Origin of the sequence: Synechococcus sp. L2F, from assembly GCF_024345695.1 — a bacterium.
In the GTDB taxonomy this organism is placed as follows: domain Bacteria; phylum Cyanobacteriota; class Cyanobacteriia; order PCC-6307; family Cyanobiaceae; genus MW101C3.
In genome coordinates, this window is record NZ_JAGQBP010000005.1 from 57,672 (window position 1) to 114,088 (window position 56,417).

The 56,417-nt window shown below is 68.7% G+C and carries 49 protein-coding genes, 1 tRNA gene and 1 pseudogene (2 of these 51 cut by a window edge); 15 read left to right on the forward strand and 36 right to left on the reverse strand.

What is annotated here, in order from left to right:
* Positions 1 to 313 (reverse strand): annotated as a pseudogene (locus KBZ19_RS12750) (DMT family transporter) (its annotated part extends 245 nt beyond the left edge of the window); the annotation flags it as partial.
* Between the two features lie 175 nt (positions 314 to 488).
* On the opposite strand from KBZ19_RS12750, the gene dnaG reads away from it, so the two are divergent.
* Positions 489 to 2,618 (forward strand): DNA primase, encoded by a 2,130-nt coding sequence (gene dnaG / locus KBZ19_RS12755; RefSeq protein WP_255101200.1) that lies wholly within the window; start codon positions 489 to 491, stop codon positions 2,616 to 2,618.
* A gap of 57 nt (positions 2,619 to 2,675) precedes the next feature.
* On the opposite strand, the gene KBZ19_RS12760 is transcribed toward dnaG, so the two are convergent.
* Positions 2,676 to 4,166, reverse strand: coding sequence for a hypothetical protein (locus KBZ19_RS12760; protein WP_255101201.1), 1,491 nt, complete (start codon positions 4,164 to 4,166; stop codon positions 2,676 to 2,678).
* Between the two features lie 220 nt (positions 4,167 to 4,386).
* A complete protein-coding gene (locus KBZ19_RS12765; RefSeq protein ID WP_255101202.1) occupies positions 4,387 to 4,587 on the reverse strand; it encodes a hypothetical protein in 201 nt (66 codons plus the stop codon).
* 233 nt (positions 4,588 to 4,820) lie between these two features.
* Here KBZ19_RS12765 and KBZ19_RS12770 point away from each other — a divergent pair, with 233 nt between their 5' ends.
* On the forward strand, positions 4,821 to 6,206 hold the full coding sequence (locus KBZ19_RS12770) for a Rieske 2Fe-2S domain-containing protein (RefSeq protein ID WP_399220273.1): 1,386 nt from the start codon (positions 4,821 to 4,823) through the stop codon (positions 6,204 to 6,206).
* Positions 6,207 to 6,209: 3 nt separating this feature from the next.
* Here KBZ19_RS12770 and KBZ19_RS12775 read toward each other — a convergent pair whose 3' ends face one another.
* From KBZ19_RS12775 to KBZ19_RS12810, 8 genes are all read right to left on the reverse strand, one after another.
* Entirely contained in the window at positions 6,210 to 7,511 is a 1,302-nt protein-coding gene (locus KBZ19_RS12775) for a Y-family DNA polymerase (RefSeq protein ID WP_255101203.1), read from the reverse strand.
* A gap of 21 nt (positions 7,512 to 7,532) precedes the next feature.
* Positions 7,533 to 7,982 carry a LexA family transcriptional regulator gene (locus tag KBZ19_RS12780; protein ID WP_255101204.1) on the reverse strand — a complete coding sequence of 150 codons (450 nt, stop codon included), beginning with the start codon at positions 7,980 to 7,982 and terminating at the stop codon, positions 7,533 to 7,535.
* A gap of 71 nt (positions 7,983 to 8,053) precedes the next feature.
* Positions 8,054 to 8,446 (reverse strand): VOC family protein, encoded by a 393-nt coding sequence (locus KBZ19_RS12785; RefSeq protein ID WP_094513344.1) that lies wholly within the window; start codon positions 8,444 to 8,446, stop codon positions 8,054 to 8,056.
* A gap of 98 nt (positions 8,447 to 8,544) precedes the next feature.
* Entirely contained in the window at positions 8,545 to 9,066 is a 522-nt protein-coding gene (locus tag KBZ19_RS12790; protein WP_255101205.1) for a DOMON-like domain-containing protein, read from the reverse strand.
* 62 nt (positions 9,067 to 9,128) lie between these two features.
* Positions 9,129 to 10,277, reverse strand: coding sequence for a phosphotransferase enzyme family protein (locus tag KBZ19_RS12795; RefSeq protein ID WP_255101206.1), 1,149 nt, complete (start codon positions 10,275 to 10,277; stop codon positions 9,129 to 9,131).
* 64 nt (positions 10,278 to 10,341) lie between these two features.
* A complete protein-coding gene (locus KBZ19_RS12800; protein WP_255101313.1) occupies positions 10,342 to 11,883 on the reverse strand; it encodes a phosphonate ABC transporter in 1,542 nt (513 codons plus the stop codon).
* Entirely contained in the window at positions 11,880 to 12,629 is a 750-nt protein-coding gene (locus KBZ19_RS12805) for a phosphonate ABC transporter ATP-binding protein (RefSeq protein WP_094513337.1), read from the reverse strand. The genes KBZ19_RS12800 and KBZ19_RS12805 overlap by 4 nt, the downstream gene beginning before the upstream one ends.
* Before the next feature lie 10 nt (positions 12,630 to 12,639).
* Positions 12,640 to 13,581: a putative selenate ABC transporter substrate-binding protein gene (locus KBZ19_RS12810; RefSeq protein ID WP_255101207.1), complete on the reverse strand. Its 942-nt coding sequence runs from the start codon at positions 13,579 to 13,581 to the stop codon at positions 12,640 to 12,642.
* A 261-nt stretch (positions 13,582 to 13,842) separates the two neighbouring features.
* Between KBZ19_RS12810 and mnmH the strand changes: the two genes are divergently transcribed.
* Positions 13,843 to 14,859: a tRNA 2-selenouridine(34) synthase MnmH gene (gene mnmH / locus KBZ19_RS12815; protein WP_255101208.1), complete on the forward strand. Its 1,017-nt coding sequence runs from the start codon at positions 13,843 to 13,845 to the stop codon at positions 14,857 to 14,859.
* Here mnmH and selD read toward each other — a convergent pair.
* The gene (selD, locus tag KBZ19_RS12820; RefSeq protein ID WP_255101209.1) at positions 14,856 to 16,955 is read right to left on the reverse strand and encodes a selenide, water dikinase SelD; all 2,100 of its coding nucleotides are present in this window, start codon (positions 16,953 to 16,955) and stop codon (positions 14,856 to 14,858) included. The genes mnmH and selD overlap by 4 nt on opposite strands.
* Before the next feature lie 213 nt (positions 16,956 to 17,168).
* Between selD and grrP the strand changes: the two genes are divergently transcribed.
* On the forward strand, positions 17,169 to 18,050 hold the full coding sequence (gene grrP, locus KBZ19_RS12825; RefSeq protein ID WP_255101210.1) for an extracellular substrate binding-like orphan protein GrrP: 882 nt from the start codon (positions 17,169 to 17,171) through the stop codon (positions 18,048 to 18,050).
* Positions 18,047 to 18,448, forward strand: a complete 402-nt coding sequence (gene grrA / locus KBZ19_RS12830; RefSeq protein WP_255101211.1) for a GrrA/OscA1 family cyclophane-containing rSAM-modified RiPP — start codon at positions 18,047 to 18,049, stop codon at positions 18,446 to 18,448. Before grrP ends, grrA begins: the two co-directional genes overlap by 4 nt.
* A gap of 89 nt (positions 18,449 to 18,537) precedes the next feature.
* Here grrA and KBZ19_RS12835 read toward each other — a convergent pair whose 3' ends face one another.
* On the reverse strand, positions 18,538 to 20,367 hold the full coding sequence (locus tag KBZ19_RS12835; RefSeq protein ID WP_255101212.1) for a mechanosensitive ion channel family protein: 1,830 nt from the start codon (positions 20,365 to 20,367) through the stop codon (positions 18,538 to 18,540).
* A gap of 36 nt (positions 20,368 to 20,403) precedes the next feature.
* Positions 20,404 to 20,485, reverse strand: a tRNA-Leu gene (locus KBZ19_RS12840).
* Positions 20,486 to 20,539: 54 nt separating this feature from the next.
* Here KBZ19_RS12840 and KBZ19_RS12845 point away from each other — a divergent pair.
* The 3 genes from KBZ19_RS12845 to KBZ19_RS12855 all read left to right on the forward strand — a co-directional run bounded on the left by KBZ19_RS12845 (position 20,540) and on the right by KBZ19_RS12855 (position 25,172).
* Positions 20,540 to 21,544 carry a Ycf66 family protein gene (locus KBZ19_RS12845; RefSeq protein WP_255101213.1) on the forward strand — a complete coding sequence of 335 codons (1,005 nt, stop codon included), beginning with the start codon at positions 20,540 to 20,542 and terminating at the stop codon, positions 21,542 to 21,544.
* A gap of 56 nt (positions 21,545 to 21,600) precedes the next feature.
* Positions 21,601 to 24,684: an isoleucine--tRNA ligase gene (gene ileS / locus KBZ19_RS12850; protein WP_255101214.1), complete on the forward strand. Its 3,084-nt coding sequence runs from the start codon at positions 21,601 to 21,603 to the stop codon at positions 24,682 to 24,684.
* 68 nt (positions 24,685 to 24,752) lie between these two features.
* Positions 24,753 to 25,172, forward strand: a complete 420-nt coding sequence (locus tag KBZ19_RS12855) for a heavy metal-responsive transcriptional regulator (RefSeq protein WP_233133043.1) — start codon at positions 24,753 to 24,755, stop codon at positions 25,170 to 25,172.
* Here KBZ19_RS12855 and KBZ19_RS12860 read toward each other — a convergent pair.
* The 5 genes from KBZ19_RS12860 to KBZ19_RS12880 all read right to left on the reverse strand — a co-directional run bounded on the left by KBZ19_RS12860 (position 25,084) and on the right by KBZ19_RS12880 (position 34,599).
* Entirely contained in the window at positions 25,084 to 27,966 is a 2,883-nt protein-coding gene (locus KBZ19_RS12860; RefSeq protein WP_255101215.1) for a cation-transporting P-type ATPase, read from the reverse strand. The two genes, KBZ19_RS12855 and KBZ19_RS12860, sit on opposite strands and share 89 nt — an antisense overlap.
* Before the next feature lie 171 nt (positions 27,967 to 28,137).
* Positions 28,138 to 29,232 (reverse strand): ACR3 family arsenite efflux transporter, encoded by a 1,095-nt coding sequence (arsB, locus tag KBZ19_RS12865; RefSeq protein ID WP_315856361.1) that lies wholly within the window; start codon positions 29,230 to 29,232, stop codon positions 28,138 to 28,140.
* A 210-nt stretch (positions 29,233 to 29,442) separates the two neighbouring features.
* A complete protein-coding gene (locus KBZ19_RS12870; RefSeq protein WP_094513310.1) occupies positions 29,443 to 29,763 on the reverse strand; it encodes a helix-turn-helix transcriptional regulator in 321 nt (106 codons plus the stop codon).
* Between the two features lie 161 nt (positions 29,764 to 29,924).
* A complete protein-coding gene (locus KBZ19_RS12875) occupies positions 29,925 to 30,629 on the reverse strand; it encodes a DUF4336 domain-containing protein (RefSeq protein WP_255101216.1) in 705 nt (234 codons plus the stop codon).
* A 463-nt stretch (positions 30,630 to 31,092) separates the two neighbouring features.
* Positions 31,093 to 34,599 carry a diguanylate cyclase domain-containing protein gene (locus tag KBZ19_RS12880; protein WP_255101217.1) on the reverse strand — a complete coding sequence of 1,169 codons (3,507 nt, stop codon included), beginning with the start codon at positions 34,597 to 34,599 and terminating at the stop codon, positions 31,093 to 31,095.
* Positions 34,600 to 34,876: 277 nt separating this feature from the next.
* Here KBZ19_RS12880 and KBZ19_RS12885 point away from each other — a divergent pair, with 277 nt between their 5' ends.
* Positions 34,877 to 35,959 carry an ArsJ-associated glyceraldehyde-3-phosphate dehydrogenase gene (locus tag KBZ19_RS12885; RefSeq protein WP_255101218.1) on the forward strand — a complete coding sequence of 361 codons (1,083 nt, stop codon included), beginning with the start codon at positions 34,877 to 34,879 and terminating at the stop codon, positions 35,957 to 35,959.
* On the forward strand, positions 35,956 to 37,209 hold the full coding sequence (gene arsJ / locus KBZ19_RS12890) for an organoarsenical effux MFS transporter ArsJ (protein WP_255101219.1): 1,254 nt from the start codon (positions 35,956 to 35,958) through the stop codon (positions 37,207 to 37,209). The genes KBZ19_RS12885 and arsJ overlap by 4 nt, the downstream gene beginning before the upstream one ends.
* Before the next feature lie 213 nt (positions 37,210 to 37,422).
* Here arsJ and KBZ19_RS12895 read toward each other — a convergent pair whose 3' ends face one another.
* Both KBZ19_RS12895 and KBZ19_RS12900 read right to left on the reverse strand, forming a co-directional pair.
* A complete protein-coding gene (locus KBZ19_RS12895) occupies positions 37,423 to 37,689 on the reverse strand; it encodes a hypothetical protein (RefSeq protein ID WP_094513287.1) in 267 nt (88 codons plus the stop codon).
* Between the two features lie 105 nt (positions 37,690 to 37,794).
* Positions 37,795 to 38,196 (reverse strand): Rid family detoxifying hydrolase, encoded by a 402-nt coding sequence (locus KBZ19_RS12900; protein ID WP_255101220.1) that lies wholly within the window; start codon positions 38,194 to 38,196, stop codon positions 37,795 to 37,797.
* A 141-nt stretch (positions 38,197 to 38,337) separates the two neighbouring features.
* Here KBZ19_RS12900 and KBZ19_RS12905 point away from each other — a divergent pair, with 141 nt between their 5' ends.
* On the forward strand, positions 38,338 to 39,444 hold the full coding sequence (locus KBZ19_RS12905) for an ABC transporter ATP-binding protein (protein WP_255101221.1): 1,107 nt from the start codon (positions 38,338 to 38,340) through the stop codon (positions 39,442 to 39,444).
* 13 nt (positions 39,445 to 39,457) lie between these two features.
* Here KBZ19_RS12905 and gloB read toward each other — a convergent pair whose 3' ends face one another.
* Positions 39,458 to 40,288: a hydroxyacylglutathione hydrolase gene (gene gloB, locus KBZ19_RS12910; protein ID WP_255101222.1), complete on the reverse strand. Its 831-nt coding sequence runs from the start codon at positions 40,286 to 40,288 to the stop codon at positions 39,458 to 39,460.
* Between the two features lie 29 nt (positions 40,289 to 40,317).
* On the opposite strand from gloB, the gene hisG reads away from it, so the two are divergent.
* Positions 40,318 to 40,962 (forward strand): ATP phosphoribosyltransferase, encoded by a 645-nt coding sequence (gene hisG / locus KBZ19_RS12915; RefSeq protein WP_255101223.1) that lies wholly within the window; start codon positions 40,318 to 40,320, stop codon positions 40,960 to 40,962.
* Positions 40,962 to 42,761 (forward strand): ABC transporter ATP-binding protein, encoded by a 1,800-nt coding sequence (locus KBZ19_RS12920; protein WP_255101224.1) that lies wholly within the window; start codon positions 40,962 to 40,964, stop codon positions 42,759 to 42,761. The genes hisG and KBZ19_RS12920 overlap by 1 nt, the downstream gene beginning before the upstream one ends.
* On the opposite strand, the gene KBZ19_RS12925 is transcribed toward KBZ19_RS12920, so the two are convergent.
* The gene (locus KBZ19_RS12925; protein WP_094513273.1) at positions 42,734 to 43,513 is read right to left on the reverse strand and encodes an alpha/beta fold hydrolase; all 780 of its coding nucleotides are present in this window, start codon (positions 43,511 to 43,513) and stop codon (positions 42,734 to 42,736) included. The genes KBZ19_RS12920 and KBZ19_RS12925 overlap by 28 nt on opposite strands.
* 86 nt (positions 43,514 to 43,599) lie before the next feature.
* Here KBZ19_RS12925 and KBZ19_RS12930 point away from each other — a divergent pair, with 86 nt between their 5' ends.
* Positions 43,600 to 44,088, forward strand: a complete 489-nt coding sequence (locus KBZ19_RS12930) for a GNAT family N-acetyltransferase (RefSeq protein WP_094513270.1) — start codon at positions 43,600 to 43,602, stop codon at positions 44,086 to 44,088.
* A gap of 22 nt (positions 44,089 to 44,110) precedes the next feature.
* Here the strand turns inward: KBZ19_RS12930 and KBZ19_RS12935 are convergent, their stop codons facing one another.
* Genes KBZ19_RS12935 through KBZ19_RS12945 form a run of 3 tightly spaced genes read right to left on the reverse strand, consistent with a single transcriptional unit; the run spans position 44,111 to position 46,622 of the window.
* Positions 44,111 to 44,821 (reverse strand): TIGR04283 family arsenosugar biosynthesis glycosyltransferase, encoded by a 711-nt coding sequence (locus KBZ19_RS12935; RefSeq protein ID WP_255101225.1) that lies wholly within the window; start codon positions 44,819 to 44,821, stop codon positions 44,111 to 44,113.
* Positions 44,809 to 45,450 carry a TIGR04282 family arsenosugar biosynthesis glycosyltransferase gene (locus KBZ19_RS12940; RefSeq protein WP_255101226.1) on the reverse strand — a complete coding sequence of 214 codons (642 nt, stop codon included), beginning with the start codon at positions 45,448 to 45,450 and terminating at the stop codon, positions 44,809 to 44,811. Before KBZ19_RS12940 ends, KBZ19_RS12935 begins: the two co-directional genes overlap by 13 nt.
* Positions 45,447 to 46,622, reverse strand: a complete 1,176-nt coding sequence (locus KBZ19_RS12945; protein WP_233133042.1) for a trypsin-like peptidase domain-containing protein — start codon at positions 46,620 to 46,622, stop codon at positions 45,447 to 45,449. Before KBZ19_RS12945 ends, KBZ19_RS12940 begins: the two co-directional genes overlap by 4 nt.
* A 95-nt stretch (positions 46,623 to 46,717) precedes the next feature.
* Between KBZ19_RS12945 and dnaA the strand changes: the two genes are divergently transcribed.
* Entirely contained in the window at positions 46,718 to 48,145 is a 1,428-nt protein-coding gene (dnaA, locus tag KBZ19_RS12950) for a chromosomal replication initiator protein DnaA (RefSeq protein ID WP_369803048.1), read from the forward strand.
* Between the two features lie 53 nt (positions 48,146 to 48,198).
* On the opposite strand, the gene cbbX is transcribed toward dnaA, so the two are convergent.
* The 10 genes from cbbX to KBZ19_RS13000 form a co-directional block, all read right to left on the reverse strand.
* Positions 48,199 to 49,149: a CbbX protein gene (gene cbbX, locus KBZ19_RS12955; protein WP_233133041.1), complete on the reverse strand. Its 951-nt coding sequence runs from the start codon at positions 49,147 to 49,149 to the stop codon at positions 48,199 to 48,201.
* Positions 49,149 to 49,397 (reverse strand): 4a-hydroxytetrahydrobiopterin dehydratase, encoded by a 249-nt coding sequence (locus tag KBZ19_RS12960; RefSeq protein ID WP_094513256.1) that lies wholly within the window; start codon positions 49,395 to 49,397, stop codon positions 49,149 to 49,151. Before KBZ19_RS12960 ends, cbbX begins: the two co-directional genes overlap by 1 nt.
* 23 nt (positions 49,398 to 49,420) lie before the next feature.
* Positions 49,421 to 50,554, reverse strand: coding sequence for a CO2 hydration protein (locus KBZ19_RS12965; RefSeq protein WP_255101227.1), 1,134 nt, complete (start codon positions 50,552 to 50,554; stop codon positions 49,421 to 49,423).
* Positions 50,551 to 52,086 carry an NADH-quinone oxidoreductase subunit M gene (locus tag KBZ19_RS12970; RefSeq protein WP_255101228.1) on the reverse strand — a complete coding sequence of 512 codons (1,536 nt, stop codon included), beginning with the start codon at positions 52,084 to 52,086 and terminating at the stop codon, positions 50,551 to 50,553. Before KBZ19_RS12970 ends, KBZ19_RS12965 begins: the two co-directional genes overlap by 4 nt.
* 25 nt (positions 52,087 to 52,111) lie before the next feature.
* A complete protein-coding gene (locus KBZ19_RS12975; RefSeq protein ID WP_198948300.1) occupies positions 52,112 to 53,962 on the reverse strand; it encodes an NAD(P)H-quinone oxidoreductase subunit F in 1,851 nt (616 codons plus the stop codon).
* A 76-nt stretch (positions 53,963 to 54,038) separates the two neighbouring features.
* Complete coding sequence (locus KBZ19_RS12980) at positions 54,039 to 54,512, reverse strand: bacterioferritin (RefSeq protein WP_255101229.1); 474 nt, start codon at positions 54,510 to 54,512, stop codon at positions 54,039 to 54,041.
* A 2-nt stretch (positions 54,513 to 54,514) separates the two neighbouring features.
* On the reverse strand, positions 54,515 to 55,327 hold the full coding sequence (locus tag KBZ19_RS15235; protein ID WP_399220288.1) for a BMC domain-containing protein: 813 nt from the start codon (positions 55,325 to 55,327) through the stop codon (positions 54,515 to 54,517).
* 43 nt (positions 55,328 to 55,370) lie between these two features.
* The gene (locus tag KBZ19_RS12990; RefSeq protein WP_094513240.1) at positions 55,371 to 55,622 is read right to left on the reverse strand and encodes a carboxysome peptide B; all 252 of its coding nucleotides are present in this window, start codon (positions 55,620 to 55,622) and stop codon (positions 55,371 to 55,373) included.
* The gene (locus KBZ19_RS12995; protein ID WP_094513236.1) at positions 55,622 to 55,894 is read right to left on the reverse strand and encodes a carboxysome peptide A; all 273 of its coding nucleotides are present in this window, start codon (positions 55,892 to 55,894) and stop codon (positions 55,622 to 55,624) included. The genes KBZ19_RS12990 and KBZ19_RS12995 overlap by 1 nt, the downstream gene beginning before the upstream one ends.
* A 1-nt stretch (position 55,895) precedes the next feature.
* Positions 55,896 to 56,417: the final stretch of a carboxysome shell carbonic anhydrase gene (locus KBZ19_RS13000; protein WP_399220344.1), read on the reverse strand. Its footprint extends 1,038 nt past the window's final position; the window shows 522 of its 1,560 coding nt (coding positions 1,039-1,560); its start codon lies off the right edge, out of view — the gene reads right to left on this strand; its stop codon occupies positions 55,896 to 55,898.

Genomic DNA, 56,417 nt, shown 5'->3' on the forward strand with positions numbered 1-56,417 from the left:
CGCCCAGCAGCGGCCAGGCCAGCAGGGCCGTGAAGGTGGGATGGAGGTATTGCAGCACCGTGGCCACCGCGAGGGGCAGGCCGGCGATGGCCAGGAACACGCAATAGAGGCCGGCCGTGCCGAGCACGCCACGGCTCACCAGCAACCCCTTGCGCTGCCCCCAGGGCGAGACACCCGCCCGCCTGAGCATCCACCAGCTGATCAGCAGGCTCACCACCGAGCGGGCCAGCACCACCTGCTCCACCGGCAACCGCCCGCCCAGCGCCTTGACGCACACCCCCATCAGGCTGAAGGCCAGGGCGCTGAGCAGCATGTCCATGCCGGATCCCAGCCGAGCAGGCGCGACGCCCGCAATCGCCGACGCTAGACACTGCCCGGCCGGCGGGGCGGTGCCTGGCGTCGCCGGGATGGTGGCAACGGCAGCTCCCCACACCTGGTGGCCTCGGGCAGAATGGGAGCCAATCAGCCCCTACCGGTAGCGCCTTTCCTTGAGTCCCACGGCACCCCAGGCCCGCCTTCACCCCCGCACGATCGAGGCCGTCAAGGAACGCGCTGACATCGTCGATGTGGTGGGGGAGCACGTGGTGCTCAAGAAGAAGGGCCGCGAGTTCGTGGGCCTCTGCCCCTTCCACGACGACAAATCGCCGTCGATGACGGTGTCACCCGCCAAGCAGTTCTATTACTGCTTCTCCTGCGGGGCCGGCGGCAACGCGATCAAGTTCCTGATGGAGCTGCAGCGCACCAGCTTCAGCGATGTGGTGCTGGATCTGGCGCGCAGATACCAGCTGCCGGTGGAAACGGTGGAGGGGCCGCAGCAGGAGCGGCTGCGGCAGCAGCTCTCGCGCCGCGAAGCGCTGCTGCGGGCGCTGGCGCTGGCCTCCGGCTGGTTCCGCAGCCAGCTGCGCAGCCCCGCCGGCGCCGCCGCCCTGGCCTACCTCAAGCAGCAGCGGGGCCTGAGCGAAACCACGCTGGAGAGCTTTGAGCTCGGCTATGCGCCCGAGGCGTGGGATGGGCTGCTGAAGCACCTGCAGCAGGTGGAGGGGCTGGCGCCCGAGCTGCTGGAGGCCGCCGGTCTGGTGGTGCCGCGCAAAGGGGGCGACGGCTTCTACGACCGCTTCCGCCACCGGGTGATGGTGCCGATCCGCGACCGGCAGGGGCGAGTGATCGGCTTCGGCGGCCGCAGCCTCGACGACGGCGAACCCAAATACCTCAACTCCCCCGAAACGGAGGTGTTCGAGAAGGGCAAGCACCTGTTCGGCCTCGACCGCGCTACCAACGCCATCCGCAAGGACGACCAGGCGGTGGTGGTGGAGGGCTACTTCGACGTGATCGCCCTGCACGCCGCCGGCATCACCAATGCGGTGGCGTCACTCGGCACGGCGCTCAGCAGCCAGCAGATCACCCAGTTGTGCCGCTGCTGCGACAGCCGCCGCCTCGTGCTCAACTTCGACACCGACGGCGCCGGTGTGCGGGCGGCGCAGCGGGCGATCGGCGAGGTGGAGCAGCTGGCGCTGCAGGGGCAGGTGGAGCTGCGGGTGCTGCACCTGCCCGCCGGCAAAGACCCCGACGAGTTCCTCAAGGAGCACGGCGCCGGCGAGTACCGCGCCCTGCTGGAGCAGGCACCGCTCTGGCTCGACTGGCAGATCGAGCAGGCGCTGGAGGGCAAGGACCTGGCCCGCGCCGATCAGTTCCAGCAGGCGGTGTCGGCCCTGGTGGCCCTGCTGGGCAAGCTGCCGCAGAGCGCCGTGCGCAGCCACTACCTGCAGCAGGTGGCCGAGCGCCTCTCCGGCGGCCAGGCGCGCCTGGCCCAGAAGCTGGAGGAAGACCTGCGCCTGCAGGTGAAGGGCGAGCGCTGGCACGGCCGCGCCAGCCGCTGGGACAAGCCCGGCGAGGTCGGCCTGCGCGAGCGGGCGGAGGCGGAGCTGCTGCGGCTCTACCTGCATGCGCCCATCCATCGCGGCGCGATCCGGCGGGAGCTGCGGCTGCGCGAACTGGATGATTTCGCCCTGCAGCACCACCGGCTGCTGTGGGCGGCGATCAGCCAGCTGGAGGAAGACAACCTCGGCGCCGGCCGGCTGGAGGCGGTGAACCGCGGCACTGATCCCGGCGAGGATCTGGGGGATCTCGACCTGCCCCGCCTGCTGGCCGACCAGCTGCTGATGGACCAGAGCGAACTGCTCAACCGGCTCACCCCCCTGCTGGAGCCCAACGAGCTGCAACGCATGGTGCTGGCCCAGCCGCTGCTGCAGCTGCGCGGCACCACGGCGGTGCTGGAGCGTCAGCGCAGCCTCAAGCGCTGCCGCCACCTGCTCGATTCCTGGCGCGGCCAGAACCTGGAAACCCTGGAGCGCTGCATCGCCCGGCTGCTGGCCGAAGAGAACGGCAACGGCTCAGCGGCGCCGGGAAGCAGCGCGGCGGAGGCCCCGTCGAGCAGCCCCAGCGCGGCAACACCTGCCCTGCTCGACATGGAAAGCAGGATCGGGGCGCTGTTCGTTGAACTGAACCGCGATGCGCTCCATTTCCAGGAGCTGTATTACAGCGAGCGGCTGCACATCGGCCATCTCGATCAGCAGCGCTGCGCCGGCTGGGAGGAAACGCTGCAGGCCCCGGCGGCCTGAGGCAGGCCACACGGCGGCCGGCTGTGGGAGGCGGCTTTCGGTGCTGCGCAGCGGCGCTCAGCGCCCCAGCAACGCCATCACCTGGGTGAAGAAATCGACGACCTGATCGTTCTCGATGAGGTCGTCGAGCACGCGGATCGGTTTGCTGTAAAGCTCATCCTGCTTCAGGATCTCAGGCCAATCGATCGCAGCAGACGCCGGGGCGGAGCCATTGGCCTGGAAGGCCTTGAGAAACTCCCAGGCGATGATCCCCTGGCCGATCACGGTGGGATGGACGCCATCCAGGCTGAAGATGCCGCCCTCCAGCAGTTCCCCCTCTTTGCTGGCTTTGTAGAACTTGGTATTGAGCGGCGGATACAGCCACTGGAATTCTTCGGGATACACATAATTGGGCATGCCGCTGTTGCGCTTCCAGGCCATGCGGGAGAGCACATCGCCAATGTCCACCAGCACGAACGGGCTGTGGGAATAGCGCTGATTGAATTCAGCCAGCAGCTGCTTGATGATCCTATTGTAGCGAAGAATCACCGTGTCGATGAACTGGGCATCACGAAAGGTGAGGTGGTTCTGCCGCCGTGAAAGCGCTGTGGCATCGCTGACGCCATAGCGCTTGTAGTACTGGTAATAGCGGAAGGTGCCGGCGGCGTTGCCCGGCGGTACGCGCGGATCCTTCACCACCCGTTCCTCCCCGAAGCCGTCGATGATCGGCGCGATCGTCACCAGCGGCACCGTTCCCACGTAGGCCTTCCAGCTGGCGTTGCGGTTGCTGGCCATCGCCTGACAGATCTTCTCGAGCAACTGCCTGTAGTCGCGCTCGAAATCGTTCGGATGCCAGAGGTTGAAGGGATCGGGCTTGGTGGGGTCTTCGCTGCGGGCGGTGAAGCTTCTGCCATTCCCCGGTGTGAGGCGAACGTCAAGGGAAAAGAGGGTGCCGAGAGCATTGTTCGCCCCCAGGAACACGATCAGATTGTCGACACCTTCACTGGACGCCACAACCTCCAGCCAGCGGATCGGGGAGTGGGCGTCAAACGTGTCGTTCGCCTGGGGATTGAGCACGCGGTAGGCGGCCCGGTAGAAGGGTTGGTTGGCGCAGGCAAGGCCGAAGTTGTTGTCGAGGCCACGGCTGTCGCGCTGGATTCGATGCTTGCAGAGCGCCGGGGTGATCTCCCAGGCATCGCTCACCCGCATCCCTTCCACGGCGGTGTTGTCGGTGAACGGTGAGCTGAAGGACGGCACGGGCTTGCCGATGGCTCCCGGCCCTCGCTCGAAATAGGTTTCCGCGCGATCCAGCTCGCCCATGATCTGCAGCAAGGCCCGCGGCCATTCCCCCCAATCCACGTCCACACCGAAACGGCCCTCCAGCCTGCGGAACAGTGCTTCGAGGTCGAACTTGAGCTTTTCCCCTTCCCACAGCACCAGCCGGTAGTCGCTGGGCGCGATCCCCAGGGCTCTGGCCAGATGGGTGCTGTAGGCATGTTCCGTGAAGGCGGTGCAGCCACTGCGAAAGCCCTGCGAGACGCTGTCGCCGATCGTGAAGAGCCTGCCCATCCAGCCGCTCGGTTCCGGTGCTGCTCACCACTCTGTCCAGGATCAGAGCACTGCCACAACTCCGAGACATCTCTTCCAGTTCCGCATCACGTTTCCTGAAGGCGGCAGGTGTGGGGTGAGGACGCTGCTGCCTGCCTTCCCTGTAGCAAGCCCATGGGGAGGCCCGCTCGAGCCCCTGTTCTATTGGGCAGACCCCTGCGGCTGTCTGCGCGGTGATCGCTCACTCTGCGACCTCAAAATCTGTGGTAGCGAAATCTGTACCCATGACATCAACAACTGCATAATCTTTATCGATGATTTTCAGGCCTGTGATCTCTATACTTGTGATCTCTGCATCCGTGAAGTCAACAGCAGTGATTGCTGCCATTGTGAATTCAGCAGCCAGGATATCTTTAACTGTAAATTCTGCAGACGAGACCACGGCTGGTTAACGCTGGCGCAACAGGAGCTGCAGGCGGGAGTTGGGAGGGTGGATTGAAGGGCCGCCTGGTCAGTTCTTGTGCGCCGAATCCCGTCCGGCGCCACAGCCGTGCCGCAACAAGTCCGTCAGACAACCTGCGGAACTGGCACGCCCCCCAGGATCGCTCTGCCATCCGGCCGCACCGCGGCCACCCCGGCAGCCCTGCCAGATTCGACCCCCCAGGTTGTGCTCCGTTGACATCCGCCGCTGCCGCCGACTCCGCCAGCCCTACGACCGTGGCCACCGACGCCCTGCCGGCCGCGGGGTCGATCTGGCGGCGCAGCTGGTATCCCGTGGCCTATCTCAAGGATCTGGACCCGGCGCGGCCCACCCCCTTCACCCTGCTGGGCGACGACCTGGTGCTCTGGTACGACCGGGAGCCCGGCCAGTGGCGCGCGTTTGCGGATGTGTGCCCGCACCGGCTCGTGCCGCTCTCCCAGGGCCGGCTGAACGGGGCGGGCGAGCTGGAATGTCCGTACCACGGCTGGACCTTCAACGGCGACGGGCACTGCACCGCCATTCCGCAGGCGGAGGGCGACACGGCAGCCGCCTCGCCCCGCAGCCACTGCCGCGCCTATGCCACCGCCACGGGGCAGGGGCTGCTGTTCGTGTTCGCCGGGGAGGCGGAGGCGGCTGCCGCCGTGCCCTTGCCGCTGCTGCCGATGCTCGCGGCGGAACCGGAGCGCTGGAGCGTGCAGGACACCTTCCGCGACCTGCCCTACGACGCCCTCACCCTGCTGGAGAACGTGCTCGATGTGAGCCATGTGCCGTTCACCCATCACGCCACGGTGGGCAAACGCGATACGGCAGGTCCGGTGAACCTGGAGCTGACCAGCAGCGGACCGGACGGCTTCACCGGCGTGTGGCCCGAGGGGCCGCGCCGGGGCACGCTCGGCACCCAGCACACCAGCTTTCAGGCCCCCTGCCTGATGTGGCACGACCTCACCGCCAAGGGTTTTGCCCGCATCCTCACCGTGGTGTACGCCACACCGATCCGGCCGGGGGAGTGCCGCCTGTTCGCCCGCTTCCCCTTCCGCTTCGAATCGGCCCTGCCGGCGCGGCTGCTGAAGCTGCGGCCCGAATGGCTGCAGCACCTGGCCAACCACGTGGTGCTGGAAGACGACCAGGCCTTCCTGCACTGGCAGGAGCGGGTGCTGCAGCAGCGGGGCGGCAGCGACGCGCTGGTGCGTTCCTGCTACCTGGCCACCCCGTCCGATCGCTACGTGCGCGCCCTGCACGACTGGGTCAGCGGCGGCGCCGGCAAACCCTTCGGTGCGGCGCCGCTGCCCGAGCGGCTGGGGGAAACGCCGCTGCTCGAGCGCTACGAGAGCCACACCCGCCACTGCCGCAGCTGCTCCGGCGCCGACCGGCGGCTGGGCCAGCTGCAGCCGCTGGCGGGGGCCGTGCTGCTGCTGGCGCTTGGCGCGGCGGCCTGGTGGGGGGCCTCAGCGGCGGCGGCCGGGGCGCTGGTGGTGGCGGCGCTGGCGGCAGCGACCTGGTTCCAGGCAGGGCGTTGGCGGCATCAGTTGCGCGTGGGGCGGCCGGTGCCGCCGCGCAACAGCCTGCGCACCAAGGCCTGAGGCTCAGGCCCGCACCACCGGGATGTCGCTGAGGCGGGTGGTGGCGGCACGCGAGAGCTGCTGCCGCTTCATCGCCCAGGCCGGCCGGAGGCCGCAGGCGGCCCACTGCACGGTGCCGCGGCCGTAGCGGCGGTTGAGGCCATCGATCGTGGCCATCAGCGCTTCGCGCCGCTGCTGCTGCTCCGGCGGCAGCGGCGTGAGCAGATGGTGCTGCAACTGCTGCAGGGGCTGCAGGTTCTGCAGCAGCACACCGGCCTTCTGCAGGGGTTTGTGGGGGCGGAACAGGCGGTCGGCCAGCGGCAGGGCGGCGGCCAGCAGCACGGCCGTGTCGTTGCTGGCCAGCGGCAGCGACACCGTGGCGGCATTGGCGTAGAAGCTGGTGCCGTTGAAGGGGCTGCTGCGCACGAACACGGTGATGGTGTCGGTGCGTTGGCCCTGGCGGCGCAGCTTCTCGGCGGCGCGGCTGAGGTAGGTGGCGATCGCCTCCCGCAGCTGGGGCAGCTCCCGCACCGGTTCGCTGAAGCTGCGGCTCACGCAGGTTTCCCGCTTGGCGGGCGGCACCGCCACCAGCGGCAGGCAGCTGTGGCCCCGCAACTCCTGCTGCAGCCGCAGCCCCACCACGCCCGCTTTGGCCCGCAGCTCACCGCTGGCCATGTCGCGCAGCTGCAGCGCATTGGCCACGCCGCGCAGCCGGCACCAGCGCGAGAGCTTGCGGCCGATGCCCCACACGTCTTCGATCGCGACGGCCGCCAGCCAGGGATCGGGGGCGGCCACCGCCCCAAGATCGAACACACCGCCGTGGGCGCGGTTCTGCTTGGCCAGCTTGTTGGCCACCTTGGCGAGCAGCTTCGAGGGGGCGATGCCCACCGCCACCGGCAGCCCCAGATGCCGCCGCACCTGGGCCCGCAGCGCCTGGCCCCAGGCGGTGAGATCAGCACCGGTGCCTACCGGGCCACCGGTGCCGGCGGGGCGGCGCAGGCGGCCGAACGCTTCGTCGATCGAATAGACCTCCAGCTCCTCCACCCAGGGCTCAAGCGTGAGCATCAGGCGGTGGCTCATGTCGGCGTAGAGGGCGTAGTTGGAGCTGCGCACCACCACCCCGAGCCGCTCCAACTCGCGGCGCACCTGGAAATAGGGGGTGCCCATGGCGATGCCGAGGGCGCGGGCCTCGGCGCTGCGGGCCACGATGCAGCCGTCGTTGTTGGAGAGCACCACCAGCGGCCGGCCGATCAACGAGGGATCGAGCGCCGCCTCGCAGGAGGCGTAGAAGTTGTTGCCGTCGATCAGCGCGGTGGCCCAGGCCATGGAGGTTGGGGTGGAGGGGGCTCAGAGCGGGTGGATCACGTGGATGGCCACGCCCCAGAGGAGCGTGTCGTCGCCCTCGCCCAGGGCCAGCGGCGGGTAGGCGGGATGGGCCGCCTCCAGCCGCAGGCGACCGCGGTGCAGCACCAGGCGCTTGAGCGTGAAAGCCCCCTCCAGCACGGCCACCACGATGCGGCCGGGGCGCGGCTCAACGCTGCGATCAACGATCAGCAGATCACCGTGATGGATGCCGGCCTCCACCATCGAATCGCCGCTCACGCGCAGGAAGAAGGTGCTGCTGGGGCGGGCGATCAGCTGCTCGTTGAGGTCGATGCCGGTTTCGACGTAGTCGTCGGCGGGGCTGGGGAAACCGGCAGCCACGCTCTCGCCGGCCAGGGGCAGCAGCAGGCCGGTGCGGCACTGGCACAGGGGCCGCGGGAGCGGCTGGGGCTCGGGCGGTGACTGGGCGGGCATGGGCCCCGGGGCAGGCTCTGCAGATTAGTACATCTGTATTGGTTTTTCGTCGGCAAGGGTGGCGGTGGCGCTCAGCCCGCCATGGGCGTGCACAGCTCGATCAACGTGCCGTCCGGTGCCCGCACGTACGACACCAGCTGGCCCCAGGGCTTCCGGGCAGGCGCAGCGATTTCCCCAGCGCCATGCTCCAGGGCGCGGGCGTGGGCCTGGGGCACGTCGTCGGTGACCAGGGCAATCTCCATGCCCAGCGGCTGGACCGTTTCGCTGGCCTTCACCACCCCGCCGGGCACATTCAGGTCCCCGAGCGCGTGGGCGGCGAAACCTAGGGTGGTGGCACCGGTGGCGCATTCGCCATAGGTGCCGGTGGGGTCGAGAAACTTCTGCGGCAGGCCGAAAGCGGCCGCATAGAAGTGCAGCGAAGCGGCCACATCGGGCACGTAGACGATCGTGTAGCCCAGTTGCATGGCCCCAGGTCCAGCGGGTCCGAGCAGAGCCATCGTGAGGTCCGGCGCCGTGCCACGACTGTAGAAGCGGCGCTCAGGCCACGCGACGCCAGCCGGCCTCACAGGCGCAGCTGAAAGCCGTCGCGGCGGTGGAAATCGGGCGAGCTGCCGGGGTGGGCCAGGGCCCAGTAGGAGAGGGCGCCGCCGGCCTGCTCCACCACGGCGGTGACTGCCAGCTCCAGCGGGCCGCCGCCGGGCAGGAGGGCGGCAAGGTCGCAGGTGAGCTCAAGCTCCAGAACGCCAGGCGTGCGCGTGACCCGGAAGGGCAGCGCCTGCAGCGCCGCCTCCGGCGCCATCCCCTGGCGGTAGCCACTGAAGCGGTAGACGTTCCAGTGGCCGGCGGGGGAGAGGTTCACCTCCCAGTAGGCGTCGGCACCGGGAGTGGCCAGGAAGAACTCCAGGCAGGTGGTCTGCCAGAGGTCATCGCAGCGCTGGGGCAGCGCCGCCGGCTCCGGCAGGCACACGCCCTCGAGCGCGCCCGCCAGCCGCCAGCCGATCTGCAGCTCCGCGCCGCGCCGCACCACCTGGCCGGTGAGGGTGAGGGCCGCCGCTGGGGGAGACGCCGCTGAGGAGGCCGCCATGAAGGGATGAAGCGTGAAGGCGTGGGAGTCCAGAGGTGGCGGTGGCGATGAGGGTGGCGAGGTCATGCCATCACCGCCGCGACGATCGCGCGGATCTCGGCTTCCTGCGCCTCGATGCTGGCGGCGAGAGCGAACTGCACCAGGGCCCGCTGCAGGTTCTGCCCCGGCCGGCGCACCTTGAAGTACACGTCGCCGGCGAGATGGTCGGTGAGGAAACGCACCCCCAGCTCGAAGGCCAGCAGGCGGATCGCGTCGTAGAGGAAGGCCACGTCGTCGGTGGTGAGCATGGGGCGGGCCGCCGCCGCATACCCCTCCAGCAGCGCCGCGCAGAAGCCGGTGTCGAAGCGCACCGCGCGCCAGTCGGCGGCTTCCTCCCCGGCGAGGTTGCAGGCCGAGCGCAGGCAGTCGCCGATGTCGTAGTGGATCAGGCCCGGCTTCACGGTGTCGAGATCCACCAGGCTGATCGCGGCGCCGCTGGCCGCATCGATCAGCACGTTGTTCACCTTCGGGTCGCCATGGATGGGGCGCAGCTGCAGCCGGCCGCTCCCCTTGGCGTCCTCCAGCACCGACGCCCACCGCTGCCGTTCCGCCACAAAGGCAGCGCAGTGGCGCAGCTCGGGGGAGGCGGGCGGCGGTGACGCGGCGCAGACCCGGTGGTAGGCCGCCAGGTAGGTGGGGGTGATGTGAAACCCCTCCAGCGTGTCCACCAGCTGGTCCACCGGCAGATCGCTCACCAGCCGGTGGAAGCGGCCCAGGCCATAGCCCACCTCACGGGCCTGCCCGGTGTCACTGAGCTGGTCGAGGCTGCGGGCGCCGCCGATGAAGGTGGTCATGCGCCAGAAGGCGCCGTCGCACTCCAGCCAGGGATCAGCGCCGCCCTGCAACGGCACCACGCGCGGCACCTCCCAGCGGCGGCCCAGGCCGGACGCCGGCGCCTGCAGCTGGCGCTCGGCATGGGCGGTGAAGGCCAGCAGGTTGCGCATCACATCCCGGGGCTGGCGGAACACGTGGGTGTTGAGGCGCTGCAGCACATGGGAGCCGCCAGGAGCCCCCACCAGCTGCACCAGGTAGGTGTCGTTGACGTTGCCGCCGCCGAGCGGGGCGATCGCCTGCACCGGAGCGCCGAGCGCGAACTGCTCGGCCACCGCCACCAGATCGGGCGCGGCGGGCGGCGATGGCACTGCGGGGGCAGCCCCCGGCTCGTCGGTCATGGCCTGCGCGGCAGCCTGCGCTGCGGATGGTGCCACCCACCCTGCCGCGCCGCCCGTCCCCGGCTCAACCGCTGGCCAGCAGCCTCGCCCGCCAGCGGTCGCTGAGGTCTTCCCCCAGCAGCGTGAGCAGGGCATAGACCAGCACCAGCGCCAGCAGCTGGTCCCAGGCGAACGAACTGAGGCTCTCCAGCAGCTGGCTGCCGAGGCCCGTGGCGCCCACCAGGCTCACCACCACCGATTCCCGCAGCATCACATCGGTGCGGTAGGCGGCATAGGCGAGGTAGGGGCGGGCCACGCCGCTGAGGCGGCCGTAGAGCAGGGCCAGCCGCGGCCCGCTGCCGGCGCAGGCCAGCGCCTGCTCCGTGGCCGGGCTGGCATCGGCGGCGCTCTCCAGCAGCAGGCGGCCGAGCACACCGAGGTTGTGAAAGCCGAGGGCCAGCGCACCGGTGACGACACCGGGCTGCAGCACCAGCAGCAGCAGCAGGGCCGTGAGCGGCGGCGGCCAGAGGCGGCCCAGCGCCCAGACCAGGCGCAGCGGCGCCCGCAGCCAGCGGGATGGGGCCGCCAGCAGCAGCAGCAGGGGCGCCAGACCCACCGCCAGGCAGGCCGCCAGCAGCGTCAGCCCCAGGGTGCCGCCCACCAGCGCCGGCCAGGGCAGGGCCAGCACACTGGGCCAGTCGCTCTGCAGCGGCGGCAACGGCTGCACGCTGAGCAGCGCCTGGGGCTGCACGCCAAGGGCATGACCCAGCAGCAGCGAGAGCGGCAGCAGGGCCAGCAGCACCAGCAGCATCTCCCGCGCCCGCAGCCCCACCGACGGCTGCTGCAGACCGAAGCGCACGGGCATCAGCCAACGTCGCCGCAGATGGCCCAGGCCGGCCTCCAGGCTGAGCATCACGGCGAGCAGCAGCCACAGGCCGGTCCAGAGCTCGTGGAAAGCGAGCGACTGCATGGTGAGCTTCAGCTCGGTGCCGAGGCCGCCAAGGCCGAACACCCCCAGCAGGGTGGCGCTGCGCAGGGCGCACTCCAGCCGGTAGCCGCCGTAGCTCAGCACCCCCGGCAGCAGGGCGGGGCCGAGCGCCGTGAGCAACGCGGCCGGCGCCGGCGCCCCACCGGCCCGCAGGGCCTCCACGTTGGTGGTGGGCAGCGCGTCGAGCAGATCACTCAGCACCCGCGCCACCAGCGCCGCATAGGGGATCACGATCGCCAGCACAGCCACCGCCGGCTGCAGCCCCAGCAGTTGCAGGAGCAGCAGCCCCCAGATCAGTTCATGGATGGAGCGGGGAACGGCCAGCAGGCGGCGGATGCCGGTGGCGGGCAGTGCACTGCCGCTGAGGGTGGTCCAGACGGTGCGGGAGCTGGCCACGCCCAGCAGCAGGCCGAGCACCAGGCTCACCGCCCAGCCCAGCAGCGCCATCGCCACGGTCACCAGCAGCCCACCGGCCACCGAGCGCAGCACCACCGGATCCAGCGACGGCGTCAGCGCCGCCATGGCGAACTGACCGATCAGCTCCCAGCCGCCGCCGTGGCTGAGGCCCGGCAGCACCAGCCCCAGCGGCAGCAGCACCAGGGCCGGCAGCAGCACCAGCAGCGGCGGCGCAACTCTCAGCTGCACGGCGGCGTGCCTTCGTAGAGATCGGTCAGCAGCGCCCGGTGCACCGCGGCAATCGGCCCATCGAACACCAGCCGGCCCTGCCGCAGACCGATCGCCCGATCGAAGCCCTCCAGCAGATCGGGGCGGTGCAGGCTGAGCAGCAGGGCACGCGGCGGCACCGCCTGACGCAGCAGCAGGGCCAGCAGCTCCGCCGCCAGGCGGGGATCAAGGCTGGCCAGAGGTTCATCGGCCAGCAGCAGCACCGGGTCCTGGCGCAGCAGCCGCGCCATGGCCACCCGCTGGCGCTGGCCGCCGGAGAGAGCCGACACCGGCCGCTCCAGCAGGTGCGGCTCCAGGTCCATCGTCGCCATCGCCTGGCGGCAGGCGTCGGTTTCGAGCGGCAGCAGCAGGTTGAGCAGGGCCTTCGGCCAGCCCCAGACCGCCAGCCGCGCGGCATTGAGGTTCTGCTGGACGCTGAGCTCTTCCACCAGGCGCAGGTCCTGCCAGAGGGTGCCGATGCGGGCCTGCTGCAGGCGGCGGCCCCGCCGTGAGCGGGCCGGTGGCCGGCCCTCCCACAGCACCTCGCCGTGCTGCGCTGGCAGCAGCCCATTGGCCACCGCCAGCAGGGTGCTCTTGCCGGCGCCGCTGGCCCCGAGCAACGCCACCCGCTCGCCCTGGCGGATGGTGAGGTCAATGCCCTCGAGCCGCGGTCGCGGTTGGCCCGGCACCGTGATGCCGCGCAGTTCGAGCACCGGGTTCATCGGTGCGTCCTCAGCGGATCTTGCCGATCTGACGGCCCACCTGCTCGATACGGGCGTAATCCGCGGCCTTGGCAGGGATGAACCGCTGGGCGCCGAACAGGGCGAGGATCTGCTTCTGCTCGGGGTCGGTGGTCCGCCAGCTGAGGATCGCCGACCGCACCCGGTTGCTGAAGCCCTTGCCGAAGCGCTTGTCGAGATCGGGCTGGGCGAGCCAGTGGTAGTTGGGGTAGCCGGGGGTTTTCCAGATCTGGAGCACCTTGGCGCGGTTGACCTTGCCCTCGCTGAGGTTGCTGCGCCACACCTCTTCGCTGAGGGCGCCGGCCTGATAGGCGCCGCTCTGCACCAGGGCGATGGTGGCGTCATGGCTGCTGCTGAAGCCGGGGACACCGCCGGCGAAATCGCTGAGCTTGACCCCGGCCTGGTTCAGGTAGAACTGGGGCATCAGGCGGCCGGAGGTGGAACTCTCCGAGCCAAAGGTGAAACGCTTGCCCTTCAGCTCCGTCAGCCCCTTCACGTTGGAGATCGGCTTGAGGCCGCTGCTGGTGTTGGCGATGAAGACGCTCTGGAACGACGCGTCGATGTCGCGCTGGGCGACCACCTGGGCGCCGGGCTTCTGCAGGCGCGCCTGCACGCCGGTGAGACTGCCGAACCAGACCAGATCCAGGCCGCCGGTGCGGAAAGCGGTGACGGCGGCGGCGTAATCCACCACCGGCACGTAAGTGACCTTCACACCCAGCTGACGGCTGAGTTCATTCGCCACCAGCGGGTAGAGCCGGTTGAGCACCTCGGGCTTCTGGTCGGGGATCGCACCGATGCGCAGCACCTTGGTGTTCTGCTGCGCCTTCGCCTCGCTCAGCAGCGACGGCAGGGGGCCGCCGGCGGGGGCCAGGGCCGGCAGCAGCGCCAGGGAAAGGCCCACCAGCGCAGCGGTGGCACGGATGCGGAACGTCATCGGTGAGAGGGGATCGGGGGGAAGGATGAGAGCGGGAGGCGGGTGAGGCCCAGGCCGGCGCCTCGGCACGCAGGCGGCTGAACGGGCAACTGCGCTGGGAAACGCACAAGCAGCTCGCAGCACAGCGGAGCGAGGAGGCACGAGGAGGTGTCCGAGGAGCCACACGTCGCGCAACCCGGGGTGCCGTGCAAGCAAGGTGCGCCGCAGCAGGGCGGCCCTGGAGCCACTATGGCGCTCACGACGTCGTGCCCCGGGTTGGCGATGGTGGTGCCCCAGCCGATCGAGCGCTTCCTGCAGGAGACGGGGCCACTGCTGGATGTGCGCACCCCGGCGGAATTCGCCCAGGGCCACATTCCCGGCGCCGTCAACCTGCCGCTGTTCAGCGATGCCGAACGGGCGGAGGTGGGCACGCTCTACAAGCAGCAGGGGCGCCAGGCGGCGGTGCTGCATGGCCTGGCGGTGGTGGGCCCGCGCCTGAAGGGGCTCGCGGCGGATCTGGCCGCCTGCAGCGCCGAAGCCGAAGGGGCGCCGCTGCGGCTCACCTGCTGGCGGGGGGGCATGCGCTCCGGCAACGTGGCCCTGCTGGCCGAGAGCCTGGAGCTGCCGGTGCGCCTGTTGCACGGCGGCTACAAGAGCTTCCGGCGCTGGGCGCTGGAGCTGTTCGAGCGGCCCTGGCCGCTGCGCCTGCTGGGGGGCCGCACCGGCTGCGGCAAGACCGAGCTGCTGCTGGCCCTGCAGCAGCGCGGGGTCGCCGTGGTGGACCTCGAAGGCCTGGCCAACCACCGCGGCAGCAGCTTCGGCGGGCTGGGGCTGCCGCAGCAACCCAGCACCGAGCACTACGAGAACCAGCTGGCCATGGCCTTGCAGGCGCTGGAGGGGGCGGCGGCGATCTGGCTGGAGGCGGAGAGCGCCATGGTCGGCCGCTGCCGCATCCCAGCCGGCCTCTGGCGCCAGATGAAGGCAGCACCGGTGCTGGAGGTGCAACGGCCGCTGGAGCAGCGGCTGTCCCATCTGGTGGCGGTCTACGGCAAGCACGACCCGGAGGCGGTGGCGGAGGCCACCCGTCGCATCGCCAAGCGGCTGGGCCCCCAGCGCACAGCCGTCGCCCTGGAGGCGATCGCCAACGGGGAGGCGGCCGAAGCCTGCCGGCAGATGCTCGACTACTACGACCGCTGCTACGACCATGACCTCAGCGGTCGTGGCGTCGCCAGCGTGGAGCTGGGGGAACAGAGCGCGGAGCAGGCCGCCGTCCGGCTGCTGGCGGACGGCCTGATCTAAGCCAGCACCCGGCCGATCAGGGCAGCAGCGCCGAAGCCGGCCGCCCGCAGCTCCTGAAGGGCGGCAGCGGCGCTGCTGGCTGGCAGCGCCGCCAGCAGCGGGCCGCAGGTCTGGGGATCGATCAGCAGAGCCCTGTGGGCGGGCTCAGGGCCGTGCGGGCCAGGACCTTCCAGCTGCACCGCACCGTCCAGCAGCGCCAGGGCGGCGGCATTGGCGGGGGCCAGGCTGCTGGCCACACCGGCGGCCAGCAGCTCCAGGGCACCGGGCAGCGCCGGCACGGCGGCCCAGTCGAGGGCGACACGCACGGCCGGGCTGGCGGCGATCATCTCGCCGAGGTGGCCAAGCAACCCGAAGCCGGTCACATCGGTGCAGGCCCGGCAGCCGTGGCGCGCCAGCAGCGGCAGCAGCGGCGCCTGGCTCTGCTGCAGCACCGCCAGCGCCTGCTCGATCCAGGCGGGATCCGCGGCCGCCGCCATCGCCGCCGCGAACAGCACGCCACTGCCGAGCGGGCGGCTGAGCAGCAGCACATCACCCGGCTGGAGCGGGCCCTTGCGCCAGAACTGCGCCGGCGCCACCCGGCCGTTGACCGTGAGCGCCAGGCTGAGCCCGGCACCATCGCGGCCCTCCAGGGTGTGCCCGCCCAGCAGCACGGCCCCCTGCGGCTCCAGCACGGAGCACACCCCTGCCAGGGTCTGCACCAGCAGCTCTTCCTGCACGGCGGCCGCCGCGGCCGGCAGGGTCACCAGCGCCTGGGCGCTCTCCACCGGCGCCCCACAGGCCCAGAGGTCGCTGCAGGCATGCAGGGTGGTGAGGCGGGCGTTGAGCCAGGGGTCGTCCACCAGGGCCGGGAAGCCATCCACGCTCTGCAGCAGCAGCGCGCCGTCGTCAAGCCGGGCCACCACGGCAGCGTCATCGGCGGGGACGGCAGCCGCAGCGAGTCGCCCCAGGGCCGCCTGCAGTGGAGCGGCGGGCAGCTTGGCGGCGCAGCCGCGGCAGGGCATGGGCTCCGCCGCAGGGGCGGCACCCATCGGCTGCAGAGCGGTGAAGCGGTCCATGAACGCCTGGTCGATGGCCTGCTTCCAGTGCCACAACCAGCGGTGCGGACCGAGCGCCAGCGGCCCGAACAGGGCCAGGGCCCGTGGACCGGCTGGTTGCCAGCCGCCATCGCCGAGCAGTTGCAGGGCGAACGGCTGGGGCCGCCAGGGCCGCAGGGGGCGGCCGGGGCTGTCGATGCTGCGTTTCAGGTTGGCCGCCAGCACCGGCGCGGCCCGCACCGCCCAGACCCCCGACGGGGGGCGGGGCTGGCCGTCGATCAGGCCGCAGTCACCGCAGGCGAACAGGCCGGGGTGGCCCACCACCTCCAGGCTGGCCGCCGTGCGGACACGGCCGCTGCCGGGATCGACCGGCAGGCCGGCAGCGGCCAGCCAGGCAGGCGCAAGGCTGCCGGTGCAGGCCAGATCCGCCGCGGCCCGCTCCGGCGCCTGGCGCTCCAGCGGAATCACCGCCGCCGCCAGCAGGCGCTCGCCGGCGCGGTTGGCGGCCGCCGACCCCAGCTGCAGCCCCTGGCCCCGCAGCAGCAGGCGGGGCCGCCACCCACGGGCGCGGAAGGCCAGCGCCAGCTCCACCGCGGCAGCGCCACCACCGCGCAGCACGGGGCCTTCCGCCGCTGCATAGCCGTCGGCCCAAGCCAGGAAGGGTTCGAGCGGCTTCACCGCCATGGCGCCGGCGCACGGCGCAGTGACGGCACCCACATCCAGGCTGAGCCGCGCAAAGCGCAGTGCCGGCCGGCCAGCCAGCAGCAGCGCCCGCTCGGCCAGATCCAGCCCGGTGATCTCCGCCTGCACGAAGGTGACGCCGGCCAGCCGGCAGAGGCGGCGCAGATCGATGGCGGCGGCGTCAGCGGGCACCAGACCCGCCACCACAGCGGGCACCAGGCCGGAATACAGCGCCGTGCTGCCGCGGCTCACCAGTGTGATCAGGGCAGCGGCCGGGCGCTGGGCAGGCCGCATCACCCAGCGGCGCAGCAGCAGTGCATGGCTGTGGCCCCCTCCTGCCAGCACCAGGTGCAGCCGGGGCGGGGCAGAAAGCCCGGGCACGGGCGTCGTCGGGCGCAGATGGCGCCATTGTGGCCGCGCCCGGGCCGTGAACAAATCCCCTGCCGCCGCCTGACGGGTGGCAGGATTCGGCAAGTGGGGCCAGATTCGGTGAAATCACACCGCCATCCAGGATTGTCCTGCCTGCCTCGCCGCCCAGGCGGCCATTCACAACCCTGCCGTCGCTGGCCGTCGCTGGCGTGGTGCACAGCCGCGTTGCTTGCCGCCTGGGTGTGGCCAGTCAACGCCCGCGCCGAAACCGTGCTGGAGCGGGCGGCGCGCACCGGCGTGATCACCATGGGCGGCCGCACCGACCTGGTGCCTTACTCCTTCGTGGACGGCAAGGGCCAGCTGGTGGGCCTGTCGATTGATGTGGCCGAGCGGATCGCCGCCGAAGCCAGCACTTACCTGAACCGTCCGGTGCGGCTGGCGTTCACTGCCGCCCCCGACGCGAACACCCTGTTCAAACAGGTGCACACCGGCGAGACCGACCTGGCCTGCGGCGTCCAGTTCACCTGGGAGCGGGAGATGTTCGTCGACTATTCGATCCCCTTCAGCCTGTCGGGAATCCGCCTGCTCACCCGCAGTGGTGGGCTCGATGGCACGGCCGCCTCGTTGCAAGGCAAGCGGATCGGTGTGCTGGCCGGCTCGCTGGGTGATGCCACGATCAAGAGCTATGCGCCCAAGGCGGTGCGGGTGCCCCTCACCGAGATCGATGCCGCCGTTGCAGCGCTGCAGGCGGGCCGGGTGGAGGCACTGGCTGGCGATTCCATCCTGCTGGCAGGCGCCGTGGCGAAAACAGGCGCCAAGGGTCTGGCAGTGGTGCCCGGGGTGGGGCTGCAGCGCTATGCGGTGGGGTGCATCATTCCGGAGAACAATTCCACCTTCCGCAACCTGATGAACCTGGCGATAGCCAAGTTGCTTCAGGGCTATATCAACGGCAATCGTGATGCCACCGAGAGCGTGAATCGCTGGTTGGGCCCCAGTGGAATACTGGAATTGCCGCCGCAAGTGATCAAAGATTATTTTCAGATGGTGCTGCTCACCAATGAGCAGATTCGCGTCCCAGCTGACACCACTCCGGAAGCAAAACCATGAGCATTCACTCCCGAGCCGGCGTGCTGGGTTTCCTGCTGGCGCTGGCGGCGCTCACCCTGCCAGTCGCCACCGCCGCGCCCGTTGCCTCCCATCCTGAGGCGTCAGTTGAGGACCGTCTGCGCCGCATCGCCACCGCCTTCCGCGCCCATGGCGGCCTGGACGCGGGCCTCGTCAGCCATGGGCACGGCACGGAGGATCCCACCCTGCTGGCAGCCGGCTTTGCCAATGGCGGACGGGGCGGCTTTGCCAACGCGGCCAACCGTGGAGGCTTCGTCAATGGGCACCCCTATTACGGCGGCGGCGGCGGCTTCGTTAACGGCGGCGGCGGCTTCGTCAATGCCCGCTATGGCGGCGGCTTCGTCAACGGGGGCGGGGGCGGGGCTTTCCGCAACTGGTGATCGCCTGAACAAAGGATCGCCCTTCACAACTGCCGAACGATCGAAGGCCGCCGCTGCCGCGATTGGGGCCAACCCAGCGTCCTGGCCAATCAGTCCGACGCCAACACAGGCGCGGGAGAAGCTAGGGGAATCCGTTCCCGCTGGAGGCGGTCGAGCAGGCGCCGCTGCAGCTCACGGCTGCAGGCCCACTGCTGACCAGCCTGGGTGGTGAGCAGCATGCTCACGGTGATCCCGAGCGGGCCGGTGCCGGTGACACCGCGCAGGAAGGGGGCCGCCAGCAGCAGCGGCCCCCAGAGCGGATCGCGGCCGAGGGCGTCGAGTTCTTCGGCGATCACCGCCAGCACGGCGTTGATGTCGGCGATGCGATGGGAGAGCAGCACCTCCACCAACTTGCCGGAGCGGATCTTGGTGTGGTTCACCACCCGGTCGAAGGCACCGTTCTGAATCACAGCCACCCGCTGATCGAGGCAGCGCAGCTGGGTGCTCAGCACGCTCAGATCCACCACATCGCCTTCGATGTCGCCGATCTCGATCCAGTCGCCAATGGCGTAGCGATCCTCCAGCAGCACCGCCAGGCCGGCGGCGAAATCCCGCAGCAGCCCCTGGAACACGATCGCCAGGCCGCCCAGCACGGCGCCGCCGGCCAGCAGGAACGACGCAGAGGTTTCGCGCACGCCGGGGATGCCCACCACCACCCAGCCGGCGGCGATGGCGATGCAGGCCAGATCCACCAGCCGGTGGAAGATGCGCTCGAGGCTGTGATGGCGCTGGTCGCGGCGGGCCAGCTGGTCGGCGGGCACCCGGCCACTGGCGGCCCACTGATCCAGCAGAAACGACACCAGCGCGCGGCCCAGCAGCGCCGTGAGCGCGAACACCAGCACCTTGATCGCCACCAGCGCTGGCTGCAGCAGCACCTCCAGGGCCAACGGCACGCCGCCGGGAATGGCCATCAGGCCCAGCGCCACCACCGTCATCAGTTGCAGCAGCACGAGCACCAGCAGCACGACGCTCAGCGCCTCGAACAGCTGCAGGCGCAGCCCGCGCGTGGCTGCCGCCGCTGGGGCTGCTGACGCCACCGGAGCCGCCAGCGCGAACGCCGCCGGGGCCGCCACTTGCGCCTTGAGCGTGGCGATGGCCAGGCGGTTGCGGCGCCACAGCCAGAAGGTGACAGCGGTGAGCAGCAGCACCAGGGCCATGGCCAGCAGGCAGAGCATCAACCGCTGGCGCAGGCTCTGCGGCAGCAGCGCCTGGCGGGCGTAGCGGAGGCGGCTCTGCAGCCGCTCCTGCCAACGCCGGCCCAGTTCCAGCGCGGTGGTGCCGTTCATGGTGGCGTCGGCAAAGGTCACGGTGAGCAGCGGCAGCGGCTGGGGCCGCTCCGGCACCGTGGCCTCGAGGATCACGGCGCCGGTGGGCAGCTGCCGCACCTCCACCGTGAGGTCGTCGGAGGCGGCACGCACGCCATCGGTCAGACCGCCCTCACAGGCGGGATCGTTGGCCCCCAGAGCCCGCAGCAGGCTCCACTCGGCCAGCCGTTCACTGTTGGTGCAGAGGGCGGTGGGGTTGTACAGCAAGCGGAGGTTGCCCTCGATCACCTGGGCGCGGCGCTCCGCATCGGGGCCGGTCTCCGCGTCACTGCCATGGCCGTTGCTGTTGCCAGTTCCGTTGCCGTTTCCCACCACCGGCGACGCCACCATCAGGGTGGGAATGCCGAGGATGCGCACGATCGCCACCTCGTAGCTGCCGGCCGCCACCATCGAGGTGGCGCGATCGAGGGAGGGCGGTGAGGCCGTGAAGGTGGGGCGCGCCGGTGAGGGGATCTGAACGGCCGCCGGCGTGGCCCGCAGCGGCGACCCCATGGCCAGCAGCACCACCACCAATGCCAGCGCCCCGAGCAGCCACGTGCGCGCCGGCTTCGTCAATCCGTCTTCCCTGTCATGTCCATGTTGCCTGCGCCATGCCCACCGGGGGACTTGAACCCCCACGACCGAAGCCACTGGTACCTAAAACCAGCGCGTCTACCAATTCCGCCAGGTGGGCAGCGGACCGACTGTAATCAGCGGCGCAGAATGGGGCCGCCCTGCTGCGACGGCCATGCTTGCCACCCTCGGTGGAACCCTGGCCCTGCTCGCCGGCCTCGCCCTGCTGCTCCTGCCGCTGCTGGTGCCGGAGCTGAGCCGCCCGCGCGATGCCTTCTGGGGCGCGGTGGTGCTGCTGCTGGGCCTGGTGCTGGTCACCAGTGCCGAGCGGCTGAGTGGCGCGCCGATGCTGGCGGTGCTCTGCGGCGGGCTGCTGATCGGGCGGCTCAGCACCGAGGTGAGCCAGAGCCGCTGGCGTCAGCTGAGCGAGGAGGAACGCCAGGGCTTCTGGTCTGCAGCGCGGTGGCAGACGAGCCTGAACCAGTTGGGCACCACCGTGATCGCCCTCGGCGGGCTGCTGTTCTCTCGGGCCATGGCGCTGGGCGGCTGGCTCAAGCAACGCAGCGCCGCCGTCTCCGCGAGCCTCTCCAGCAGGACCACCACCGCCAAGCCATCCCAGACCACCAAGCGCTGGGTGCGACCCGAACCTGCCGGCGCAGAGACACCCACGGCTCCCGCTCCGCCAGCGCCGGCCGCTGACGCCCCCGAAGCGCCGCTGGCGGTGGTGAGCGACTTCGCAGAGGTGGACGCCCGCGTGCGCGCAGCGCTCGCCGCCGATCAGGACCCGCCGTCGGGGACGGAAACCGCGGAGACGGCAACGGCGCCGGGTCCGGCCGGCACCACAGCGGTGAGTACTGCCGAGCCAAGTGCTGAAGAGCCCAGTGCTGCCCAGGAGAGTCCTGGGCCGGTGAGCCCTGCAGCGGGTGCTCCCGCAGCTTCCGCAGAGCCAGTTGCCGGCAACGAACCTTCAGCCGATCACGACCCAGAGACCACTCACCCCAGCCCAGCCCCGTACCAGTCAGACGCTCAGGGCATCCCCGCCGGCGACCTCAGCCTCAGCGCCACGGCGGCTGCAGACACCGAAACCCGCACCGACCACGAGCGGACGCCGGAGCCCATCGCCGAACCCGGGCCCCCGAATCTGGCTGGCGATCCTCCGACCGGACCCAGCGCCCGCTGAGCCGGCTCGCAGGATCAGAAGCGACCTCCACGCAACCACACCGCTGCCGCCGGGGAATGCCGGGGCCGATAATCCCGGTTGCTGCCCCAGGCGCCGTGACCGCCCCGCCGGTGTCCTACAAGGACACCCTCAACCTGCTGCAGACCCCCTTCGGGATGCGGGCCAACGCCAGGACGCGTGAACCAGAACTGCAGGCGTTCTGGGCCGAGCAGCGCCTCTACGAGCGGCTCAGCAGCAGCAACCCCGGGCCGGTGTTCACCCTTCACGACGGGCCGCCGTATGCCAACGGCGCCCTGCACGTGGGGCATGCGCTCAACAAGATCCTCAAGGACATCATCAACAAGTACGCCCTGCTGAAGGGGCGACGGGCGCGCTTCGTGCCCGGCTGGGACTGCCACGGGCTGCCGATCGAGCTCAAGGTGCTGCAGGGCATGGGCAGCGAGGAGCGTCGCGGGCTCACGCCGATCGAGCTGCGCCGCCGCGCCCACGCCTATGCGCTCGAGCAGGTGGCGGGGCAGAAGGCGGGCTTCCGCCGCTGGGGCATCTGGGCCGACTGGGACCAGCCTTATCTCACCCTGCAGAAGCACTACGAGGCCGCCCAGATCGGTGTCTTCGGCCAGATGGTGCTGGCGGGTCACATCTACCGGGGCCTCAAGCCGGTGCACTGGAGCCCCAGCTCCCGCACCGCCCTGGCTGAGGCGGAGCTGGAATACCCCGACGGCCACACCTCCCCGAGCGTCTACGTGGCGTTTCCGGTGGTGGAGCTGCCGGCGGGGCTGGGTGCACGCCTCACCGCCATCGGCCTCACCAGCGCGGAGGCGGCCACCACACCGGCTGCCGGTGCCCTGGCTGTGGCGATCTGGACCACCACCCCCTGGACCCTGCCCGCCAACCTGGCGGTGTCAGTGAACGGGGCGCTCGATTACGCGGTGTGCCGGGTGGAGCCGGGCCGCCACCTGATCGTGGCCACGGCATTGGTGGAGAGCCTGCGCGAGAGCCTGGCGCTGCCGCTGGAGCCGCTGCTGTCGTTGAAGGGGGCCGAGCTGGAAGGGGTCGTGTACCGCCATCCCCTGATGGAGCGCAGCAGCCCCGTGGTGATCGGCGGCGACTACATCACCACCGAAGCGGGAACGGGCCTGGTGCACACGGCGCCGGGCCATGGCGTCGACGACTTCAACACCGGCCGCAAGGCGGGCCTGCCCGTGCTCTGCCCGGTGGACGAAGGCGGCACGCTCACCGCCGAGGCGGGCCCGTTCGCCGGCCTGAACGTGCTGAAGGACGCCAACCCGGCGATCATCTCGGCCCTGGAGGGGGCCGGCGCCCTGCTCAAGCAGGAGAGCTACGCGCACCGCTACCCCTACGACTGGCGCACCAAGAAACCGACGATCTTCCGGGCCACCGAGCAGTGGTTCGCCTCGGTGGAGGGCTTTCGTGCCGAGGCGCTAGACGCCATCGCCGCCGTCGACTGGCTGCCGGCCAGTGGCCGCAATCGCATCGAGGCGATGGTGCGCGAACGGGGCGACTGGTGCATCTCGCGCCAGCGCACCTGGGGCGTGCCGATCCCGGTGTTTTATCACCGCGAAACGGGCGAGGTGCTGCTCGATGCGGCCACCCTCGATCACATCCAGGCACTGATCGCCGCCCACGGCTCGGATGTGTGGTGGGAGAAGGAGGAAGCCGAGTTGCTGCCCCCTGCCCATGCCGCCGAGGCGTATCTGTGGCGCAAGGGCACCGACACCATGGACGTCTGGTTCGACTCCGGATCTTCCTGGGCGGCGGTGCTGGGCGGCCTGCAGACCGGCGAAACCACCACTGAGGACCCTCAAGCGAGCGAAACCCCTGGTCAGCCCTCAACCAGCGCAGCCGCTAAGGGGTCCCAGGAGCCGCCTGCCACCCGCCTCAATTACCCCGCCGACCTGTATCTGGAGGGCTCGGATCAGCACCGCGGCTGGTTCCAGAGCAGCCTGCTCACCTCCGTGGCCGTGAACGGCTGTGCCCCCTACAAGCGGGTGCTCACCCATGGGTTCACCCTCGATGAGAAAGGCCGCAAGATGAGCAAATCGCTGGGCAATGTGGTGGATCCGGCGGTGCTGGTGGAGGGCGGCAAGAATGAGAAGCAGGAGCCGGCCTACGGCGCCGATGTGCTGCGGCTGTGGGTGAGTTCGGTGGATTATTCCGCCGATGTGCCACTGGGTCCGGGGATCGTCAAGCAGCTGGCGGATGTGAGCCGCAAGGTGCGCAACACGGCCCGCTATCTGCTCGGCAACCTGCACGATTTCGACCCACGGCCCCGCGCTGAAGGAGGCGACGCGGTGCCGTTGGCGGAGCTTCCCCTGCTCGACCGCTGGATGCTGCACCGCACAGCTGCGCTGATTGAGGCGGTGAGCACCGATTTCGACAACTTCGCCTTCTATCGCTTCTTCCAGGCACTGCAGAATTTCTGCGTGGTGGACCTGTCGAACGTCTACTTCGACATCGCCAAGGACAGGCTGTACGTGAGCGCAGCCGGGTCCTTCCGCCGCCGCAGCTGCCAGACGGTGCTGCAGCTGGTGGTGGAGCGGCTGGCCGGGCTGATCGCCCCGGTGCTGTGCCACATGGCGGAGGACATCTGGCAGAACCTGCCCTATCCCGTGGCCGAAGCCTCGGTGTTCGAGCGTGGCTGGCCCACCGCCCCGGCCGCGTGGAGCGCGCCGGAGCTGCTGGCGCCGATGGAGCGCATCCTGGCCCTGCGGGCCCGGGTGAACCGGCAGCTGGAAAGCTGCCGCAGTGCCGGTGCCCTGGGTGCGTCGCTGGAGGCACAGGTGCAGCTGAGCGGCGTTGATGCCGCTCTGGCCGAGGCCCTGGAGCTGCTGGAGAGCAGCGCCCACCCGGAGGTCGACAACCTGGCCGACTGGCTGCTGGTGTCGGCGGTGCAGCTGGAGGGCGCGGCGCCGGCGGTGGTGCTGGCCGAAGACCATGGCGACACCCCCAGCGACGACAGCAACGAAACCGGTGGTGGTTTCAGGCTGCGGCTGGCCCACGCCGACGGCGAGAAGTGCGAGCGTTGCTGGCACTACACCACCGATGTGGAGGAGCACACCCTGGCGCCAGGGGTGAGCGGTCGGATCTGTGGGCGCTGCCGGCAGATCCTTGCTGACTGACCATTCACAGATGGCGGAATCAGCGGCTCCAGCCGCTAGCTTCACCGGCCGAATGGAGAGTGGGATCGATGGCGCGTCCCGCCGTGGGGCAAGGGGGAATGAAAATCGGGGCATTGGCGTCGCGCAGCGGCGTGCCGGTGAAAACCCTGCGGTATTACGAAGACCTGGGCCTGCTGCCGGCGATCGGCCGCAGCGAGGGTGGCTATCGCCTGTTCGATGAACACAGCCTGCGCCGTCTGGAGTTCATCCGGCGGCTGAAAACCCTGGGGCTCACGCTGGAGGAGATCCAGGCCTGCCTCAACGTCCACGACGCCGGCGCCCTGCCGTGCGACAGCATCCAGGCCCAGCTCCTGCACCAGATCGAGCGGATCGATCACCAGATCCGTGATCTGCGTCACCTCAAGACGGAGCTGAAGGAGCTGCTGGCCCGCTGGCAGCGCCATCCTGTCGACGACGGCAGCGAAATCTGCCCGAACCTGCACATCTGAGCGGCCTGCGGATCAGCCACTTGTGCACTGTGTCGGCGAGCAGCACCGCCACGGGAGCCAGGGCGATCGGGCCGAGGTAGCCAACCGGGAAGCGGGCCAGCTCAAACACAGCGGCGATCGGGGCCACCAGCACCAGGAGGCCCGCCACCACGGGCTCGCTGAAGAAGCCAAGCCACAGCAACGGATTGGGAATGGGCAGAAGGTCCCAGAAGGGGCGCCGGTCGCTGCGGCAGGCCAGCAGCGCGGCCATTTGGCCGGCCACAATCAGTGAGAAGGCCACGGTGGAGGCCTGGTGCTGAATCGCCAGCACCTCAACGGTGGCGCGGTGATGGAGCAGGTCTGGCGCCAGCTGCTGCAGGGCGGCCAGGTCCACGCCGTTGTTGCGCCACACCAGCAGGTACCCCGCCATCGCGCTCAGGCCTTCCACCAGACCCAGCACCAGATAGGCCCGCACCATCAGGGGCCGGTTGAGCAGGGGCAGGTCCCGGGGGCGGGGCGGCTGGCGCATCACCCCCGCCTCGGGGGTCTCGGAGCCCAACCCCAGGGCCGGCAGCAGGTCAGTGCCGAGATCCACCGCCAGGATCTGCAGCACGGTGAAGGCCGCCGGGATCCGCAGCACCACCATTGCCAGGAACGGCGCGACCTCGGGCACGTTCGAGGCCAGGATGTAAGTGATGAACTTGCCGATGTTCGCCACCACCGAGCGGCCGAAGCGGACCGCCTCCACGATCGTGGCGAAGTTGTCATCGAGCAGCACGATGTCGGCCGCCTCGCGGGCCACATCGGTGCCGGTAATGCCCATGGCCAGGCCCACATCAGCGGCACGCAGGGCCGGGGCGTCGTTGACGCCATCGCCGGTGACGGCCACCACCTCACCCAGGGCCTGGTAGGCCTGCACGAGCCGCAGCTTCTGCTCCGGGGCCATGCGGGCGAACACCAGTCGGTGGCGGTACTTGAGCAGCTGGCGCAGATGCACGTCGCTGATCTGGGCCAGGGTGGAGCCCTCGATCACCCGTACCGGGTCGGCGCCGGACAGCCGGTGCTGACCATTGCCCCGGTGGCTGTTGACTCCGCGACCATTGGGGGCGGGCGGCTCCAGCAGACCGATCTGGAGCGCGATCGCCTGGGCTGTGAGTCCGTAGTCACCGGTCACCATGGTCACCCGAATGCCGGCGTCGCGGCAGCGGCGGATGGCATCGGGCACTTCGGGGCGGGGCGGGTCGTACAGGCCCAGCAGGCCGAGCAGCGTCTGGCCCGTTTCCAGCAGGTCTCCTGGCGTCGCCTGCAGTTCTTCCGCCCCGGCGGCCCGCAGGGCAACGCCGATCACCCGAAAGCCCCTGGCGGCCAGGTCGTCGTTGGCGGCCACCACACTGAGGCGCCGACGCGCATCGAGCGGTTCGCTGCCGGCAGGGGTGAGCCAGGCGTCGCAGCGCTCCAGCACCTCCAGCGGCGCTCCCTTGGTGATCACCAGGCTGTCGCCAGTGGCGATGGCCAGGGGTGGGTCAGGCCAGCTCACCAGCACCGTCATGCGCCGCCGGTGCGAATCAAAGGGGATCTCGCGCTGGCGGGGGTGAAGGCGCTGCAGCTCCGCCGGATCGAGGCCCGCGGCCTGCGCCGCCTGCAGCAGCGCCGTCTCGGTGGGATCTCCCACGGCACCGCTGGCATCCAGGCGAGCGTTGCTGCAGAGGGCGGCCCCTTGCAGCAGCAGCTGATGCAGCTCCTCGCCGGGAACCGGCAGCCAGGTTTCCTCCACCGCCATGCGGTTGCAGGTGAGGGTGCCGGTCTTGTCGCTGCAGATCACACTGACGGAACCGAGCGTTTCCACCGCTGAGAGGCGACGCACCAGCGCCTTGCGCCGGCCCATCCGCTGCACGTTCAACGCCAGCGCCAGGGTGACGGTGGGCAGCAGACCCTCGGGCACGTTGGCCACGATGATGCCGATCGCGAAGACCAGGCTTTCGAGGGGCGTCATGCCCACGAACACCAGGCTCAAGGAGAAGGCGAGCAGGCCCATCGTGAGCGCGATCGTGCTGATCGTGTGCACGATGCGGGCCACCTGCTGCTCGAGGGTGCTGACGCTGCGCGGCGTGCCGGCCGTGAGATGGGCCACCTGGCCGAACTCGGTTTCAGAGCCGGTGGCGTACACGAACGCCTCGCCCCGGCCGGAGGCGATCGTGCTGCCCGCCAGCAACAGGTTGGGCCGCTCGCCGGTGGGCAGGCCCAGCTCGGCCTGGTGAGCCGGCAGGTCCATGGCCTGGCGGGCCACGGGCGCCGATTCGCCGGTCAGCACCGAAAGATCGACGCGAAGCTCATGGCTCACACTGATCCGGCAATCGGCCGGCACCCGGTCCCCTTCCTCCAGCAGCAGCCGGTCGCCGGCCACCAGCTCCTCGACGGAGCGGAAACCCAGCATGCCGTCACGCCACAGCTGCACCTGGCGGGGCAGGGCACGGGTGAGGGCGGCCAGGGTGCGCTCGGCCTGGAACTCCTGCCAGAAGGAAAAGAGGCCGTTGATCAGTACCACCGCCCAGATCGCCCAACCCAGCTGCGGCGTACCCGCCACGAAGGCCAGCACCCCGGCGATCCAGAGCAGCAGGGCCATGAAGTGGACCATCTGGTCGAGCAAGCGCAGGGCCAGGGACCGGCGCTTCAGGGGCGGCAACCTGTTGGCGCCGTAACGCTCCAGCCGCTGCTGCGCCTCCGGCTGGCTGAGACCTTCTGGGGTGGTGCGCAACCCCGGGTACACCTTCTCCAGCGGCAGGGACCAGATCGGCTGTGAAGCAGAAAGCAGCACCGGCGCCAACAGGCTGTGATGCTTTCAGGATGACCCTGGCGAATTGAATGAAGTGTCAGTCCGCCATCAGCCGTTACTGCCGCTCGCAAACGTCGGAGATGGCAGTCGCCACCGCAACCCCAACCTTTCAACACGCCGCCTCAGATCTGGGCATGGCTGTGGCGCCGCCATTCAGTCCATGGCCCGAACCTCGAAACGGCGCCTTAACCACAACGACACATACACAAGTGCCACCAGCACCGGTACCTCGATCAGCGGACCGATCACACCGGCCAAGGCCTGACGGGAGCTGACCCCCCACACGCTGATGCTCACGGCGATGGCCAGCTCGAAGTTATTGCCGGCGGCGGTGAACGCAAGGGTTGCCGTTTTCGGATAGCTGAGCCCGCTGTGCCGGCCCATTGCAAAGGCCACACTCCACATGATCGCGAAGTAGAGCAGCAAAGGCACGGCCACGCCGGCCACTGCGAGCGGGTCGGAGGTGATCGCCTGGCCCTGCAGGGCGAACATCACCACGATCGTGAACAGCAGGCCGTAAAGCGCGAAGGGGCTGATGAACGGGATGAACCGCTGCTCATACCAGCGCGGTCCCTTGAGCCGGAGGCCGATGCGACGGCTGAGGTAGCCCGCCGCCAGCGGCAGCCCCAAAAACACCAGCACCGCCTTGGCAATCTCCGCCATCTGAAACGCCACGTCCTGAGTGGCCAGGCCCAACCAGCCGGGCAGGATCTTCAGGTAAAAGCCACCAAGCAAGGCATAGGCCAGAACCTGCACGATCGAATTGATCGCCACCAGCAGGGCAGCCGCCTCCCGGTCGCCCCTGGCCAGATCGATCCAGATCAAGACCATGGCGATGCAGGGGGCCAGGCCGATCAGGATCAGCCCCGTGCGGAACTCCGGCTGGTTCGGCAAGAACAGCCAGGCGAGCACGAACATCAGTGCCGGCCCCAGACCCCAGACCAACACCAAGGAGAGCCTCAGCAGGCGGCGATCCCGCGCCGCCCTGCCCAACTCCTCGTAGTGCACCTTCGCCAGCACCGGGTACATCATCAGCAGCAGCCCCAGAGCAATAGGCAGGGAGGTGTTGCCGATCCTCACGGCATCGAGCCAACCCTGGATGGCAGGAAAGAAGCGGCCCAGCAGCAGGCCGCCGCCCATCGCCAGCAGGATCCAGAGCGGAAGGAAGCGGTCGAGCAACGACAGCTGGGCCAAGACGGCCTTGTCATCGGCAGCCCGTCTGCCATGGTCGTTGGATTCCGGGGCCATGCAAGAAAGGGCGATGGGAAGGACAAGGGAGCTGGCGAGCTGAACGGCCAAAGGACGCTCACGCCATCAAGGCCTGGACGAGCAGAGAGCGGACGACTTCAGCAGTGGATCAGGTCCTGGCGCGACGGCTCACCGATCGCTCAGCGCCGATGGCACAAGGTTGATGCACGCCACCCACACACTCAGCCATCGCTCGAAGATGCCCAGGGATCAGCAGCAGGGGGAAGCGGGGGCGGCGCAGTCTGCAGACAGGTCCGCCAACCAGTGCTGGAGCGCCACGAGGGCTTCGCTGCGCAGGCGGTAGTAGATCCAGCGACCCTCCTGGCGATCGGCGAGCAACCCGGCCTCCTTGAGCACCTTGAGGTGAAACGACAGCTTCGATTGCGCCAGGCCCAGATCCGTGGTGAGATCGCAGACGCAACGCTCGCCATGGCCGAGGGCCTCGATCACCTGCAGACGCAGCGGATCAGCGAGGGCTTTGAGCAGTTGGCGCGCCTGCTCCGTCGGCAGGCCCGTGGTGGCGACGCTCACGGGACCATTCCTGCATAGTTGATCAATTCTAGTTGATGCATTTGTGGCCCAGTGCACCGGCGCTGTTCGCAGGCAACACCCCAGCAGCACGGTCGCATCGTCGTCTCCAGCGCCATTGAGCCGGCCACCACAGAAGGCAAACCAATGGTGAGAACCAGCGATCAGCTCCGAAACCCCGCATACGCCGCTGCCAGCATGGGCTTGCCGCCGGTTTCAACGATGGCGCCATGGGCAACGATCACGCGATCAAAGTCCCACGCCAACACCGCATCGATCGAGGCACGCACCCTGCGCCGATCCGATGAGGCGAGGCGTTCGAGGATTGTGGGCTCCAGGCGATTGAAACCGCCGGCGATGCGGGTCGTGAAACGCGTGAGCCAGGGGAAAGAGGCGTCGAAATTGAACGCGCTGTCGGTGAGGAGAAGGGTCTGGCTGGGAACGTGGCACAAGGCAATTTCATCCAGAGGCACAGGACCGAGGGGGGCCATCGTGTTCAGGCCCTGCAGCTGGCACAGAAGCAGATCCGGCCAGGGGGAGGGCGCTTCAGCAGTCAGCAGCTGATCGATCATCAGGTCAGGGCACTTGGCCTTGAGCGCGGCAGACCCCCAGAACCTGGCCCGCGGAAAGCAGAGCTTGAACGCATTGGCATACAGATGGTGGAAGGAATTCGGCGCCACGATATGGCCGATGCGGCCAAGTGTGGTCAGTGCGTCCACAAGCTCCGCCGTGGGCTCGATCGGAGAAAGAACGAGCAGGTTGCCGGTGTCCTGCAGGCGAATCACCGTCATCCTGGCGCCGATGCTCAGGCCGAAATACGTCTGCGCCTGTTCTGCCACCCATAGATCCGTAGCCACGAGGCGAAGCATGGAGGGGTGAGTAAAGATGCTGCAGAATAAGGATGATCGGGCGCAGCGGATGGTGGGGAGCCAGCTTCAGAAGGGCTCCGCCTGGGTCTTTCAGCACGCAAACCATTCACTCCGCAGCGCAAACTGAGCACTGCGCCACTCAACGTTACACTCAAGCGCAGAACAAAGACACACAACCCACAACGGGGTACTCACGGCTCAGCCACACCAATCAGAACTCCAATCCTCGTTCTACGCAGCAATCTTCGCGCTACGCAGCAGTCTTCGTCGCTTCTCAGCACTCCTCTCCCTTCTCGGCACCTCTCTTTCCCCTCAACACTCAATCCAGGCCTTCGATTCAGCAGGCTGCGGCTCACACCTCGCCGCTACCATTCACTGCCGGGCCGGCGGGCACCCACTGCATCGATGGCGTCCGCCGCAGCGAAGAGCCCTGCCTGATGGCCATGATGCGCTGGCACCAGGCTCAGAGGGCCACCACCCTGTGGCGGCCGCCTGCTTTGGCGGCGTACATGTTGCGGTCGGCGCGCCTGAGGAACAGGGCCGCATCCTCTCCGGCGCCGTGCAGGGCCACGCCGATGGAGAACGAGGGGGTGATGCTGTGATCCCCCCAGGGGACCGGCCTGGAAATCGCCACTTGCAGCTTCTCTGCCACCGCGATCGCATGCTCCAACGCCCGAATCCCATCAAGGATCACCAGAAACTCATCGCCACCGATGCGGCCAGCATGGTCACGGTGGCGGATCACCTGCTGGATACGCCGCGCCACGCTCTGCAGCACCACATCGCCGCAGGCATGGCCGTAGCTGTCGTTGATGTCCTTGAACCCATCACAGTCACAGAACAGCAGGGCCAGCGGCTGGGCCCTGAGGGTCTTGTCATCCAGCAGGCGTTGCTCCAGCAGGCTGAGGATGGCGTCGCGGCTGTCAAGGCCGGTGAGGGGATCGTGGTTGGCCCGTTGCAGCAGTCGTTGTTCTTCGATCACCTTCTGATCCACAGGCTGCAGGGTGATCACATAGCCCTCGTGCAGATTCAGCGCAGCCGGCGATCCCGCGGGAGCGGCGCTGGAATCACCGCTGCGCCGCCCCTCCTCCTGCAGGCGCCTCACACTCAGATCCACCCAGCTCCAGCCTCCCTTGGGATCCGCCAGCCGCAGGCGTCCCTGGTGAATCGGGCCATGGGGCGTTAGCCAGGCATCGAGCTGCAGGGGCTCTGGCCGACCCTCGGCTGACACAAACAGCTCGCAGAAGGTCTTTCCCTTCCATTGGTCTTCTCGCCAGCCCGTCATCGGCTCCAGGGAAGGAGACACCCACACCACCTCCTCCTGCTGATTGAGCAGCATCACCACCTCCACGATGTTGTCGGTGAGCAAGCGATAGAGGGCTGCAGAATTCGCCAGGGTGCGTGCGGCCCTGAGGCGATCCGTCACGTCGCGCCAGCTCACCACAAGAAAGCCGCGTGTGGGCAGGATCTGTATGTCGTAGCAGCGGTGGGCCTGGATGAGGGTGTCATCCTTGTAGACGAAATCGTTGATGAACGTAGGGGTGCTGCGCGAGGCGGCATCGATGTGGATCTCCAGAAGGCCGTTCTGCTCCATCTGCGGAAAGATGGTCAGTAGGGTCTTGCCCACGATGGCCTCCCGTTCCTGCTGCATCGTGGCGCAGGCCGATTGATTCGCCTCCAGGATCAGAAAGTCGGTGATCGAATCCTCGTCCCCCTGGATCACCTGCAGCAGCATGAAGTAGTCGTCGGCCAGATCGAAGGCGGAACGCAGCAGTTCCAGTTGTTCAAACGTGCTGGGCACGGATGTGCTGTTTCCCTGCCGGTTGGGCTGCAGGCTCACCTGACTCTGCCAACGGCCGGTGTCATCTCCGCTCTTTGGGTTGGCGAGGCGATCACGGAGCAGGGTTTCAAAGGCGTCCAGCTCCAGAGGGCGTCCGCAGAGGTAGCCCTGGTAAAGGTTGCAGCCGAAGTCCTCGAGGATCTGGCGTTGCTCCTCTGTCTCGACCCCCTCAGCAATGCACTCCATCCCCAGGCCTTGCGCCAGGGTGATGGCGGCCTGCACAATCGTGCGATCACCGGCTGAGGCGGTGAGGCTCCTCACGAAGGTGCGGTCGATCTTGAGGCGGTGTGCCGGCAGGTCGCGCAGCAGCTCCAGCGAGGCATAGCCCGTGCCGAAGTCATCGATGGTGATGCGAAAGCCCTGATCGGCCAACACCCGCAGGTGTTCGCGGCAGGCAAGCGGATCCTGCAGCAGGGCCGACTCGGTGATCTCCAGCTCCAGCTGCGCCGGGCTGAGGTTGTGCTCCATCAGCCCATCCATCAGCGAGCTGATGTACTGCCGGCCAGGCAACTCCAGCTCCCGGGGCGAAACATTGAGCGCCAGCCGGGGCACCGGCAGGCCCGCTGCACGCCAGCGCACCCGGTGCTGCAGGGTCTGCTGAAACACCCAGCTGCCCAGCTGCAGGATCAGGCCACTCTGTTCAGCCAGAGGGATGAAATGGCTGGGCGCCACAGGAATCCCCTGGCTGTTGGTCCAACGCAGCAGCATTTCAGCGCCGACCAGGGCGCGGGAGCAGTGCACCTGCGGTTGCACCACCAGCCGGAACTGCTGCCGGTCAATGGCCTGGCCCAGCTCACCGCTCAGGTGGATGCGCTCCTGGATCTGGCGGCTGATCGTGCTGGAGTAGGCGCACACCTGGCTGCGACCCAGGCTCTTGGCCTTCGACAGCGCCGTGTTGGCGCATTGGATGAGCGTCTGCCCGGTCTGGGCGTGCTCGGGATAGGAAGCGAGGCCGATGCAGAGGCTGGGCAGCAAGGGCAGATCAGCCAGCAGCTGGTTCTGCCGGCCCCAGCGCTGCTGAAGGTGACGGCAGGCCATCAGGCCATCACCGAGAGAATGGATCGAATCCTCCAGCACGAGGAGGAAGTCGTCGCTGCTGAGGCGCGCCAGCCAGGCCTCCGATCCCATCAGCTCCTCAAGTCGCCGGGCCACTTCCTGCAGCACCTGATCGCCCACCTCGGAGCCGAACTGGTCGTTGATGTCCTGAAAGCCGTCGATGTCCAGGCTGAGCACGGCCATGGAGTTGTTGTAGCCGCGGCCCTGCAGGCGCCGGTTGAGCTCCTCAAGTGCGGCCAGCTTGTTGGGAAGGCCGGTGACCGGATCGTGGGTACGCTCCCCGATCTGGCGCTGCAGCAGGCTCTGCTCCCGGCTCAGGTCACGCAGGGTGCCCAGAGCGCGCAGGGGCTCCCCGCTGGTGTCGTAAGTGATCTGTGCATCCACCTGCATCAGCCTTTCGCTGCCATCGGCAAAGGCCAGGCGGTGGCGGCTGCACAACGCTTCGCCCAGATTGACCGCCCGCTGCAACTCCTTGTGCCAGCGGTTGCGGTCGGAGGGATGCACCAGGGCGCCATAGGCCAGGATCGTGGTGGCCGTTTCGTGGTCCGCCCACCGGCACAAGCGCCGCATCTGTGGCGACCCGCGCAGGGTGCCATCGGCAAAACGCAGCTCCCAGGAGCCGATGCCGCTGAACGCCTCCCCGTCACTCAGCAGTTTGCAGGCGCTGGCCACGCTGGTGTCGCGCAGATGCGCCTCAGTGAGGTCGCGCACGGAGCTCAGCACCAGCTGCTCCCCCTGGAGCGTCAACACCCGGTGGCTCACCTCCACATCCAGGATCGTGTGGTTCTTGCAGCGGTGACGGGTCTGAAAACTCCCCCCACCAGCGGCCACCAGTTCCTGGAGCCGGGCCGCCACCCAGGCGACATCGTGGTCAGGGTCCGCCTGGATGGCGGCCGGGGTGAGAGTGAGCAGTTCGGCTCTGCTGTAGCCCAGCCGGGTGTGTGCGGAGTCATTGCAGGCCACAAAGCGGCCGCTGCTCAACGCGAGCACAAGCAGATCAGTGCCTGTGAGGTCGGCGATCAGGCAGAAGTCGGCAATCCGGCTGCGGGCTGCTTCCGAGAGCCCACTCGCCATGCCACTATCCCTCATCCTGAGTGATGCCCATTAAGGCATATCCAATCACACCGAAGCTCCAGCCTGACCACCGAATGACGTGCGTCATTGGGACCCCGCCCGGGCCGCTCTCTCGGCAGCTTCAGGCCCCCATCAGGGCCTGCGGCCTCCACCAACGCGCCGCCTGGAGCTGGGGCGCTGGAGTGCCGGACAGGCACAACGGCACCCGGCGTGTCCCACAACACGCATCCATCAACCAAACTTGATTTAACGTCGATCTGCTTGCGATCGCCTTGCGATGAAGATCGGCATCAACGGCTTTGGCCGGATCGGCCGCCTTGTGTTCCGCGCCCTCTGGGAACGCCCGGCCCACCGCAGTGCGGACGCCGGGGGCTACACGTTGGTCCATGTCAACGATCCTGCCGGTGACGCTGCGTCTGCCGCCCATCTGCTCGAATTCGATTCCGTGCACGGCCACTGGCCTCAGGCGGTGCAGGCCGAAGCCGACGGCTTCCGCATTGGCAATCATGCCGTGAGCTACAGCCGTCACAAGGATCCCACCGCCGTGCCCTGGGCCGACGCCGGCGTGGACCTGGTGCTCGAATGCAGCGGCAAGATCAAGACCCCCGACACCCTTGAGCCCTACTTCACTGTGCCGGGCCTCAGGCGGGTGATCGTGGCCTGCCCGGTGAAAGGCATGGTCGCCGGCGCAGAAGCTCTCAACGTGGTGTTCGGCATCAACCATCACCTCTATGAGCCCAGCCGCCACCGTCTGCTCACCGCCGCTTCCTGCACCACCAACTGCCTGGCGCCGGTGGTGAAGGTGGTGCACGAAAGCTTCGGCATTCGCCACGGCTCGATCACCACCCTGCACAACATCACCAACACCCAGGTGGTGATCGATGCCTTCAAATCCGACCTCCGCCGCGCCCGCTCCGCCGGCAGCTCGCTGATCCCCACCACCACCGGATCGGCCAAGGCAATTGGTCTGATCTTTCCCGAACTGCAGGGCAAGCTCAACGGCCACGCCGTGCGGGTGCCGCTCACGAATGCCTCGATCACCGATGCGGTGTTCGAACTGGAGCGCGCGGTGAGTGTGGAGGAGGTGAATGGGGCCTTTGCCGCCGCCGCCGCCGGCACACTGCAGGGAATCCTGGGCTACGAAGAGCGGCCGCTGGTGTCGGTGGATTACATCAACGACAGCCGCAGCTCGATCATCGATGCTCTCTCCACGATGGTGGTGAACGGCACCCAGCTCAAGGTGTTCGCCTGGTACGACAACGAGTGGGGCTACAGCTGCCGCATGGCCGATCTGGCCTGCCACGTGGCGGCGCTCGAAGCCGGTGTCGGGCCAGCGGTCCGCGAGCTTTCCGAATCATGAAGCAGCTCACTGCCCTGCAGCAATACGGCATCGTGACGGCCAACTACTGGGCCTTCACCCTCACCGACGGGGCGCTGCGCATGCTGGTGGTGTTCCACTTTCACCAGCTGGGTTACACCACCCTGGAAATCGCCTTTCTGTTTCTGTTCTACGAATTTTTCGGCATCGTCACCAACCTCTACGGCGGCTGGCTCGGGGCCCGTTTCGGGCTGCGGCTCACCCTCTGGGCCGGCACCTTGCTGCAGGTGGGCGCCCTGCTGATGCTGATTCCAGTGGCTGACGACTGGCCCCGCTGGTGGAGCGTGGCCTACGTGATGGTGGCCCAGGCCATCAGCGGCATCGCCAAAGACCTCAACAAGATGAGCGCCAAAAGCGCCATCAAGACCGTGGTAGCGGAAACCCCTGACGACCACAGCCGGGGCGAGAGCCAGCTGTTCCAATGGGTGGCGATCCTCACCGGCTCCAAGAACGCCCTCAAGGGGGTGGGCTTCTTCCTCGGTGGGGTGCTGCTCGCCACGATCGGCTTCAGCGCCGCCGTGGGAGCGATGGCGGCCGGCCTGTTCCTGGCCTTTCTGCTCACTCTGGTGCTGCCCGGTGAAATCGGCCGCATGAAGCAGAAGCCGGCGATCACCGCACTGTTCTCCAAATCAAAGGGCATCAATGTGCTCTCAACCGCCCGCTTCTTCCTGTTCGGTGCCCGTGATGTGTGGTTCGTGGTGGCCCTGCCGGTGTTTCTGCAATCGGTGCTGGGCTGGAAATACTGGGAGGCCGGTGGCTTCATGGGCCTGTGGGTGATCGGCTACGGGATCATTCAGGCCTCGGTGCCGGCCCTGCGGCGCAGCTGGGGCAGAAGCGGCCCACCAGGGGTGTCTGCGGTGCAGTTCTGGAGCGCCGTGCTCACCGCCATTCCCGCCCTGATCGCCATCAGCCTGTGGCGCGAGGTTGGCAATCCCAGCGTGGCCCTGGTGGTGGGGCTGGTCGCCTTCGGCGCCGTGTTCGCGATGAATTCCTCGATTCACAGCTACATGGTGCTGGCCTACACCGATGCCGAATCGGTGAGCCTCAACGTGGGCTTCTATTACATGGCCAATGCGGCCGGCCGGCTGGTGGGCACGTTGCTCTCGGGCGCCCTGTTCCTGGTGGGCGGCCTGCAGGCCTGCCTTTGGGCCTCGTGCCTGCTGGTGGCACTCGCCTTTCTCTCCGGGATCAGGCTGCCGCCGCCGCTGCGGCAGCAGCTAGAAACCGCCTGAGGCTCCAGCTGCTCAGCCGGTTCTGCCAGTACGAGTGTTCAATTGCCCGCTTGCGCGACACGATGGTGGCGATCAGCGTGAAGTCGGTGCCGAGGCGCCGCTGGCGAACGGGCCAACGAACACGAGGAAGGGAGAAGTGATCGTGATGAACGGCTTGACCCGCTCATCCTCCAGCACTTATTGACAACCAACGCGCCAAGACTATCGACTCTTTCAGTGCATCAGTCCGGGCCAGCCGCCAGGGTAGCGCAGGGTTCGCCAGTCGCCGCGGGGTGTGCTCACCTCGATGCCGATCTCGATCGGTTGCTCCACTGCACAGGCCTGCTCTTCCCACCAGCTCAGGGCCGCTTCCCAGGCGGCATCCATCGACTCGAAGTGGTCGTCGAGCACCGGGTGAGGAGCGCACTGGCGGTCGACCAGGCGATACAGCCGCTGCGAACCGGCGGCGGGGGCAGAGCGACGAAAGGGGGAGAACGCCATGAACGTCGTAACGCAGAGGAACAGTGTCGGTCCTGTGCCAGCTGCTGACTGTCACGTCGACTACGTGATGTCGTGTTCGTTACCTGACGGCGGCCCCATCAGGCCTCAACCGAGCACCGCGATGCAGTCGATCTCCACCCGCGCGCCCCGCGGCAGGGCCGCCACTTCCACGCAGGCGCGGGCGGGGGGCACAGGCCCCTGGAAGGTTTCGGCGTAGATCGCGTTCACCCGGGCAAAATCGGCCAGGTCGGCCAGAAACACCGTGGTGCGCACCACCTGGTCCGGGCCGCTGCCTGCCGCCCGCAGCACCGCCACGAGGTTGCTGAGCACCTGTCGGGTCTCAGCCTCCACATCGCCGTCGCCCACCATCGCGCCGCTGACGGGATCCAAGGCGATCTGGCCGGAGCAGAACAGCCAGCCGCCCGCCAGCACGGCCTGGTTGTAGGGGCCCACCGGCTCAGGAGCGGCGGGAGTCTGGATCGCCTCGATGGACTGGCCGGCGCCCATGGCGTTGGAAGATGGGAAAAACGAGCTTAAGGGTGTCCTATCGCCAGCTCCACCGGGGTTTCCGCAGCGGCCGCTGCCCGTGCTGTCGCTGCAGCTGCTGCCAACGCTGCCACCGGGAACCGACCTGCAGCCGCTGAGTCCATGCCGGCCGATCCGGTGCGCCTCGATGGTGTCTGGCACCGCTACGGGCGCGGCGGCGCCCGTGGCGAGGCAAACGACTGGGCGCTGGAAGCGATCGACCTGCACCTGGGCCCGGGGGAACTGGTGGGCCTGCTTGGTCCCTCCGGCTGCGGCAAGACCACATTGCTGCGCCTGATCGCCGGCTTCGAACGGCCGTCGCGGGGGCAGGTGACAGTGCAGGGCCGGCAGGTGGCCGGTCCGGCCGTCTGGGTGCCGCCGGAGCGGCGCGGGGTGGGCATGGTCTTTCAGGACTACGCCCTGTTTCCCCACCTCGATGCCTGGCAGAACACCTGTTTCGGCCTGCGGCCCCGCCAGGACCGCAGCCGGGCCGCCTGGTTGTTGGAGTTGCTGGGACTGGCGGGTCTGGAGCAGCGCTACCCGCACGAACTCTCCGGCGGCCAGCGGCAACGGCTGGCACTGGCCCGGGCGCTGGCGCCCGCACCGGAGCTGGTGCTGCTCGATGAACCCTTCTCCAACCTGGATGTGGACGTGCGGCTGCGGCTGCGTGGCGAACTGCCTGGCGTGCTCAGCCGCTGCGGCGCCAGCGGCCTGATCGTCACCCACGACCCGGAGGAGGCGCTGGCGATCTGCGACCGCGTGGCGGTACTCAAGGACGGGCGCCTGCACCAGTGCGCGGCGCCGCAGGAGCTGGTGGAGCATCCCGCCACCGCCTTCGTGGGCCACTTCGTGCTGCAACGCAACCTGCTGCCTGCCCAGTGGCGCAACGGCCAGGTGGTCACGCCACTGGGGGCCTTCGCGCCCCTCTCCGGCGCGGCGGCCTCCCCCTGCCCGGACGGGGCACCGGCTGAGGTGCTGCTGCAACCCGATGCCCTGGAGCTGACTCCCGATCCGGCTGGCACTGCCTGGGTGATGGGTCGGGAGTTTCTGGGGCGGGAATGGCTGCTGCAGGTGGAGCTGGAACAGCCCCAGGCGGCCCCGTTCCGCCTGCGGCTGCGCCTGCCGCTGGAGCGCACCTTCCAGCTCTCCGAACGTTGCCGCCTGGGCCTGCGGCCCCAGCAGCCGGCCCTGCTCTTTCCCCAGCGGCTGCCCCTGCTCCCCTGCCTCTGAGCCCCCTGACGCCTCAGCCCTGCCAGCCGTCCTTGTGCCGACGCAGCGCGGCGAGCGTGGCGGCGTTGCCGGCACGCAGGAACAAATTGGTGGCACGCTCCAGAGCAATCGTGCTGGGGATGGTGGCCTGTCCCTGGCTGCGGGCCAGCTCCACGGCCGCCAACCGTGCCGTGATCGCGCCCGCGGCAGCCTCTGGCTCTGCCGCCACCAGCGCAGCAGCCCAGCGAAGGTTGGCACGGGTGTACTCGTGGGCGCACCACACGCGCGTGCTGTCCGGCAGCTGCGCAAGCTGCTGCAGCGAGTGGTGCATCTGCTCCGCCGAGCCCTCGAACAGCCGCCCGCAGCCTGCGGCGAACAGGGTGTCGCCGCAGAACAGCTCCCCGTGCCCGCCCGGCACCTCGGGCAGCACATAGGCCAGATGGGCGCGAGTGTGCCCCGGCACCTGCAGCACCTCCACGGCCCGGCCCAGCAGGGTCAGGCAGTCACCGCCACGCACCGAGAGGGTCTGGAGCGGAATGCGGTCGCGGTCGGCGGCGGCGGCGATCACCGCAGCGGCTGGCCAGCGCTCCAGCAGGCCGGCGGTGCCACCGATGTGATCGGAGTGGTGGTGGGTCTGCAGCACGGCCACCAGCTCCAGCCGGTGGGCCTCCAGCCAGGCGCGCACCGGCGCCGCCACGGCGGGATCCACCACCACCGCCCGGCCGGATGGCTCCTCCGCCTTGGGGGAATCGTGCAGCACGAACACGTAGTTGTCGTTCAGCACCGGGATCAGCGACACGGCCAGCGCCGGTGGCCGCCCGCCCGTTGCTGCCACGGCCGGCGGCTCGCTGCGGGAGGTCTGCATCGGTAAAGTCCAGGTTGCGGAGCACGCCCATGATCACCGTTGCTCTGGCCAAAGGGGCCCTGCTGAAGGATTCGGTGCGCTGCCTCGCCGCGGCCGGTCTTGATTTCTCGGCCCTGCTCGACAGCGACAACCGCCAGTTGATGGTGCCCAGCCCGTGCGGTACCGCCCGCGCCCTGCTGGTGCGCAACGCCGATGTGCCTGTCTACGTGGCCTATGGCCAGGCCCAGCTCGGCATCGTCGGCGAGGACGTGCTGCGGGAGCACCAGCTGCCGGTGGCCCCCCTGGTCGACCTTGGTTTCGGTGGCTGCCGCATGGCCGTGGCGGTGAAGGCGAGCAGCGGCTACCGCCGGGCCGCCGATCTGCCGGCCCACTGCCGCGTGGCCAGCAAGTTCGTGCGCTGCGCCGAAACCTTCTTCAACCAGCTCGACCTGCCGGTGGAGCTCATTCACCTCACCGGGTCAGTGGAGCTGGGACCGATCACCGGCATGTCTGAGGCGATCGTGGATCTGGTGGCCACCGGCCGCACCCTGCGCGACAACGGGCTGGTGGCCATTGAGGACCTGTTCCACAGCACTGCCCGGCTGATCGGCCATCCCCTGGCCCTGCGACTGGATCAGGGCCAGCTGCAGACGATCATCGACCGGGTGGCGGCGGCCCGTCTGGAGGCGCGCTGATGGCCGCCCGCGACCGTCAGCGGCTGCTCAACCTGATTCCCTACCTGGGCCGCGACCGCCGCCGGCTGCTGCTCACGCTGCTGCTGCTGATTCCCGTCGCCTTCTCGGCGGCCGTGCAGCCGCTGCTGGTGGGCCAGGCGATTTCGGTGCTTCGCAACGAGCCCAGGGCCGCCTGGCTGGTGGGCCAGAGCGTGTCCGAGGCGATGCGCACCCTGGTGCTGTGCCTGCTGGCAGCGGTGCTGGTGCGTCTGGCGCTGCAGGGAGTTCAGAGCTACAGCGTGCAGGCCGTGGGGCAGCGCCTCACCGCCCGCATCCGCGACGACCTGTTCCGCCATGCGATGGCCCTGTCGCTGCGCTTCCACGACCGCACCCCGGTGGGCAAGCTGCTCACCCGCCTCACCAGCGATGTCGACGCCCTGGCCGAAGTGTTCGGCAGCGGCGCCATCGGTGTGCTCGCCGACCTGGTGACCCTGGTGGTGATCGCCGTCACCATGCTCTCGATCGAGTTCCGCCTCGGCGCCCTGCTGCTGGTGATCCAGATCCCGGTGGTGGTGGTGATCCTCTGGCTGCAGGGGCGGTACCGCAAGGCCAACTACCGCGTGCGCGAAGAGCTCAGCCAGCTCAACGCCGACCTGCAGGAGAACCTGCAGGGGCTGGATGTGGTGCAGATGTTCCGGCGTGAGGCTGTGAACAGCGCCCGATTCGGCGTCACCACCAACGCTTACCGCAAGGCGGTCGACGGCACGATCTTCTACGAAAGTGCGATCTCCGCCTTCATCGAATGGGTGGCCCTCACGGCCGTGGCGATCGTGCTGGCCCTGGGTGGCTGGATGGTCACCGACGGCACCATCGGCCTGGGCACCCTGACCACCTTCATCCTGTTCTCCCAGCGCCTGTTCGATCCGCTGCGTCAGCTGGCGGAGCGCTTCACCCAGATCCAGGGCGGCCTCACGGCCGTGCAGCGCATCGGTGAGCTGCTGGAGGAGCCGATCGAGATCAGCGATCTGGCCAACGAACAACGCACCGCCGCCGCCCGCCGCTCCGGCCGCGAACGGGCCAGCGAGGGCGAAGTGATCTTCGAGAACGTCTCGTTCGCCTACCGGCCCGACGATCCGATCCTCACCGACCTCAGCTTCCGCATCGCCCCGGGCGAGCACGTGGCCCTGGTGGGCCCCACCGGCTCCGGCAAGACCACCGTGATCCGCCTGCTCTGCCGTCTCTACGAACCTCAGCAGGGGCGGATCCTGCTCGATGGCATCGACATCCGCGAGCTGCCCAGCCTCACGCTGCGCCAGCGGCTCGGCGTGGTGCTGCAGGACACTTTCCTGTTCAGCGGCAACGTGGCCGACAACCTGCGCCTCGATGCGGCGATCCCCGACGACGAGCTGCAGCGGATCTGCCGCGAGCTCGGTCTCGATGCCCTGCTGCGGCGCCTCCCCGATGGGCTGGCCACCGAACTGCGCGAGCGGGGCGGCAACCTGTCCTCGGGCGAGCGGCAGCTGCTGGCGGTGGCAAGGGTGGCGATCCGCGACCCATCCGTGCTGGTGATGGATGAGGCCACCGCTTTCATGGATCCCTCCACTGAAGCCACCCTGCAACGTGACCTCGACAAACTGCTGCATGCCCGCACCGCGATCGTGATCGCCCACCGCCTGGCCACCGTGGAGGCCGCCGACAGGATCCTGGTGTTGCGGCGCGGCCGCTTGATCGAGCAGGGCACACACCGCGAACTGCGCCAGGCCGGTGGGCTCTACGCCCAGCTGGCCGATCTTCAGGAGCGTGGCCTGGCCAGGCTCTGAACCCAACTCTCGATCACCTCGGCGAGCTGATGGGGCGACTGGCGCATAGGCAGATGGCCGCAGCCCTGCAGTTCGGCCAGCTCGTGGCGATCGGAGTAACCCGCCAGATGACGTACGTAGCGGGGCTCCATCACCTGGTCACGGCTGCCCGCGATCCAGAGGCTCGGCACCTGGAGGCCGGCCACCAACGCCGGCAGCTGGCGCACGGCGCCGCGGTTGGTGCTGCAGGCCAGCAGGCTGCGGGCCGCCCGCTGCTCGGCGATCAGGGGGCTGCGGATGGCGCCGGTGCCCGGCAGCTCCGCCAGCCAGCTGGGGCGCCACTGCAGGAACAGCCGACCACCATTGCGCAGCTGGCTGAAGGCGCGCGGCTGGTACACCCCGCCCCCCGCCGCGATCTGAATCACCCCCAGGAGCCGATCGCCCAGCAGCGGCGCCGCATGCAGCGCCACGCTGCCGCCGAGCGAGTGGCCCACCAGCACCACGCGCCGCTCTTCCAGGCTGAGGCACTGGTCAGCCACCCAACGGCCGTAGCTGGCCAGGGTGGGGTGGAGGGAACGGGGACGGGGCGTGCCACCGAAGCCGGGCAGGTCAGGGGTCCAGAGCCGCTGGCGCCCGTCCAGTGCCAGGCGCAGCGGGTCCCAGAGGCGACCGGCCAGCAGCCAGCCGTGCAGGCACACCAGCAGTGGCCGCTCTTCCCCGGCAGCGGCGGGAGGGGGGGCGACGCCCTGGTCAGCCGGAACGGAACGGGGCAATCCAGGGGCGAAGCAGGCCTCCAGCCTGCAACGGAACCCCCCCGATCGGGCAGGATCGTCCCATTGCGTTGCCTCGGCCCTCAGGATTGGACTCCGACCCCCTTCTCTCCAGCTTCTACGGCGTCGGATTCCGCCTTTGCCCCACGCCCAATCCGCAGCTGCAGCTGGTGTTGAGCGAAGACCGGGACATCGATCTGGTGGAGCTCGAAAAACTCTGTGATGCGGTGGGCTGGAGCCGCCGGCCGCTGCGGCGGGTGCGCAAGGCGCTGCAGCACAGCCTGCTGCGCGTTGGGCTGTGGCGTCACGATCCACGCGTGCCGCGGCTGGTGGGCTTCGCCCGCTGCACCGGTGATGGCGTGCTGGAAGCCACGGTGTGGGATGTGGCGGTGCACCCGCTTTATCAGGGAGCGGGGATGGGGCGGCAGCTGATGGCCTACGTGCTCGATCGCCTGCGCACCATGGAGGTGGAGCGGGTGAGCCTGTTCGCCGACCCCGACGTGGTGGGCTTCTACCAGTCGCAGGGCTGGGAACTGGAGCCGCGTCAGCGGCGCTGCGCCTTCTGGTATTCCCCCTGAACCATCACCCGACCATTCGCTCTCAAAGCTGGTAATAGCGGCGGGCGAGCTCGCCCGCCTCGGTGCCGTGGCGCCAGGCACGCCTGAGCCGCGCGTTGTGCCAGGTGGTGCGCCACACCCCCAGCCGCCGCCAGCGCCTGCCTTCCACCCACACCACCGGTCCCAGGCAGCGGACCGGCGCCCACCGGCGCAGGCGCAGCACCAGATCGAGGTCCTCCATCAGGGGCAGGGGACGAAGCCCACCGGCCCGCTCCAGCAGGCGCCGCGGCAGCAGCAGCCCCTGGTCGCCGTAGGGCGTGCACGCCCAGCGGCTACGCAGCTCCACGGCCGCCTCCATCAGCCGCAGGGCCAGGCCCGGCTCCTGCACCCGCAGACGGAAGTACCAGGCGGCTTCGGCCTGCCCCAGCGCCGTCCGCACCGACTCCCACCAGCGCGGCGGCAGACGCAGATCGCCATGCAGCAGCAGCAGCCAGGGGGCTTCCGTGGCGGCCACCCCCGCCACCAGCTGGGCACCCCGGCCCCCGGCGGCCTGCCGCAGCGCCGCACCGGCCAGCCGCGCCAGCCTGCCGCTGCCATCGGAGCTGCCTCCATCCACCACCAGCAGTTCGCTGATCAGCCCCGGTGGCGCCAGCGACAGATCGGCCAGCAGCAGAGGCAGATGGGCCGCCTCATTGCGTACGGGGATCACCACGGCGATCCCCCCCGGCGGCGCGGCGGCCGTCAGCTGTGCCATGGCGCCAGGTCGCCGACGCGGTCGAGGTCGCTGCGCAGCGGCAGCAGAGTGGGTTCCAGACGGCATTGGCGGGCCAGATGCAGGGTCTGATCCAGTACCGCCGACGAGCCCCAGTCGATGCCACAGAACAGCGCCGGTTCAGGCCGGCGCAGACCGATCAGCCAGTAACCGCCATCGGTGGCGGGGCCCAGCACCAGGGGGGTGTGCTCCAGCGCCACGAAAGCAGCGGCCAGATCCGCGCCCTCCAGCAGGGGCAGGTCTGTGCCGATCAGCACCACCCGGTGGGCCCCGGCGCGAAAGGCGCGGTGAAACTGGCGGGCCATGCGCACGCCCAGGTTGCCCTTCCCCTGCAGCACCACCGCCTCAAGGCCTGCGCCGCGCCCCCAACGCCCTGCCGCCCGCCTGCCCAGCCCCTCCACGGCCAGCAGCGTGGAGCAGCGGCCGGCAGCGGCCAGAGCCCCGGCCACCACGAGAGTGTGGGCGGTGAGTAGGCGCTGGATCCGGGCCGCCGAAACGGCGCCGATGCTGGCCCCCAGGCGCCGCTTGCAGCGGCCCGGGGCGGGCCAGCGCGCCATCACCACCAGAACACGCTGCCCCCTGGGTGAGGGAGCCGGCTCAGCCTCGCTCATCCAGGAGTCTTGAGCTCCGCCGGTCGCATGTTGAGCGTGAGGGTCTGGCTGCCACGGCGCACCCTGATGGTCATGTCGCTGCCGACCCGCACCTGATCCACCGCCACCTGCACCTCGGAAGGACTGCGCACGGCCTTGTCGTCCACCTGTTCGATCAGGTCGCAGGGCTTGAGCCCCCCCTGCTCGGCGGGGCTGCGGGGCAGCACCTCCACCACCACCACACCCTGGACTTCCGGCAGCTCGCACTCGGAGGAGGTGGCGTTGATCTCGCGCGCCAGCTGGGGCGTGAGCGCCTGCAGGCGCACGCCGATGTAGGGGTGAGAGGCCCGTCCCTTCTCCAGGATCTGGGCGGCGATCTGACGGGCCAGGTTGACCGGGATCGCAAAGCTGAGGCCGGCACCGGGCGCCTGGCGGATGGCGGTGTTCACGCCGATCACCTGACCCCGGTCGTTGATCAGCGGCCCACCGCTGTTGCCGGGGTTCACGGCCGCGTCTGTCTGGATGTAGGGCACCCGCTGGCCTTCGCCGATGGCATTGGTGCGCTGGATGGCGCTGATGATCCCTGCGGTGACGGTGTTGTCGAGCCCGAGCGGGTTGCCGATCGCGATCGCCCACTCCCCGGGCCGCACGCGGGCGGAATCCCCCAACGGCGCCACAGGCAGACCCTGGGCCACCACCTTCACCACGGCGATGTCGGTGAGCGGATCACTGCCGAGCACCTTGCCGGTGAAGCTGCGCCCGTCGGGCAGCGTGATCGACACCTCGTTGGCCCCCTCCACCACGTGGGCGTTGGTGATGATCACCCCGTCGGAGCGGGTGATGAAGCCCGAGCCCTGCCCCTGCTGCTGCTGAATCGCCGGGCCACGCCCGAACAGGCCACCCAGCGGGTTGATCACCCGCTTGACCGTGTCGATGCGCACGACGGCCGGACCCACCTTTTCGACCGCATTGACGATGAAGCTGTTGCCGGTCTGCAGCGGCCCCGCCGGCGGCGCATCGCTCACCTTCGGCAGGGCGGGAGCACGGTCGCTCCGGGGCAGCTGCGGCAGCCGGGGCAAGCCGGGCAGGTCCGGCAGGCTCACCGCGCAGCCGCTCATGGCGATCCCCAGCAGTCCGGCAGTGAGGCCAGCCCGTGGAAACCGGCGCGGACGGGGGAGGCGGACAGGGGACATCGCGGGCGGGCAAGCCAGGTCAGGATGCGCCTCAACGGAGGCCGCCCGCCTGGAAGGTCTCTGCCTATATTCGGCCCCCGGGCGTTGGGGTGGTGGTGCAGCAGGGTGATCAGCTGTGGCACCGGGTTCAGGATTCGCTTCAGGCCAATCTGAGCAAGCCCACCTTCGAAACCTGGATCCGTCCAGCCCGCTGTGCCGGCTTCAGCAACGGGGTGCTGCAGCTGGAAGCGCCGAACAGCTTCGCCTGCGGCTGGCTGCGCAAGAACTACCTCACCACCATTGCCGCCGTCGCCTCCGAGCTCGCCGGGCACGGTGTCGCCGTAGAGGTATCCACCGCCCAGACGGTCGCTGAACAGAGCCCTGATGGGCTGCCGGAGGCCATGGCCGGCGAAGGGGGGCCGGTGGCGGCCGGTGCCAGGGCGATGGCGGGCCCGTCCTCCGGCGCCCCGGTGCTGGCGGCGACCGCCAGCGGTGAAACACCCAGGCGGCCGGCGCCGGGGCTCAACCCCCGCTATGTGTTCAACCGCTTTGTGGTGGGGCCCAACAGCCGCATGGCCCATGCGGCGTCGCTGGCGGTGGCGGAGGCGCCGGGGCGGGAGTTCAACCCCCTGTTCCTGTGCGGTGGGGTCGGGCTGGGCAAGACCCACCTGATGCAGGCGATCGGCCACTACCGCGTCGAGATCGACCCGGATGCGCGCGTGTTCTACGTATCCACTGAGTCGTTCACCAACGACCTGATCCAGGCGATCCGCAAGGACGGCATGCAGAAATTCCGCGACCGCTACCGGGCCGCCGATCTGATCCTGGTGGACGACATTCAGTTCATCGAAGGCAAGGAGTACACCCAGGAGGAGTTCTTCCATACCTTCAACGCCCTGCATGAGGCGGGGCGCCAGATCGTGATCGCCAGCGATCGCCCCCCCAGCCAGATTCCCCGCCTGCAGGAGCGCCTGATCTCACGCTTCTCGATGGGCCTGATCGCCGACATCCAGACCCCGGACCTGGAGACCCGCATGGCGATCCTGCACAAGAAGGCGGAGCAGGAACGCATGACCCTGCCGCGCGACCTGATCCAGTACCTGGCGGGCCGCTTCACCTCCAACATCCGGGAGCTGGAGGGGGCGCTCACCCGGGCCGTGGCCTTCGCCTCGATCACCGGTCTGCCGATGACGGTGGAATCGGTGGCGCCGATGCTCGATCCGGTGGGCAACGAGGTGGTGGTGACGCCGCAGCAGGTGGTGGAGAAGGTGGCCGAGGTGTTCGGTGTCAGCATCGACGAGATGCGCAGCAGCAGCCGCAAACGGGCCGTGAGCCAGGCGCGTCAGGTGGGCATGTATCTGATGCGCCAGACCACCGATCTGAGCCTGCCCCGCATCGGCGATGTGTTCGGCGGCAAGGACCACAGCACCGTGATGTATGCCGTGGAGCAGGTGGAGAAGAAGCTGGCCAGCGATCCTTCCCTGGCCCGCCAGCTGCAGCAGGTGCGTGATCTCTTGCAGATCGACGGCCGCCGCCGACGCTAGAAGCTGGTGGTGATCTGCAGCCGCCAATCCGCAGCCGCTGATCGGCCCTTGGCTCAGGTGAGCGGCAGGCTGCGATCGAGGCCTTCGACGCGGCCCTGGAACACACTGCTGGCGGTGATGTCTTCCGCCTCGATCGTGATCAGATCCCGCTTGGTGAGGCCGCGCCCCATGTGGTTGAACAGCCGGTTCGCCTGGCGCATGCGGGCCCGATCGATGGCATTGCGGATCGAGCGGGCATTGGCGAAGAACGGCAGCAACATACGCCGCTGGATATAATCAGAAAAAGCGATGCTGGCCTCATCGCTGAAGCGATAGCTTTCACCGGCAAGAATCAGCTTGGCGATGGCCAGCAACTCCGGAGCAGTGTAATCCGGGAAGTCGATATGGTTGGCCACACGGGAAGACAGGCCGGGATTCGATTGATAGAAGACATCCATCTTGTCTTTGTAGCCCGCAAAGATCACCACCAGATCATCACGGTTATTCTCCATCACCTGCAGCAGGATCTCGATCGCCTCAGCGCCATAATCGCGCTCATTCTCAGGACGGTAGAGGTAGTAGGCCTCATCGATGAACAGCACGCCACCCATGGCCCGCTTGAGCATCTCCCGCGTCTTGGGGGCGGTATGGCCGATGTACTGGCCCACCAGATCATCACGGGTGGCCGTGACCAGATGGCCTTTGCGCACATACCCCAGCCGGTGCAGGATTTCGGAAATCCTCTCGGCCACAGTCGTTTTGCCCGTGCCTGGATGCCCCGTGAACGACATGTGCAAGCTGGGGGCCGCCGTGGCCAGCCCCACCTGCTTGCGGGCCCGCTCCACCACCAGCAGGGCGGCGATCTCACGGATCCGCATCTTCACCGGCTTGAGCCCGATCAGTTCACGGTCGAGCTGATCAAGCACATCACCCACGCCGGTGCCTTCGTAGGCGGCCCGCAGATCCACCGGGGTGTCATCCGCCATCACCGGATCGGAGCTGGGGCCGACGGTGGAGGGGGCCATCAGGGCACGAGACGATCGATGGCCTCGGCGAACGCGGTTTCTGGTTCACCGATCGGGCCGTCCTCTGTTTCGCTGCGCAGGGTGAGATTCACGTAGGTGCGCCCGAAGCTGATGTCCGGAAAGCGGCCGCTCCGCTCGGACAGATCGTTGAGCTGCTCGAGGAAGACGCGGGTGGTTTCGTAGTCGCCGAATTCCAGCCGCCGCTCCAGACGTTCGGGTCGCTGCCGATGGGTCCAGGGTTGCTCCATCTGGGAAACCTACTGCAGGGAAATCATCCAGCCGCGGCGGCCAATCGGTCAGGCAGGCAGTCGATGCGCGCCACCCGCAACCGCTCGATCCAGGCCATCGCATAGGCCCGGTTGGCCTGTTGTTCGCTCGGGTCACTGCTGGAGAGCGGATGGGGAAAGGTGCCGTCGATCGCCGCATTGGTGACGCAGAACATCGCCTTCTGAAAACTGGCGCAGATCTTCACGCGTAGATCACCCTCCCCCCGGCCCCGGCTGCGGTACACCTGCAGCAACGCCGCCGGCAGATGGCGGCTCATGTCCTGCATCAGCAGGCTGGGCGGAATGCCCGCACCCATGGTTGGCAGTGGATCGGCATAGAGCGCGCCGTACTGGAAACAGGCCTGATCGATCGGGATCTGGCGCGCCTGCGCGTTGAACGACACCGTGCCGAGGAACGGACTGCCCCGCAGGAACACCGCCTCCACGTAGGGCACCGCCACATCACTCAGGAAGGTGAGGCCGGCAGCTGGTGGCAGGATCTCGAACGGCACACCATCGAGCTCCACCGTGTAGCAGATGGGCTGGCCGGCAGCCGCCACCAGCCCCTCGCGGATGAAGGCCACCACAGCGGCGATCGTGGCGACCTCACCGCGGCGGTGGGAGGCGGCGAGATCCAGGAACAGATCGCTCATCACCCGCCAGAACTGGCCCAGCGCGCTGGCGGTGGCCGCCGAGCGGATCAGCTCAGGCAGGAACTCCGGGAACAGAGGATCCAGCAGGGCCAGCAGCGGATCACGGCGGCGCTTGTGGCCGATCACCACGGCGCAATGCTGCCGGAAGGCAGGCGAATCGAGGTAGCCATCAAGGCCGCCGGTGCCATGCCAGAGCATCAGGCGCTGGCAATATTCGGCGTATTCGAAGTTGATGCGGTCGTGGACCAGGTGGCGCCAGAGCCGCTGCGGGGTGACCTCCCCGTTGAGGAAGCGCAGCACCGGGAAGGGATTGAGAAACTCGCGCTGGGCCTGGTGGATGAGGTTGCGGCTGTAGGCATCGAGCACCTCCCCATAGCTCTCCAGCACCGCCACCACCTCCAGCAGATGCTCGGCGGAGTGATCGAGCAGCGGCATCCCTGCGAGCAGGCGCTCCAGCATCGCTGCCGCTTCAGGCTGACGGGTCATCGCCCCCTCCCCCCGGCGACCAGGCCATCAGGCACCACCGGGGCAGGCAGAGCCGCAAGGCTGTGCGGCGCCCGGCTCATCGCCGTCGTGGTGGCCGTGGCAAGGGTGCCCAGTCCCTGCGGCGCCACCCCGAGCAGCAGCACCGCCACCGTGAGCGCAAGTGCAGGGATCTGTCGGGCCAGGGGCACCGCCGGCAAGGGCGTGTCGACGTCGTCGGCCGGAGGGGAAAGGCGCCCGAAGAACACCCGGTTCACCAGCAGCAGGAAGTAGACCGCCGTGAGGCCCGAGCCCACCATGCACAGGACGGTGGCCAGCGGGAAGGGCACCAGGCTGCCGCGGAACACCAGAAATTCGGAGATGAAGCCCGCCATGCCGGGGATGCCCGCACTGGCCATCACCCCGGCGATCATCAGCGAACCGGTGATCGGCAGACCCCGCTCCGGGTTGAGCAGGCCACGCAGCACGTTCAGGTCGCGGGTGCCGGTGGTGGCATACACCACCCCCACCAGCAGGAACAGCAGCGCGGAGATCAGGCCGTGGCTCACCATCTGAAAGAGCGCGCCCAGCAGACTCACCGGAGTGGCAGCGGCAGCTGCCAGCAGCACGTAGCCCATGTGGCCCACGGAGCTGTAGGCCACCATCCGTTTCATGTCCTGCTGCTGAATCGCAGCCAGCGAGCCGAACAGAACCGACACCGCCGCCCAGCCCGCCAACCAGGGAGACATCAACTGCCAGGCATCGGGGAAGAGGCCAAGGCAGAAGCGCAACAGTCCATAGGTGCCGAGCTTCAGCAGCACCCCGGCCAGCAGCAGGGACACGGGCGTGGAGGCCTCGGTGTGGGCATCAGGCAGCCAGGTGTGGAACGGAAACAGCGGGATCTTGATGCCGAACCCCACCAGCAGGGCCCCCATCAGCAGCAGCTGAAGGCCCATACCCAGCTGTTGGCCCAGCAGCGGCTGCAGGCTGAAATCGGCCGTGCCGGTGGCCAGCGCCAGTCCGAAGAAGGCGCCAAGGATCAGCACACCGGACACGGCGGTGAACAGCAGGAACTTCGTGGCCGCATAGGCCCTGTTGCTGCCACCCCAGATGGCGATCAGCAACCAGAGCGGAATCAGCTCCAGCTCATAGAAGAGGAAGAACAACAGCAGATTCTGGGCGAGGAAGGCGCCGTTCACCGCCCCGCTGATCAGCAGCAGCAGGGCGTAGTAGAGGCGGGGTCGCGGCGTGGAGGTGGACGTGACCAGCGCCGCTGCCAGCGAGAGCGCCCCATTGATCAGCACCAGAGGCAGCGAAAGGCCGTCGATGCCGAGCCGGTAGTCGAGGCCAAGGCTGCCCACCCAGGGCGCCATCTCCTCGAGCTGCAGGCCGGGAATGGCGGGGTCGAACTGCCACAGCACCCGCAGCGACCAGGCCACCTGCAACACCAGCAGCGCCAGGCAGGTGCGACGCAGACGCTCGCCGCTCACCTCACCGGGCCAGAGCAGCAAGGCGATGGCGCCGAGCAGCGGGATCAGCAGCAGACCGCTCAACATGGCGGCACCTGTTCGGAAGGAAGGGTCATCGCACCACCCAGGAGAGCGAGGTGAGCAACAGCACGATCGCCACGGTCCCGGTGAGCACGTAGGTCTGGGTGTGACCGTTGACGCTCAGCTTGAGGCCTTCGGCACTGGCCAACGACAGGCTGCCCACCCGGTTCACCAGAGCGTTGACCACATCGCGGTCGAAGCGGGCGGCGGCACGCGAGAGCCCCGCCACCAGCGCCACGATCGTGACCCGGTAGATCCGATCGGTGTAGAAGTCGTAGGCGAGCAGATCCTGCAGCAGGCGCAGCGGCCGCAGGATCGTGACCGACCAGCCCTTGCGCAGCGGCAGCAGGCAGCCGGCCACCAGGGCGCCGGCACTGGTAAGCAGGAGCGAGAGCGCCACCGGCAGCGAGAACGAGGCCAGGCCGGGCACCGGGTCGATCACCACCATGATCAGCGGTGTGACCAGCACCAGCACGGTGAGGCTCACCATCGGCAGGGCCATCTGCCAGTTCACCTCAGGGGTGCGGCGAGTCTTGGGCTGGGCCGCGCCGAGGAACACCAGCCGGAACACCCGCGTGAGGTTGAGCACGGTGAGCGCGTTGGCGAGCAGCACGATCGCCGCCAGCCAGGGAGCGCTGCGCAGCATCGCCTGCACATCCAGACCCAGCGCCCAGAAGCAGCCGAGGGGAACCAGGCCGGTGGTACCTGCCGCCCCCACCAGGAACGCGCAGGTGGTGGCGGGCATGCGCCGACCCAGACCGCCCAGTTCGCTGAGGTCCTGGCAGTTGGTGGTGGCGATCACACAACCGATGCTCATGAACAGCAGTGCCTTGCCGACGGCATGGGCGAACAGCAACAGCAGGGCAATACCTGGCTGCTGCATGGCGATGGCAATGAACACCAACCCCATCGAGGCGCTGGTGGAATAGGAGAGCGTGCGCTTGATATCCACCTGAGCGATGGCCACGAGCGAACCGCCGATGGCGGTGACCGAGCCGAGCGCCACCAACGCCGCCAGGCTCAGGGGTGAAAGCTGCAGGATCGGCATCAGGCGCAGCAGCACGAGCGCGCCGCAGGTGACCACCACCGAGTTGCGCAGGATCGAAGCTGGATTCGGCCCCTCCATCGCCTCATCGAGCCACAGGTGCATCGGAAAAAGGGCGCACTTGCCCAGTGGCCCGGAGATCAGCGCCAGGCCGAGCAGATTGCCCGCCAGCGGGCTGATCTGTGCCCCTGCCGCCCAGCTGTAAAGGTCGTCGAAGCGCATCACCCCCGCCCACGCCGACAACGCCACCACCCCCATCAGCAGCAGCACGTCGCCCACCCGTTTGGTGAGGAAGGCATCGCGTGCGGCCGTCACCACCAGCGGCTGGGCATACCAGAAGCCCACCAACAGGTAGGTGGAGAGGGTGAGCATCTCCAGCAGGAAGTAGGTGAGAAACAGCGAACTGCTGAGCACCACCCCCGCCATCGCCCCCTCGAAAAATCCCACCAGGGCGTAGAAGCGCGCCAGCGACCACTCCTTGTCGAGGTAACCGAGCGCGAAGAACTGCGCCAGCAGGCTCAGCCCTGTCACCAGCTCCAGGCTGGCCAGGCTGGTGAGCGAGAGATCGAAGCTGAGCGAGAGGGTGAGGTCGGCGGCCTGAAACCAGGGCACCGTGATCGCGAAGGGGCCTTCACGCAGCACGACGGCCAGCACGGCGCTGCCATGCAGGAAGGCCACCAGCGAGACGAGAATGTTCAGGTACGCGGCCGGCCTGGGGCCATCGCGGCGAATCCAGCCGCAGGCCCACGGCAGCGACAGCACGACGCCGACGAAGCCATACAGAGGAATCAGCCAGGCCAGCTGAATGATCAGGGGCGGAGCGGCGACCGTGAGCAAGGTGGCGCGACGGGTGGGTTGGGACGTGGACCGTTCAGCAGTCTTGTTGTGCCAAGCCCGCCTGGGGGCCGAACACTCAGAAAGTGGCGCGTTGATTCACGAAAGCGCGCTGGTCGCCCAGCAACTGGTGGAGCCAGTCGTGCAGTTGCTCACCATGCAGGCGTTCTTCCGTCCAGAGGCGGTGGAAGAAATGGCCGTTGGCGGTATCGCCGATCAAGGCGCAGAAACGGCTGGCTTCCCCGTAGTGATCAACCAGGCGCTGCTCGAGCTCGGCATTGCGCCGCAGCAGACCGACCAGGTCGCCGGCAACGCTCACGGGCGTGAGCTGCGAAGCGGCGGGAGCCACGCCAAGCAGGAGCATGTGCTCCACGAGGCGCTGGGCATGCTGCATCTCCTCGGCGGTGTCGAGCCTGAAGCGCGCTGCCGCCTCCTCCTGGCCCCAGAGGCTCAGCAGTGACGCCTGGGTCATGTACTGCTGAACCGCGGAGAGCTCCAGGCTGAGGGCCCGGCCGAGATAGCCGAGCACCCGGGGATGGGTACCGGCCTGCATGATCAGCTCCTGCGCAGGGCGCCGCTGAAGGTCAGCACGGGCTCCAGTTCGGAGTGGGGGCGGGCAATGATGTGGGCCGCCACCAGGCCATCGCCCACCCGTTCGCAGGCATCGGCACCGGCGCGCACGGCAGCGTTCACAGCGCCGGTTTCACCACGCACCATCACGGTCACATAGCCGCCGCCCACGAATTCGCGGGAGATCAGGGTGACTTCAGCTGCTTTGGTCATGGCGTCAGCGGCTTCGATCGCCGGCACCAGGCCGCGGGTTTCAATCATGCCGAGGGCGATGCCGGTCGGTGTGGAGGCCATGGCTGTGCTCTCAGTAGGGGATGGGGTGGGGGGGGTGCCGCTGCCGCCGCGGGAGGAGCCGCGGCTGGCAGAGGAGGGGGTGGCGGCGCGGGAGGGGGTCGCTCGCCGGGGGGTGGGTGTGGACGGCGCCCTGCGGCGGCTGGTGGAGCGGACCGGCGCCGAACGGGCCGGGCTGCTGGTGGCGATCGCCTTCGCCGGGACGGTGATCGGCGGGGACGCTTCTCCAGCCGACACGGAGGAAACAGCCGACGGCGAAGCCGCGGCAGCCACCGTTGGAGCAGCGCTGCTGGACGCAGGGGTGCTGCTGGCGGCTGGGGCCGCTGCCTGGGGTGTGGGTGCGGGGGCTGCAGTGGCCGCTGAAGCCGATGGCGCGGCCGCCGCAGGGGTGACGGCAGGCAAGGCCTTGGCCGGATCCGCTGACGCCGTTGTCGTGGAGGGAGGGGTCACGGCAGCGGCGGGCGATGTGCGGCGGGACGAGGGCTGGCGGGAGGAGGGGGTGGCCATGGGGCAGCAGGAACGGACGGTATGGAAGTTGGAGAGGGAAGGGTCAACCGTCCGGGTCCCACAGGTCGATGATCCCGCCGATGGTCAGATCGGTCTGGATGTCGGGATTACCGGTGGCGAAGCGGGCTGCAGAGCCGCTGGCGGTGAACACCCAGTTGCCGGGCAGGGCGCCGATGGGATCGACCGCCACGCTGAGCTTGCCCTTGGTGTTGCGCAGCACCCGCAGGTGGCAGTGACGCAGACCTTCGATCCGCTGGGTGCAGACAAGCGATCCGGTGACCTGCATGATCTCCATCAGGCAGATCTCCGTTCGGCCGATCCAGATTCAGGATCCCAGTGGTCAATGATGCCCACGATTGTGAGATCGCTGGGATACGACTTACTGCCGGCTGCTTCCCGGGCAGCAGAGCTACCCACGCAGATCACCCAGTCGCCGGGAATGCAGCCAACGGCATCGACCGCCACTTTCTGGGAACTGCCATCCAGCACCACCTGAAGATGCTTGTGCTCGAACTCAGCGATGCGATTGGTGGCCACCAGGGGCTTGAGCACTTTGCAGATCAACATCTCAGTGCCCTCCTCCCGTGCCAAAGCTGATCGAAGACCCTACGGCTTCGGCTGGGGCATGCTGATCACGGTCGCGCACGGTCAGCAGGGTTTGCAGCAATCCCTCCGCACACAGCTGGCTGTAGCGGCTGCGAATGGCCGCATCCGTGCGGCGGCAATGCTGGATGGCCCGATCCCGAGCCCCCGGCACGCTGCCGTGATAATCAAAACGCACCACCACTGGCACCGGCAGTCCGCGTGACACATTCAGTCCCTTGAAGATCTTCACGCCCACATCCATGTCTGCGGAGCCTTCCTCCAGGGTGTCCATGTGAGCGAAGTAAGTGAGATTACGCAAATGAATCTCCTTGAAACCGATGCCAACACCGATGAAGCGTTCGGCATGGCCAGCGTCCACATAGGCTCCTTCGTGATAAGTGCGCACATAATCAATCTGGGAAAGATTGTGCTCGAGAAGCCGGGCCACCAGTGCCACCATGCCGTCATCGGGTTCACCGGGAGCCGCCTGGCGCACCAGTGAGAG

Excerpts from the sequence above, each read along its gene's own strand:
- KBZ19_RS12760 (WP_255101201.1), bottom strand. The coding sequence starts at position 4,166 with ATGGGCAGGCTCTTCACGATCGGCGACAGCGTCTCGCAGGGCTTTCGC.
- KBZ19_RS12775 (WP_255101203.1), bottom strand. The coding sequence starts at position 7,511 with ATGGCCTGGGCCACCGCGCTGATCGACGGCAACAACTTCTACGCCTCC.
- KBZ19_RS12780 (WP_255101204.1), bottom strand. The coding sequence starts at position 7,982 with ATGCCCGCCCAGTCACCGCCCGAGCCCCAGCCGCTCCCGCGGCCCCTG.
- KBZ19_RS12785 (WP_094513344.1), bottom strand. The coding sequence starts at position 8,446 with ATGCAACTGGGCTACACGATCGTCTACGTGCCCGATGTGGCCGCTTCG.
- KBZ19_RS12790 (WP_255101205.1), bottom strand. The coding sequence starts at position 9,066 with ATGGCGGCCTCCTCAGCGGCGTCTCCCCCAGCGGCGGCCCTCACCCTC.
- KBZ19_RS12795 (WP_255101206.1), bottom strand. The coding sequence starts at position 10,277 with ATGACCGACGAGCCGGGGGCTGCCCCCGCAGTGCCATCGCCGCCCGCC.
- KBZ19_RS12805 (WP_094513337.1), bottom strand. The coding sequence starts at position 12,629 with ATGAACCCGGTGCTCGAACTGCGCGGCATCACGGTGCCGGGCCAACCG.
- KBZ19_RS12810 (WP_255101207.1), bottom strand. The coding sequence starts at position 13,581 with ATGACGTTCCGCATCCGTGCCACCGCTGCGCTGGTGGGCCTTTCCCTG.
- mnmH (WP_255101208.1), top strand. The coding sequence starts at position 13,843 with ATGGTGGTGCCCCAGCCGATCGAGCGCTTCCTGCAGGAGACGGGGCCA.
- grrA (WP_255101211.1), top strand. The coding sequence starts at position 18,047 with ATGAGCATTCACTCCCGAGCCGGCGTGCTGGGTTTCCTGCTGGCGCTG.
- KBZ19_RS12845 (WP_255101213.1), top strand. The coding sequence starts at position 20,540 with ATGCTTGCCACCCTCGGTGGAACCCTGGCCCTGCTCGCCGGCCTCGCC.
- ileS (WP_255101214.1), top strand. The coding sequence starts at position 21,601 with ATGCCGGGGCCGATAATCCCGGTTGCTGCCCCAGGCGCCGTGACCGCC.
- KBZ19_RS12855 (WP_233133043.1), top strand. The coding sequence starts at position 24,753 with ATGGCGCGTCCCGCCGTGGGGCAAGGGGGAATGAAAATCGGGGCATTG.
- arsB (WP_315856361.1), bottom strand. The coding sequence starts at position 29,232 with ATGGCCCCGGAATCCAACGACCATGGCAGACGGGCTGCCGATGACAAG.
- KBZ19_RS12875 (WP_255101216.1), bottom strand. The coding sequence starts at position 30,629 with ATGCTTCGCCTCGTGGCTACGGATCTATGGGTGGCAGAACAGGCGCAG.
- KBZ19_RS12880 (WP_255101217.1), bottom strand. The coding sequence starts at position 34,599 with ATGGCGAGTGGGCTCTCGGAAGCAGCCCGCAGCCGGATTGCCGACTTC.
- KBZ19_RS12885 (WP_255101218.1), top strand. The coding sequence starts at position 34,877 with ATGAAGATCGGCATCAACGGCTTTGGCCGGATCGGCCGCCTTGTGTTC.
- arsJ (WP_255101219.1), top strand. The coding sequence starts at position 35,956 with ATGAAGCAGCTCACTGCCCTGCAGCAATACGGCATCGTGACGGCCAAC.
- KBZ19_RS12895 (WP_094513287.1), bottom strand. The coding sequence starts at position 37,689 with ATGGCGTTCTCCCCCTTTCGTCGCTCTGCCCCCGCCGCCGGTTCGCAG.
- KBZ19_RS12900 (WP_255101220.1), bottom strand. The coding sequence starts at position 38,196 with ATGGGCGCCGGCCAGTCCATCGAGGCGATCCAGACTCCCGCCGCTCCT.
- KBZ19_RS12905 (WP_255101221.1), top strand. The coding sequence starts at position 38,338 with ATGCCGGCCGATCCGGTGCGCCTCGATGGTGTCTGGCACCGCTACGGG.
- gloB (WP_255101222.1), bottom strand. The coding sequence starts at position 40,288 with ATGCAGACCTCCCGCAGCGAGCCGCCGGCCGTGGCAGCAACGGGCGGG.
- hisG (WP_255101223.1), top strand. The coding sequence starts at position 40,318 with ATGATCACCGTTGCTCTGGCCAAAGGGGCCCTGCTGAAGGATTCGGTG.
- KBZ19_RS12920 (WP_255101224.1), top strand. The coding sequence starts at position 40,962 with ATGGCCGCCCGCGACCGTCAGCGGCTGCTCAACCTGATTCCCTACCTG.
- KBZ19_RS12935 (WP_255101225.1), bottom strand. The coding sequence starts at position 44,821 with ATGGCACAGCTGACGGCCGCCGCGCCGCCGGGGGGGATCGCCGTGGTG.
- KBZ19_RS12940 (WP_255101226.1), bottom strand. The coding sequence starts at position 45,450 with ATGAGCGAGGCTGAGCCGGCTCCCTCACCCAGGGGGCAGCGTGTTCTG.
- KBZ19_RS12945 (WP_233133042.1), bottom strand. The coding sequence starts at position 46,622 with ATGTCCCCTGTCCGCCTCCCCCGTCCGCGCCGGTTTCCACGGGCTGGC.
- cbbX (WP_233133041.1), bottom strand. The coding sequence starts at position 49,149 with ATGGCCCCCTCCACCGTCGGCCCCAGCTCCGATCCGGTGATGGCGGAT.
- KBZ19_RS12960 (WP_094513256.1), bottom strand. The coding sequence starts at position 49,397 with ATGGAGCAACCCTGGACCCATCGGCAGCGACCCGAACGTCTGGAGCGG.
- KBZ19_RS12965 (WP_255101227.1), bottom strand. The coding sequence starts at position 50,554 with ATGACCCGTCAGCCTGAAGCGGCAGCGATGCTGGAGCGCCTGCTCGCA.
- KBZ19_RS12970 (WP_255101228.1), bottom strand. The coding sequence starts at position 52,086 with ATGTTGAGCGGTCTGCTGCTGATCCCGCTGCTCGGCGCCATCGCCTTG.
- KBZ19_RS12980 (WP_255101229.1), bottom strand. The coding sequence starts at position 54,512 with ATGCAGGCCGGTACCCATCCCCGGGTGCTCGGCTATCTCGGCCGGGCC.
- KBZ19_RS15235 (WP_399220288.1), bottom strand. The coding sequence starts at position 55,327 with ATGGCCACCCCCTCCTCCCGCCAGCCCTCGTCCCGCCGCACATCGCCC.
- KBZ19_RS12990 (WP_094513240.1), bottom strand. The coding sequence starts at position 55,622 with ATGGAGATCATGCAGGTCACCGGATCGCTTGTCTGCACCCAGCGGATC.
- KBZ19_RS12995 (WP_094513236.1), bottom strand. The coding sequence starts at position 55,894 with ATGTTGATCTGCAAAGTGCTCAAGCCCCTGGTGGCCACCAATCGCATC.